This is a genomic window from Mesorhizobium sp. LNJC394B00 (genome assembly GCF_000502555.1).
In the GTDB taxonomy this organism is placed as follows: Bacteria; Pseudomonadota; Alphaproteobacteria; order Rhizobiales; family Rhizobiaceae; genus Mesorhizobium.
On sequence record NZ_AYWH01000006.1, the window covers coordinates 1 to 57,410 of the forward strand.

Here is a 57,410-nt window from a genome sequence, read left to right on the forward strand (position 1 = left end):
GCTCTCCTTGCAAAGGGCCGAAAGTGTAACCCATGTCTCCGGAATGAACTGTCACCCATCTCTCGGGAAGGGCAGCCCTGCGGGCTTCGGGTGGCAGGCCACCCGGAACCGCATCTGGGCGTAGGAGTGTCGCCCGAAGCTACGAAGTAGCGTAGGGGGACCGGAACGAAGCAGGATGCCCTCCGAAGCTTCAGCGAAGGGGCCACCACTAGGCAACAAGGCCTTGCCTGATCTGGTTTACCTCTTCGATCGGGACTGGATGCCCGGTGAGGAAGCCCTGCATCAAATTTACCCCCAGGCGCTGCAGCAATATGTACTGCTCCTCCGTTTCGACGCCCTCGGCGAGCACGACATGGCCGAGATTGCGAAGCAGTCCGACCATGTCCCGCAAAAGGCTCAAGCCACGAGACGTCTGGCAGTCGTGGAGGAAGCTGCGATCGATCTTGACCACGTCGAACTTGAAACGGCGCAGCCATGTCAGGCCGGCAAATCCCGTTCCGAAGTCGTCCAGCCAGATCTGAACGCCGAGTTTTCGCAACCGCTCCACGTTTCTTACCGCTTGCGCCTCCAGAAAGATGTCACTGCCTTCGGTGATTTCGATGGCCAGTTTCTGGGGCGCAAGGCCGTGCCTGCCAAGGATTTCGGTGATCCGGAGCGAAAAGTTGGGAGCCTTGAGCTGAAGAACGGAGACGTTCACCGTCACGACCGAGCCCAATCCGTATTCCGTCATGTCACCGCAGGCTCGATCGATCAGCCACGTACCCAGTTCCACGATCGCTCCGGTCTGCTCGGCAACGGGTATGAATACGGACGGACTGATCATGGTGCCGTCGAAGTCGCATACCCGCATCAGACTCTCGTGGCCCAGCACGCGTCCCGACGCCAGCTCGCGAATTGGCTGGTAGGCGACAGAAACGAGCTGGTTGGAAACTGCCACCTTCAGCAGTTCTGAAAGATTTTCGCCCGAGCGATCCTGGCTGGTGGCGTGTGGGTCGTAAATCGTGAACGTAGCCCGACCGGCAAACTTGGACGCGTAGAGTGCGCGGTCAGCTTCCTGCAGCAGGATTCTAAGCTCTATGCTCTGATCGGCGCGCGTCAACGACGCTCCGGCACTGATCGTGACGATGTTGAGCTTGTCGCCCCGGTCAGGGTGATAGATATCCAAATCCTCTACAGCGCGACAGAATTTCTTCGTTATCTCATGAAGGTGAGCCCGCCCGGTGACCTTGCAGAGAATGACGAATTCTTCTCCGCCATAGCGGGCCGCGATGGCGTTGTTGGCAGCCGCCATCTCGGAGAGGACATGGGCGAGTTTGATCAGGCAATCGTCGCCGGCCTGATGACCAAGTCCGTCATTGAACCTTTTGAAGTAGTCGACGTCGATCAGAATGAGCCCTATCTCGTCGTCGTCCGCGGCCCAGTCTTCGCGCAGCTCCGAGAATTCTCGAATGATCGCCCTGCGGTTCTTCATTCCCGTGAGCGGATCGGTGTCGGCGATTTCGGTTAGCTTTTGCCCCTTCTTGATAGCAGCCTGCTCCTGGAACTGCGCCCGAAGCGCGTGCAGGAAAGTCTGGTACCGCTCCAGGCTCAGCCGCCACGAAAGATAAAGCGACAAGACGAGGCAGTTCACGAAATAGGCCGACAGCACGATGCGGCCGGCGATGTCGGCCTGAAGGGAGAACATCGCGGCGTACACAAAGCTTGCGGCGACCGTCGCGGAGGCAAGGGCTGAAAGCCAAAAACGGAAGTTGAAGAACAGATTCGCACCCAGGATGAACACTGTGCCAAAAACCATGAAATGGGAGAGGGCATCCTGATGCTCTGTTCCAACAGCGGAGACGAGCCACCCAAGGGCACCGGAGACAATCGCCAGCGCTGCTACAAGGTGCAAGGTGGCAAGGGCAAAGCCCCGTCGGGCGACAAATTCGACAAGCGCCAGGGAAGTGATCCCTAGCGTAACGCGCGTCAAAACAAGCCGGCCGGCGACATCCGGAAAGAGAAACCAATCGAAAAGGCCATAGGCCACATAGCTGAATACAGCAGCCGCAATACCCCATCGCACAAGGCTGCGATTCTCATCGGCATCCTTCTGCAGGAACAGTGTCACGAGTTCCGGATCGGCGGAATGCCACCGCGGACGTCCAATCGCTGCCGCCACCTTCTGGGCAACGTCCTCGCTCAGTTGCATCGCAACGCTCCTCCGCGATCTGCAGTAGCGAATGCAACAGCCGACGTCGCCTGCGGTTGGGGAATGAAGACGTCCCTGTCCGCAAGAAAAGTCAGATGTCGCTAACCGAGGGTAAACGGGCGGTTCGGATTTAGCCAGTTTGCAGGATTGATGGCCGTTCCGTTGATTAAAGTTTTACTTAAATTTTATTAAAATTGTTAGCATTGGTTGGCGGCGCACCTATGCTGCTGGCCGGGGACCGGGGCGGTAAACCGGAGAGTAAACGGCATGCCTATCAAGCCAAAACTGCAGCTCGACCAATACAGCCTGGTCACCACCAGGCTGATGAAGAAACATGTTGCGACCTCCGAAGAGGCAGCTGACTCCGACGAGTTGAGGGACAGCACGGCCCAGCTCGCCCTGATACTGGACCTTGCTCATCAAGCCTTTGCGCGACACAAACCGGCCGCCCCCATTGTCCATCGTTTGGCGGGGCGACTCCACAAGCTCCGCCGGCAGGTTGCTCCCGCGGTTTGGCAGAAACTCGTTCCTTTGGCTCAGCAGCATCGGGTTGCGGAATATTTGCTCCAGGACCCGTTCACGCGGTGGTCGGTCGAAAAACCGCGCGGGTATTCGGGCGATGCAGGCCTGCTGGATATTTACTACAAGCATCCGATCGCCGACGAGATCGTGGCCTCGTCGACCTTACTTGGTCGGCAAATCTATGCGTACACCAGTGAAGCTGCCAGTTCGGTGGCGGGGCGCGAGCGGCGGGATATTCTGGCCAGGACCGTGGACGAGACAGCCAGCAGTGTGGAAAAGGCTGAGGTGCTGGCGATTGCATGCGGCCACCTCAGGGAAGCCGAACGCTCCGACGCGTTGGCCAGGCATAAACTGCAACGTTGGATCGGCCTGGATCAGGACCCCGTCAGCGTAGCCACGGTGAACCACGACTTTGCCGGCACGGCAGTCGAGGCAGTCCAGGGTTCCGTACGCGGCATCCTGCGCCGCGCCTACGCCCTTGGCACATTCGATCTCGTCTACGCATCGGGGCTTTACGATTACCTGCCCCGTGCCATCGGCGTCCGCCTGCTTCAAAGAGCCATGGAACTCGTCAAGCCCGGTGGCGAATTCCTGTTTGCCAATTTCAGCGACGAGATAACGACGGATGGTTACATGGAGACTTTCATGGATTGGCCGCTCATCCTACGTTCGGCCGACGATATGTGGGACATCATCAATGCCGCGCTCGGCGGGAGTCCTTTCGACGCGAAAGTCTACTATGGCTCGAACCGGAATATCGTTTACGGCAAGGTGAGGAAGGGCGATCTCTAACTAGGCGCGGGAATCGCGCGCGCATCCCCGTAACAAGGTAGGTCTGCCATGACGAGGCCATGCCTTCGCCGGCTTTCCGGCGACGGGCGAGCAGGTCGTCCGGGCTGCGGGCGGCCTACGCCGTGTTCGTTCTGCTTGCCGCCATACAGATGTGGCGGCGGTTCCAGCAGCACGACGGTGCTGCCCGCTCGGCGGGCTGCGTCTGGCCGTGTTGCTGGCACTGCCGCTGATCGCCAGGCTGTCGGTCGTGCAATGCAACGCGACTGGCCGGCCTGATCAGGCCTCGAAATAGCGGGCACGATCGAGATCGGCGATGAGCCCCGGCCCGGTCGGCTGCCATCCCAGCGCAGTGCGGGTCTGCTCACTTGACGCCGACAAGTCCCTGCCGATGAAATGCCCGAGAAAGCCGAAATGCGCAGCCGCGTCCTCGGGGCCTATGGAAACGACCGGCAGGCCGAGCCGGCGGCCGATGATCTCGGCGATCTCTTTGCTCGCCACGCCCTGTTCGGCAACCGCATGATAGCTGACGCCGCCCGTCCCCTTCTCCACCGCCAGCCTGTACAGGGTGGCGGCGTCGAACCGGTGCACCGCCGCCCAGCAATTTGCGCCGTCGCCGACATAGGCCGAGACGCCCTTTTCACGCGCAATGGCAATCAGCATCGGCACGAAACCGTGATCGCCCTCGCCATGGACGGTCGGCGCCAGCCGCACCGTCGATGCGCGCACCCCGCGCGCTGCGAGCGCCACGGCCGTTGCTTCCGAAGCGCGCGGCATGGCGGCCGATGGAGGCGCGGGTTTGTCGTCTTCGGTTGCCGGCCTTCCCTGCGCAAAACCGGCGAGGCCGGAGGTGACAAGCAGCGGCCGCTCGGAACCCTCGAGCGCCGCGCCGAGCGTTTCGATGGCGCGCTGGTCAACTGCGCAACTGGCGGCGAATCTCGAAAAGTCGTGGTTGAAGGCCGTGTGGATGACGCCATCCGATTGGGCAGCGCCGCTGCGCAGGCTGTCGAAATCCTCGATATCGCCGCGATGCGCCTCGGCACCCGCGGCCACGATCGACTCCGCACCTGCTTCCGACCGCGCGAGGCCAAGCACCTGATGGCCCGCCCCGAGCAATTCCCGCACAACAGCCGAACCGACAAAACCGGTAGCCCCGGTAACGAACACACGCATGATGATTTCTCCTTGGTTTTTGTCGAGGCCGTACAGGCAGCCCGTTGCGAAGGAGATAGAAGTTTGAGATCATACGATCTATACTGTAAAATCCGAGATATCTTCGCAATCGTCCGAGAACGCTCATGGATCCGCTGTCAGACGTGCTGTCGCTACTGAAGCCGCGCAATTACCTGTCGGCTGGGCTGGAAACCGGTGGCGACTGGGCGATCCAGTTTCCTGACCAGCAGGCCGCCATCAAATGCGGCGCCGTGGTGTCCGGCCGATGCTGGCTGTCGGTCGAGGGCGTCCCTGACGCGGTGCGGCTGGACGTGGGCGACTGCTTCCTGTTGCCGCGCGGCCGGCCTTTCCGCCTTGCCAGCGATCTCGGCCTGCCGACGGTCGATGCGCGAACGATCTTTTCACCGGCGCGGACCGGCGGCATCACCGTCCATAATGGCGGCGGCGATTTCCTCCTGGTCAGCAGTCGCTTCACGCTGTCCGGCGACCATGCCGGCATCCTCTTGCGGATGCTGCCGCCCATCGTCCACATCCGCGGCGAGAGCGACCATTCGGCGCTTCGCTGGCCGGTGGAGCGGATGATGCAGGAATTGCGCCAGCGGCGTCCCGGCGGCTTTCTCATCGTCGAGCACCTCGCCCACATGATCCTGATCGAGGCCTTGCGCCTGCATATGACCGCGCAAGGCAATGTCGGCTGGCTGTTCGCGCTGACCGACAGGCAGATCGGCGCGGCGATCGGCGCCATGCACGAGGACCCGGCGCATGGCTGGACATTGCAGCAACTGGCGGAGCGCGCCGGCATGTCGCGATCGACTTTTGCGCTCAGATTCAAGCAGACGGTCGGGGCCTCACCCCTGGATTACCTGACGCGCTGGCGCATGATGCTGGCCGGCGACAGGCTGATGCATTCCGGCGATCCGGTTTCCGTCATCGCGCTGGCGCTCGGCTACGAATCCGAAAGCGCCTTCAGCACGGCATTCAAGCGCGTCATGGGCTGTTCGCCGCGGCAGTACAGCCGCCGGGAGCCGGACCTGACTGCGCAGGCCGAACGCGAAGCCGCCTGAGGTGGCGATCCGAGCGCCTTGATCACCTTGCCCTTAGAGGCTGTAGCGCGAACGAAACTCGGTGAACGACATCGCCAGATTGTTCTCGTCCACATGGCCGGTGATTCCGTCCACACTGCGCGAGTCGAGTTGTAGCGGGCGAGCCAGAGCGGACAATTGCCGAAGCCGCTCGGATTTCCCAGCGCGCTTCGACCGCTGCGGCCCTTCTGCTCAAATCGATCCCTTGCTTGCTCCATGGCATGCGCTTGACAATCGACTGATTCGCAACCCTTCGGGGATATAAGTATTCCAGTTAACTTAGGGATAATCGGCAGGAGGAACTAGATTTCAGACGCTCAATTGGCACGAGCAAAATCGCGTTTTTCATGCTTTCAGAATGACTTGCTCGCGTGCTGGCGGTTAACCGGCACCAACTTCTCCGATTTCCTTGCCTCTACGGCTGGGTAGCGCAATAGGGTTAATTGCGCGATTGCTAATATGCCTATATCTTAGGCGGCGCGGGGGGCCTCATATCTTCCCGCAGTGGCCGGTGCGGTGAAGCCCCACAAGCATGCCCAACCTGCACCGGCCATTCCCTATGGCTGGGTATGGTGTTCCCGCTCGGCAATCTTTTCCAAGAGCTTCCGTGAAGCCTCTAGGACGCGTCGCGTTTCGGCGATGGTCGATTGCAGGGAGTCCAGTTGGCTCTCCGCTCGGAGCTGGCTACGGCGGGCGCTTTCAATGAACTGGTGGTCAGGTTCCCACCGGTCTTTCATCGGGCCTAGCCTCTCTACAGACGAACGAACTTGTCGAGATGCAGGCGTATCCGCTGGCCCTCAGCATAGGACAGCGCAAACGGTTCAATCACGAATGATCGGGTAATTTCCTGGTCTTCCTTGGCCACAGGAACGGACCATCCGCCGCCGGCTTCGACCACTTCCACGCAAGGCAATGCTTTGCGGATTGGACCCACGTTTCCACCACAGCCTCTATACGAAAAGCAATGGTAACCTCGAGTTTTATACTCCCGTCGAAAGCGGGTTTTCAACAACAAAGATGGTCTGAATCATACCATTCGGGTCAGCGGATAGCGGCTGCCGAGGTAGCGTCTCCAAGGCCGAGAAAACCGCCATCCGCGCGCAACAGCGGGTTTCCATAGTCACGGCTACATCCGAAGAATCGACCGCATAGATTCAGGAATGTGTGTTGTCGTCACGGTTCCATACAATTTAGAAGGCCATTCCCCTACGGCAGGGTAGCGCCAAAATGAAAGGATAAGCGGGCGGGCAAGTTGAAGGCGTACTGATGCCGGATCGGGCTTTGGTCCAGCAAAACCCTTTCAGCCTGGCGTCTCGGAAAGGTGCGCGGCAATGGCGCTCAGAAAAACCTTGCCGAACTCCTTGAGCTTGGCCGCACCGACGCCATTCACTTCGGCGAAATCGTCGAGGTCTTGCGGACGACGCTCGGCCATGTCGATCAGTGTACGATCCGAAAACACCACATAGGCCGGCACCTGGCGTTCCTTGGCCAGCCGCAGCCGCAGCGTCTTCAGCGTCGCGAGCAGCGACGCATCGACATTTTCGCTCTGGGGGCTCTGCCCGGCGCGAGCCGCGCGGCGCGCGGCGCGCGTGCGCATCTCGACCCGATACTGGAACGGCACCTCGCCCCGGCCCAGTGCGTGGCCCTTGTCCGCGATGGCCAACCCGCCATGGCCGGCCGGGTCCGGCATCAGGAAACCGTTCGCGACCAGCTGGCGAATCATAGATTGCCAAAAGTCCTTCTTGTGCGCGGCGCCATTGCCGAAGGCTGCCAGCCTGTGATGCCCCCTTGCCGCGATCTTTTCAGTCTCGTGGCCGATCAGGATGTCGATGACATGGCCGGCGCCGAAGCGCTCGCCACTCTGCGCCACCGCCGCCAGGATGAGGCGCGCCCCGGCGGTGCCGTCGGCGCGCGGCGCCTGTTCCAGGCAATTGTCGCAATTGCCGCAAGGGACCGCCTCTTCACCGAAATAACCGAGCAGCACCTGGCGGCGGCACTCGGCCGTCTCACAATAGCCGATCAGCGTATCGAGCCGGCCATGCGAGCGGCGCTTGTGTTCGACAGCGGCGTCCTCGTCGTCGATGAACATGCGGCGCATGCGGATGTCGCCAAGGCCGTAAAGCATATGCGCCTCCGCCGCCCGGCCGTCGCGACCGGCGCGGCCGATTTCCTGGTAATAGGCTTCGAGGCTGCCCGGCAGGTCGGTGTGGAAGACATACGCGACATCAGGCTTGTCGATCCCCATGCCGAAGGCGATGGTCGCCACCATGACGACGCCCGACAGCGTCATGAAGGCGTTTTGATTCGCATCGCGCGCCTCCTTGCTCATCCCGGCGTGATAGGCGAGCGCGGTCACGCCGTTCTTTTCGAGAAACGCCGCCATCTCTTCGGTCTTCTTGCGCGAGAGGCAATAGACGATGCCGCTGCGTCCCTGATGGCGCCCGATGAAATTGAGCAACTGCCGCTTGCTGTCCTGCTTGGGCTCGATGGCAAGCTTGATGTTGGGCCGGTCGAAGCCAAGCACCTGCGTTTCGACACGCCCGCCAAACAGCCGCGTCTCGATGTCAGCGCGCGTCGTCTCGTCCGCCGTCGCCGTCACCGCAATGATCGGTACGTCGGGAAAGATGCCACGCAGCTGCGACAGGTCTTCATATTCGCGCCGGAACGCCGGCCCCCACTGCGAAATGCAATGCGCCTCGTCGATGGCGATCAGGCTGACATCGAGCCTGGCAAGCGCATCCAGCATCCGCTCGGTCATCAGCCGTTCCGGCGCGAGGTAGAGCAGCCGCGTCTGGCCCGACGCGACGCGGCGCCATGCCGCGACATTGGCATCACGGTCGATCGAGGAATTGATCGTATCGGCGGCGACGCCGGCGAGGCGCAGTGCCGCGACCTGATCCTGCATCAGCGCCACTAGCGGCGAAACGACAATGGTCAGCCCACCCTTGACCAGCGCCGGAACCTGGTAGCACAGCGATTTGCCGGCACCCGTTGGCATGACGGCCAGCACATGGCGGCCGCCAAGCAGCGCCTCCATCACCGCGGCCTGTCCGGGACGGAAATCGTCGAAGCCGAACACGTCCTTGAGGACGCGCCGTTTGGGATCGTGCGTCGGCACGCTTGTCGTCGATATCTGCATCACTGATGTTTTTGCGATCGGCCGCCCGAAGCAGCGGCGTGGACAGAACGATTAGCGCAGCCCCTGCGTGACCACAACAAGCAGCAGCAACACCCCACCGGCGATCGACCTGATTGGCATCGTTAAACCTATCTTCACCATGTTGCGGCACCGTCCAACCCTGCGGCGATGTTTCGAGTACCGCTGCGCCACGAGCGCACAGGCAACAGCCCGCGCCTCCCCAGGAGGCGCGGGTTTCCTGTTTCTGGAATTGCCGAAAAAGGTTCAGGCCAGGAAATCGGCGCGGTGCGGGGTAAAGCTGTCGACCAGGCGCCCGGCCTCCAGCGCCTTGACGCCGTGCACCAGATTGGACGGCACGATGAAGCTGCCGCCGGTCTCGATGGTCGCGGTGCGGCCGTCGATGGTCACCTCGAAGCGACCTTCGGCGACATAGCTGGCCTGGACATGCGGGTGCGAATGCAGTGCGCCGACGCCGCCCTTGTCGAAGCCGAACTCGACCATCATCAGCTCATCGGTGGAGACGAGAACGCGGCGTCTGTTGCCGTCCGGCGTCGGCGTCCAGGCGCTCTCGCCGGGCTGTGCGAAAATCTTGGCTTCAATCATGACCATCTCCTCATCGCGCCAGCCAGCCGCCGTCCACGGGAACCACCGCGCCATGCATATAGTCGGACGCTGGCGCCAGCAGGAACACGGCGGCATCGCCTATGTCTTCCGGCCCGCCCCAACGTCCCGCCGGAATGCGCGCCAGGATGGCAGCACTGCGGTCGGGATCGGCGCGCAACCCCTCGGTGTTGTTGGTTTCGATATAGCCGGGCGCAATCGCGTTGACGTTGATGCCTTTTGCCGCCCATTCGCAGGCCAGCAGCCGGGTTATGCCGAGCGCGCCATGTTTCGACGCGGTGTAGGAGGCGACGCGGATGCCGCCCTGGAAACTCAGCACCGAGGCGATGTTGACGATCTTGCCGCGCCGCCTCGGGTCGGTCAGCACGCGCCTGGCAAAACCCTGGCTGAGAAAGAACAGCGTCTTCAGATTGACGTCGATGACGTCGTCCCAGTCGGCCTCGGAGAAATCGGCCGCATCGGCGCGGCGGATGATGCCGGCATTGTTGACCAGCCCGTCGATCGGGCCGGTCTTTTCCCAGACCTGGTCGAGCATCGCCTTGGCGGCCGCATGGTCGGCCAGATCGCACCGCACCGCCTCGAACTGGCCACCGGCTTCCGCGACTTGTCTTTCCGTGTCGTCCATCGCCGAGCGGCCGACACCGATGACGGTGCCGCCGGCGCGCGCGATCGAGCCGGCGATGCCCTGGCCGATGCCGGTGTTCGCGCCGGTGACCAGGATACGCTTGCCGGCCAGGCTGAAGGAGGAAGGGCCGCTCAACGCAATTCACCCAGCGGCACCGGGTCGACATCGGTGTAGTCGACATTGTCGCCGGCCATCGCCCAGATGAAGGCATAGTTCGAGGTGCCGGCCCCCGAATGGATCGACCAGCCCGGCGACAGCACCGCCTCCTCGTTGGCCATCACCAGATGCCGCGTTTCGTCCGGCTCGCCCATGAAATGGAAGACGCGCGCCGTCTCCGGCAGATCGAAATAGAGATAGGCCTCCATGCGCCGGTCATGCACATGGCAAGGCATGGTGTTCCACACCGAGCCCGGTGCCAGCTGCGTCATACCGACCACCAGTTGGCAGGTCTTGACGCCATCGGCATGGATGAACTGGAAGATGGAGCGTTCGTTGCAGGTTTCCTTGCTGCCGAGATTGAGGCGCTTGGCATCGCCAATGCGGATCAGCCGGTTGGGATGGGTGTGATGCGCAGGCGCGCTGAGCAGATAGAATTTGGCCAGTGCGCCCTCATCGGCCGATGCGAACGAAACGTCGGTGCTGCCCATGCCGAGATAGAGCATGTCGCGCGCCTGCAACTGGTGGGTCTCGCCATTTGCCGTCACCGAGCCGGCGCCGCCGATATTGACGATGATCAGTTCGCGGCGGTCGAGAAAATTCTTGGTCCCCGTCGGCTTGATCGCTTCCAGCGGCAGCGCTGTCCCTTCCGGCACGGCGCCGCCGACGATCATGCGGTCATAATGGGCATAGGTCAGGCTGACGCGTCCCGGCTGGAACAGGTCGTCAATATGGAAGTTGTGCCGCAGTTCGTCGGTGCCCATGGAAGCCGCGGCGACCGGGTCGATGGCGAAACGCGAGGTGAAATCGGTATGCGGGTGACTTTGAGTCATTGCTGCTCCAGCTGAATGAATGGCTATTTGGTTGCCGACGCCTTGACCGAGTCGGCGTAGTAGACCTGGCGGGCGTGCAGCCGCTCGCGGTAGCGCTCTTGGCTGGCGGTGAGATGAGCGCGCATCGCCTCGCGCGCAGCTTCGGCGTCGCCCGAGGTGATCGCATTCAGGATCACCAGATGCTCGCGCTGCAGCCCGCGCTGATAGCTGTCGGATTGCACAAGTTCCGTCGACCAGGGCGAGGTCACGTCGCAGGGAATGGCGCGGCGTCCGAGCACATCGAGCATCTCGACATAGAACGGGTTGTTGGTGGCGCTGGCGATTGCCCGGTGGAAGGCGAGATCGGCCGGACCGGTCGGCTCGCTGTTGAGAAGCAGCCGTTCGAATTCGAAGAACGCTTCCTGGATCGCTGCTTCCTGCGCGGCGTTGCGGCGAATGGCGGCGAGCCCGGCCGATTCGATTTCGACGGCCAGGCGCACTTCGAGCACATTGAGCGCGATGGAATCCTTGCTGCCCATGTCGGCGGCGAGCGCGCCGAACATCGTTGAGATGTGCTCGGTGACGAACACGCCTGCGCCCTGGCGCGCCTCGACCAGCCCGTCGGCGGCGAGCTTGGCCAGCGCTTCGCGGATGACGGTGCGGCTGACGCCGAAGGTCTCGGTCAGCTGGCCCTCGGTCGGCAATTTGTGGCCGGGCAGGATCTCGCCCGCCTGCAACTGCTTGCGGATCGCCGCAACGACGGTCTCCGACAGTTTGGGTTTTCTCTCGACCCTGAGATCAACAGCGCTATCCGATGCCATATCGCACCCCTGTTTGAAGACGCCTATTTGAACACGCTCGGCAACCAGAGCGAAATCGCCGGAATATAGGTCACCAGCCCCAGAACCACGATGCCCGCGCCATAGAACGGCCAGATCGAGCGCATCGCTTCCCAGACCGTAATCTTGCCGACGGCACAGGCGACGAACTGCACCGTGCCGACCGGTGGCGTGTTGAGGCCAATGCCGAGATTGAGGATGGTGATGACGCCGAAATGCACGGGGTCGACGCCGTAATGGGTGACCAGCGGCAGGAAGATCGGCGTGCAGATGATGATCATCGGCCCCATGTCCATGAAGGTGCCGAGCAGCAGCATCAAGACGTTGAGCAGAAGCAGCACCACCAGCGGATCGGTGGAGATGGCGTTCATGCCTGCGATCAGCAACACCGGCACTTTGAGATAGGCCATCAGCCAGCTGAACGAGGCCGCCGTGCCGATGATCAGCAGCACCATTGAGGTCGTGCGCACCGCGCCCTTTGTGGCATGGACGAAATCGCCCCAGGCCATCGACCGGTAGACGAAGACGGTGACCAGCAAAGCGTAGATGATGGCGATGCAGGAGCTTTCCGTCGCCGTGAAAATGCCCGAGCGAACGCCGCCGAAGATGATCCCGATGAGCAGAAGTCCGGGGATGGCGATGACCGCCAGCTGGCCGACACGCGAGAAGCCGGGAAAAGCCTCGACCGGGTAGCCGCGGCTGCGGGCGACGAAATAGGCGGTGACCATCAGCGAAGCGGCGAACAGCAGACCCGGCAGGATACCGGCGGTGAACAGGTCGGCGATCGAAATCTTGCCGCCGCCGGCGATCGAATAGATGATCATGTTCTGCGACGGCGGCAGAAGCAGCGCGATCAGCGCCGCCATCGAGGTGACGTTGACGGCATAGTCGGCTCCGTAGCCGCGCGCTTTCATCTGCGGGATCATCAGCCCGCCGACGGCAGCGGCTTCCGCCACCGCCGAGCCGGAAATGCCGCCGAACAACGTCGCGGCGATGATGTTGACCTGACCGAGCCCACCGCGGACATGACCGACCAGCGAGCCGGCAAAGGAAACGATGCGCTGCGCGATGCCGCCGCGCACCATCAGGTCGCCGGCAAAGATGAAGAACGGGATCGCCATCAGCGAGAACGCCGACATGCCCGACTTCAATTGCTGGAACACCACCAGGGGCGGCAGGCCGAGATAAAGCACGGTGGCGAAGGACGCCGCACCCAGGCAAAAGGCGATCGGCGTGCCGGCAAACATCAAAAGCGTGAAGACGCCAAACAGGATCCAGAGTTCCATCTAGGCCTCCTGCACGGCCGGCATTTCCGGCACTTCTTCGAGATTGATATCCTTGTCGATGTCGGCGCCGGACCAGCGCAGCGCGATGCGTTCGGCCGAGAACAGGCAGATCAGAAAGCCGCCGGCAACCAGCGGCAGATAGTCGAAACCGCCGGGAAGTTCGAGCGCCGGGATGACAGTGTGCCAGGTCAGCCCGACCAGCTTGCAGCCGTACCAGACCATGCCGAAGCCGAAGCCGAACGCGATCAGGTCGGACAGGGTGCGCAGCGCCCATTTGCTGCCCTTGGGCAGGATATAGAGCAGCACGTCGAAGCCCATATGGTAATTCTCGCGCACGCCGACGGCAGCGCCCAGGAAGATGAACCAGTTCATCAGCATGATGGCGGTGACTTCGGTCCAGCTCGGTGACGCGTTGAGCACGAAGCGGGAAAACACCTGGTAGGCAACAAGCGCGGTCATGGCGACCATCCCGATGCCCGCGAGATAGAGCGCACCGTCGCAAATCTTCGAAAGCACCGCGCTGAAGCGCGGTGGCGCTCCGCTCCTGGCCGTTCCCGCAGTCATCCGATCCTCCCGGTCTTTCCGTCCCCTAAAAGCGATTGGCGGGGCGGCGCCATGCCGCCCCGCCAGAAAATCACTTGGTCGCCTGGATGCGCGTCGCGAGGTCCTTGAGCTCCGGCGTCTTCAGATACTTGTCGTAGACCGGCTTCATCGCATCGATCAGCGGCTGCTTGTCGATCTCGCTGACCTTGACGCCGGCCTTCTCGACGATCTCTCGCGACTTCTTCTCCTGCGCGTCCCACAATTCGCGCATCTTGACGACGCTATCCTTGGCCGCCTGCTTGACGATCGCCTGGTCTTCCGGCGTCAGTCTGTCCCAGCTCGATTTCGACATCACCAGCACTTCCGGCACGATCTGGTGCTGGTCGACGGTATAGTGCTTGGCGACTTCGTAGTGCTTGGCGGATTCGAAGCTGGGCCAGTTGTTCTCGGCGCCGTCGATGACGCCGGTTTCGAGCGCCGAATAGACCTCGCCATAGGCCATCGGCGTGGCGTTTGCGCCAAGCGCGTTGACCATGTCGACGAACACGTCGGACTGGATGACGCGGAACTTCATGCCTTTCAGATCGGCGATCGAGGTGATGTCCTTCTTGGTGTTGTAGAAGGAACGGGCGCCGGAATCGTAGAAGGCAAGGCCGACCAGATCATGCGTCTCGAAGGCCTTGAGGATCTCGTCGCCGATCGGCCCGTCCATGACATGGCGCATGTGCTCGACCGAACGGAACATGTAGGGCAGCGACGGCACCGCGGTTTCCGGCACGATGCCGTTGAACGGACCCATCGAGACGCGGTTCAGATCGATGACACCGGTCTGCGTCTGCTCGATCGTGTCTTTTTCCTCGCCGAGCTGCGCCGAATGATAGACCTCGACCGAATAGCGGCCGGCGGTGCGCTCCTTGATGAGCTCGCCGAGATATTTGACCGCCTCGACGGTCGGATACCCGTCCGGATGGGTGTCGGCCGAGCGCAGTACGGTCTGGGCGCCGGCAACGCCGATCATCAGCGAGCCGAAGGCGAATGTGGCTGCCATCAGTTTTGAAAAATGCAACATGACTGTCTTCCTCCCTTTTAAAATTCCACGCGCCCGGCTCACAGCCGGTACGCCTTCTTGGCAAGCGTGTAGGCAAGCTCCCGCGCCAGCTCATGCGCCTCGTCCTCACGCAGCCGGTGCTCGGCGACGAGACGGGCGAGAAAGGCGCAGTCAACCCGGCGCGCCACATCGTGACGGGCGGGAATCGACGGAAAGGCACGGGTGTCATCGTTGAAGCCGACGGTGTTGTAGAAGCCGGCGGTCTCGGTGGTCATCTCGCGGAACCGGCGCATGCCTTCCGGACTGTCGTGGAACCACCAGGCCGGCCCGAGCTTCAACGCCGGATAGACGCCGGCCAGCGGCGCCAGTTCGCGCGCGTAGCTGGTCTCGTCGAGCGTGAACAGGATGATGGAGAGGTCGCGCTCCAGCCCGACGCAGTCGAGCAAGGGTTTGAGCGCCGCGGCATAGTCGGTGCGGGTCGGAATATCGAAGCCTTTGTCGCGGCCGAATTTTTGGAAAACACCAGGCGAGTGGTTGCGCCAGGAGCCGGGATGGATCTGCATGACCAGCCCGTCGTCGCGGCTCATCTTGGCCATTTCGGTCAGCATCTGGGCGCGAAACAGCTTGCGCTCGCGCTCGTCGTCCGAGCCGCGGCGGATGCGGTTGAACAGCTCTTCCGCCGCCGCATCGGAAAGATTGGCGGTCTCGGCCGTCGGATGGCCGTGGTCCGACGAGGTTGCGCCGAAGCTTTTGAAGAAGGCGCGGCGCTGGCGATGCGCGTCGAGATAGCCGGCCCATGTGCCGGTGTCGCAGCCGGCGATCTCGCCCAGACGATCGAGATTGGCCGAAAATCCTTCGAAGTCGGGATCGACGACGGCATCCGGCCTGTAGGCAGTGATGACGCGGCCCTGCCAGCCGCTGTCGCGGATCGTCTTGTGCCATTGGAGATCGTCGAGTGCGCCCTCGGTCGTCGCGATGACCTCGATGTTGAAGCGCTCGAACAGCGCGCGTGGGCGATAATCGTCGCGCTGCAAAAGCGCCGCGATGGTGTCGTAATGGCGGCTAGCGGTGCTGGCGTTGAGCGGCTCTTCGATGCCGAACAGATGCTCGAGCACATGGTCGAGCCACAACCGCGTCGGCGTGCCGCGGAAGAGGTAATAGTGCTCGGCGAAGCGCCGCCAGATCGCCCTGGGATCGGTCTCGACCGGCGAGCCGTCGAGGGTCGGGACGCCGAGATCTTCCAGCCGCACGCCCTGGCTGAACAGCATACGGAAAATGTAGTGGTCGGGCACCACCAGCAATTGCGCGGGATCGGGGAATGGCTCGTTGAGCGCATACCAACGCGGATCGGTGTGGCCGTGCGGGCTGATGATCGGCAGGTCCTTGATGCCGGCATGGAGATCGCGCGCGATCGACAGCGCGCGCCCTTCGGCGGCAAAAAGCAGATCCGGATCGGTCAGTCCCGCCACGTCGTTCCTCCCAGGGGCGATATCGGTAGGATTGGAAAGAAATAATGTCAACATACAAAAACTGGATTGTTGTATGATGACTTTTAACCGGCGTCAGGTCATTGTGCGGCGGAAGAGCGGATGTTACGCCGCTAGCAGATCCCGCCCCGCACACCATCCAGCGACAAGCCGCGCCCAACAAGCCAAGCCATGACCAGCAGACGCCTTTCCAACGCAACAGTGCAATCCTTGCCGGCCTCGGTCGCGGTCCCCCCCTATGATCGCGCCAGTGTCGCCCCAGGCATCGTCCATCTCGGCGTTGGAGCCTTCCACCGTGCCCATCAGGCCGCCTATGTCGATGACTGCCTAGCGGCCGGCGAGACCGGCTGGGGCATTGTCGGCGTCTCGCTGCGCAGCCCCGACACGCGCGATGCGCTGACGCCACAGGACGGGCTCTACACGCTGGCGGTGCGCGGCAGCGATGGCGAAGCGCTGCACATTATCGGCTCGATCCAGTCGATGCTGGTCGCGCCGGAAGACCCCGGCGCGGTGCTGGCCGCGCTGACCGACCCGCGCACCCGCATCGTCACCCTGACCATCACCGAAAAGGCCTATCTCAGGGCCGCCGACGGCAGCCTCGACGAAAACCATCCCGATATCGTCCACGATCTGGGCAATCCCGGATCTCCCAGGACAGCGCATGGATTCCTGGCGGAAGCGCTGGTGCGACGCCGGGCCGCCGGCACGCCGCCCTTCACCGTGCTTTGCTGCGACAACCTGCCGGCCAATGGCGCCACGCTGCACCGGCTGCTGGTCGGGTTTGCAAAACTGCGCGATGCCGGCGCTGCTGCTTCAGGCGACGCTGCCCTCGCCGGTCATATAGCCGATGACGTTGCATTCCCATCGAGCATGGTCGACCGCATCGTGCCGGCAACCACCGATGCCGACCGGGCGCGCATCGCGGTCGAACTCGGCCTCGAGGACGCCTGGCCGGTGATGACCGAACCGTTCCGGCAATGGGTGATCGAAAACAGGTTTCCAGCCGGCCGCCCGGCCTGGGAGAAATTCGGCGTCACCATGGTCGAGGATGTCCGGCCGTTCGAGGACATGAAGCTTCGGCTGCTCAACGGCGCCCATTCGGGCATCGCCTATATCGGCCTGCTCAGCGGCCACGTCACCGTCGACCGCGCCTTCGCGGATCCCGCGATCCGCGCGTTCGTCGACCGGCTCTGGGCCGAGGCCATCCCGACATTGCCTGGGGATGCCGGGCTCGACACGTCAGCCTATACGGCCGAACTTGCCGAACGTTTCTCCAACACCGCGCTGGCCCACCGCACCGCGCAGATCGCCAATGACGGCAGCCAGAAATTGCCGCAGCGCATTGTCGCTACCGCCATCGAGTGCATCCAGGCCGGCCTGGTCCCGGAGCATCTGACGCTGGTGATCGCCGCCTGGATCGCCGCCTGCGAGGCGCGCGGCAAGGACCTGCCGGAAGCCCACTTTACCGATCCGCTCGACGCGGCGCTGGCGGCGCTCGACGAACGACGGATGCTGGAACGAGTAGCGGCGGTGTTCGACTGGGCCGGCTTCGCCAGCGGCAAGCCCGAGCGGCAGACGCTGATCGAACTGGTCGCCGCTCATCGCGAGCATATCCTGCAAGGCGGGATCGTGCTTGCGCTCTCAGCGCTCGGCATACCGGAGCCGACAAACGTAGGCTGAAGCTGGTCCGGAACCGCCCATTTCAAGCCTATTGTCCCGCCGGAGCGTCCAGCCTCTGCCGCGACGAATACTCCGTGCCTTGCGAATTCCAGAACAGTCGCACTGCCTTGCCGACCAGGTTTTCGGCAGGAACGAAGCCGACACTGAGCCGGCTATCGGAGGAATTATCCCTGTTGTCGCCAAGCACGAAATAGTGGCCTTCGGGCACGTCGAACACCCGCGTGTTGTCGGTTATTGAATTGTCCGTAAGACTGATGACGGAATAGGAAACGCCGTTGGGGAGGGTTTCACGTTGCAGTCTGGCGCTTTGGGGAGAGTCCTCGGAGCTGTACGGACCAACATCCTCGAGTTTGACCGCCACACCATTGATGCGAAGGATTCCGTCGACCATCTGGATTTTGTCGCCCGGCAGTCCAACGACCCGCTTGACGTAGTCGATGCTCGGATCCGCTGGAAATTTGAACACCACAATATCTCCGCGCTTCGGCTCGGCGGCAAAGATCCGGCCTTCGAAGGGCAGCAGCCCAAGAGGAACACTGTAGCGGCTGTAACCATAGGCAAACTTCGAGACGAAGAAATAGTCGCCGAGTTCCAGCGTTGGTGTCATGCTGCCTGCCGGGGTCGAAAACGGCTGGAAGAGGAATGTGCGGATCGCTAACGCGGCTCCGTAGGAGGTCAGCACGGCCAACAGCAGCACCGAAAGGCCGTGTGAATACCACCGGTTCGGTCTGTATCGTGACGCGAAAGGCACGACGAGCGCTACCCACAGGACCATGAGACCTAAACTGGAGAGATCCACCAGCCAGGCGAGATCGACCCCCGGCAGAACCGGGAATCCCACATATGTCAGCGCAATGCTTATGGCGCTGATCACCACCAGGCTGGCAACCGCCGGCCGGCCGGCGCCGATCCAAAGGAACCCGCCGAACGGACCGCCAAAGGCCGCGATCAGCGCCGTCGTCCACCGGGATCGCGAGGCCGCTTCCGGTTGCGTTGTCTGTTCCGTCATCGGCCACCCCAAATCGATAGACAGCCGGACTGTCGAACAACCAGAAAGCAGGGGCAAGCCCCGATCCGACTGTACCGCCGCAGCCAAATCGCGGTTCCGCCGGCGCCATCGCCTGATACAAGCTCATCTCGCCCTGACTGGCAGCCGGCATGCCGCCACCCGATCTGATCATGCTGGCTGCCCGCCCTGAAATCCCGCCAAGGCCCTGCGCCTATGCGAGACGATCCAGGATGGCGGCCGCAACAAAAAAGCCGGGCTGAGCCCGGCCTTTTCTTCAAGTCATTCTGCGGCTTACGCCGGCAGCAGCGCGCCTTCGAGCGTGGTAAGCTGGCTAAGGAACTGCTCCGCCTTGCTGCGGCTCTGGTCGTCCTTGGCGTCGGCGGCGTCTTCCTTGGCTTCCTGGATGCGGCGGGCGAGATCGGCGCGGTCGATATCGCCGACGGCGACCGCCGATTCGGCGAGCAGCGTGCAGCCGGCAGGGACGATGTCGGCAAAGCCGCCGAACACCACATAGCGCTCTTCCTTGCCGCCGGCGGTCTTCAGCGTGACGACGCCCGGCTTGATCGTGGTCATGACTGGCGCATGGTGCGCCATGACTGTCATTTCACCTTCGGCGCCTGGAATGACGACGGACTCGACCTGCTCGGAAACCAGGAGGCGCTCCGGCGAGACCAGTTCGAACTTGAAAGCTTCAGCCATGTCAATTTAGTGAGTAGGGAATAGTGAGTAGGGAGTAGGGAGAGGACAGCTGTCCTGATCACCCGGCCGCTATTCACTACTGACTACTGACTACTCCCTATTGCCTTGATTACGCTGCTTCTGCCGCCAGGCGCTGAGCCTTCTCGACCGCTTCGTCGATGCCGCCGACCATGTAGAAGGCGGCTTCCGGCAGGTGATCGTAGTCGCCGTTGCAGAGGCCCTTGAAGCCCTTGATCGTGTCGGCGAGGTCGACCAGCTTGCCCGGCGCACCCGTAAACACTTCGGCGACGAAGAACGGCTGCGACAGGAAGCGCTCGATCTTGCGGGCGCGGGCCACCGTCTGCTTGTCCTCTTCCGACAGCTCATCCATGCCAAGGATGGCGATAATGTCCTGCAGCGACTTATAGCGCTGGAGGATCGACTGCACCTGGCGGGCGACGGCATAGTGCTCCTCGCCGACGACCAGCGGATCGAGCATGCGCGAGGTCGAGTCGAGCGGATCGACGGCGGGGTAGATGCCCTTTTCCGAGATCGCGCGGTTGAGCACGGTCGTCGCGTCAAGGTGAGCGAACGAGGTCGCCGGCGCCGGGTCGGTCAAATCGTCGGCCGGCACGTAGATGGCCTGCACCGAGGTGATCGAACCCTTGGTCGTCGTGGTGATGCGTTCCTGCAGCGCACCCATGTCGGTGGCCAGCGTCGGCTGATAGCCCACGGCCGACGGAATACGGCCGAGCAGCGCCGACACTTCTGAACCAGCCTGAGTGAAGCGGAAGATGTTGTCGACGAAGAACAGCACGTCCTGGCCCTGGTCGCGGAAATATTCGGCGACTGTCAGGCCGGTCAGGCCGACGCGGGCACGCGCGCCCGGCGGTTCGTTCATCTGGCCATAGACCAGTGCCGCCTTGGAGCCTTCGCCGCCGCCCTTCTTGTTGACGCCGGACTCGATGAACTCGTGATAAAGATCGTTGCCCTCGCGGGTGCGCTCGCCGACGCCGGCGAAGACCGAGAAGCCGCCATGCGCCTTGGCGACGTTGTTGATCAGCTCCTGGATCAGAACCGTCTTGCCGACGCCGGCGCCGCCGAACAGGCCGATCTTGCCTCCGCGGGCGTAGGGCGCCAGAAGGTCGAGCACCTTGATGCCGGTGATCAGGATCTGCGCTTCCGTCGACTGTTCGACATAGGTAGGCGCCGGCTGGTGGATGGCGCGCATCTCGATGCCGTCGACCGGGCCTTCTTCGTCGACCGGCTCGCCGATGACGTTGATGATGCGGCCGAGCATGCCCGGGCCGACCGGAACGGTGATCGGCGCGCCGGTGTCATAGACGTCCTGGCCGCGAACCAGGCCTTCGGTGGAATCCATGGCGATACAGCGCACGGTGTTTTCGCCCAGATGCTGGGCAACTTCGAGCACCAGGCGGTTGCCGACATTGGAGGTTTCGATGGCGTTCAAAATGGCCGGCAGATGATCGCCGAACTGCACGTCGACGACGGCGCCGATGACCTGGCGAACCTTGCCGATGGCGCCGGTCTTCTTGACGGCAACGCTCGTCGTCTTCACTGCCGGGGCCGCGGCCTTGGCGGGCGCGGCCGCCTTCTTGGCCGGAGCGGCCTTCGCCGCTGCTGCCGGAGCCTTTGCGGCCGCCTTGGGAGCCGTCTTCGCGGGGGTCGCTGCTTTCGCCATCGTCTTTACCCTTCTCGTCCTTTGTTTCTCACGCTCCATCAGAAGGTCGATGACCTCCTGGCGGTCGCGCCTAGAGCGCTTCGGCGCCCGAAATGATTTCGATCAGTTCCTTGGTGATCTGCGCCTGGCGCTGGCGGTTATAGGTGATCGACAGTTTGTTGATCATGTCGCCGGCGTTGCGCGTTGCATTGTCCATGGCGCTCATTTTGGCGCCCATCTCGCCGGCTGCGTTTTCGAGCAGCGCGCGGAAGACCTGGACCGAGATGTTGCGCGGAATGAGGTCGGTGAGGATCTCGCCCGGCTCCGGCTCGTATTCGTAGACGGCATTGCCACCGGCGGTCGCTTCGGCGGGAGCGGAAGCCACGCCGGCAGGAATGATCTGCTGCGCGGTCGGAATCTGGCTGATCACCGACTTGAACTGCGAATAAAACAGCGTGCAGATATCGAAGCCGCCTTCGCCGAACAGATGGATGATCTTACGGGCGATCGCATCGGCATTGACGAAGCCGAGCTTCTTGACATCGCGCAGGTCGACGCGGTCGATGATCAGCGAGGCATAGTCTCGGCGCAGGATGTCGAAACCCTTCTTGCCGACGCAGATGATCTTGACCTGCTTGCCGTCGGCCAGAAGCCGGCGGATATGGTCGCGGGCCAGACGTGCGATCTGCGAGTTGAAGCCGCCGCACAGGCCGCGCTCGGCGGTGCAGACGACGAGCAGATGCACATCGTCCTTGCCGGTGCCGGTCATCAGCGCCGGGGCATCGCCGCCGCCGCCGATCGCCTGCGTGATATTGGCCAGCACCGCACCCATCCGCTCGGAATAGGGACGCGCCGCTTCCGCCGCTTCCTGCGCGCGGCGCAGCTTCGCCGCGGCGACCATCTGCATCGCCTTGGTGATCTTCTGCGTCGCCTTGACCGAGGCGATACGGTTACGAAGGTCTTTTAATGAAGGCATGCTTCAAACCTGATCCCGAGCGTCCGGCTTCTTCTCAAGCGAAGGTCTTGGCGAAGGCGTCGATCTCGGCCTTCAGCTTGGCGCGCAGATCGTCCGACAGCGCCTTTTCCTTGCGGATGCCGTCCAGCACGTCCTTGCCGGCCGAGCGCATATGGCTGAGCAGACCATGCTCGAACTTGCCGACCTGGTTCAGCGCCAGCTTGTCGAGATAGCCGTTGACGCCGGCGAAGATCACCGTGACCTGCTCCTCGACCTTGAGCGGCGAGAACTGCGGCTGCTTCAACAGTTCGGTCAGGCGCGAGCCGCGGTTGAGCAGGCGCTGCGTGGCGGCGTCGAGATCGGAGCCGAACTGCGCGAACGCAGCCATTTCGCGGTACTGCGCCAGCTCTCCCTTGATCGAGCCGGCGACCTGCTTCATTGCCTTGATCTGCGCCGACGAACCGACGCGCGACACCGACAGGCCGACGTTGACCGCCGGACGGATGCCCTGGAAGAACAGGTTGGTTTCGAGGAAGATCTGGCCGTCGGTGATCGAGATCACGTTGGTCGGGATGTAGGCCGACACGTCGTTGGCCTGCGTCTCGATGATCGGCAGCGCGGTCAGCGAACCGCCACCCAGATCGTCGTTGAGCTTGGCGGCGCGCTCGAGCAGGCGCGAATGCAGGTAGAACACGTCGCCCGGATAGGCTTCGCGACCCGGCGGGCGGCGCAGCAAGAGCGACATCTGGCGATAGGCGACGGCCTGCTTCGACAGATCGTCATAGCTGATCAGCGCATGCATGCCGTTGTCGCGGAAATATTCGCCCATGGTGGCACCGGTGAACGGCGCCAGGAACTGCATCGGCGCCGGATCGGAAGCGGTGGCGGCGACGATGATCGAATATTCAAGCGCGCCGCGCTCTTCGAGAACCTTCACGAACTGCGCGACCGTCGAGCGCTTCTGCCCGATGGCGACGTAGACGCAGTAGAGCTTTTCCTTTTCCGGTCCGTTGTCGTGCACGGCCTTCTGGTTGAGCATCGTGTCGAGGATGATCGCGGTTTTGCCGGTCTGGCGATCGCCGATGACCAGCTCGCGCTGGCCGCGACCGACCGGGATCAATGCATCGATGGCCTTGAGGCCGGTCGACATCGGCTCGTTGACCGACTTGCGCGGGATGATGCCTGGTGCCTTGACGTCCACGCGCTTGCGTTCGGTCGCCTTGATCGGGCCCTTGCCGTCGATCGGATTCCCGAGCGCGTCGACGACGCGGCCGAGCAGGCCCATGCCGACAGGCGTATCGACGATGGCGCCGGTGCGCTTGACGATGTCGCCTTCCTTGATGTCGCGGTCGGCGCCAAAGATGACGACGCCGACATTGTCGGCTTCGAGGTTGAGCGCCATGCCGCGGATGCCGCCGGGGAACTCGACCATTTCGCCGGCCTGGACATTGTCGAGGCCGTAGACGCGAGCGATACCGTCACCCACGGACAGCACCTGGCCGACTTCGGAGACCTCGGCCTCCTTGCCGAAATTCTTGATCTGGTCTTTGAGAATTGCGGAAATTTCCGCGGCGCGGATGTCCATCAGCCGACCTCTTTCAGTGCAAGCTTGAGCGAATTGAGTTTGGTTTTGAGCGACGTATCGATCTGGCGCGAGCCCATCTTGACCACCAGCCCGCCGAGCAGCGACGGATCGACGGTAACAGTGATGGCCACGTCCTTGCCGGCGACGCCTTTCAGCGCGACCTTGAGTTCGGTCTGCTGGGCAGCCGTCAGTTCATGCGCCGAAGTGACCTCGGCTGATGTCTCACCGCGCTGTTCGGCAGAGATCCGGCGAAAAGCCTTGATCATGCCGGGCACCGCGAAGAGCCGGCGGTTGCGGGCGACGACGCGCAGAAAATTGCCGGTCAGGCCGGTGATGCCGGCCTTGTCGGCGATCGACGCGATTGCCTTGGCCTGGTCCTCGCTGGAGAACACCGGGCTGTTGATGAGGCGCGTCAGGTCGGCGCTGTCATCCAGCATCTTGGCGAAACTGTTGAGGTCGGCCTCGACCTTGGCCACCGAATTCGATTGCAGCGCAAGTTCGAACAGCGAACCCGCGTAGCGTTCTGCGACACCTGAGATTGGCGATGACGATTGAGCCACGGACCGTCTTTTCTCTTGTCTGAGGGGCCGCAGATTGTTGGCGCGAGCAAAAACTCTGGCTAAATCTTTGACCTTACTAAGTTTTTCCAAGCACGGAGGCGCGGCTTCCGCTATCCCCGGCCGAAAGTCGATTGCCGTCTAGCACAGGCATTTTAAGACCGCAATGCGTCGTCCCGCATGCTTTTCGGGCACTATTGTCGCATCCGGCCGCAGAGTTCAACCGAAGCCTTTGGATTGGCTGCCGATTCAGGGCAGAAAGCCGAAGACGAAGGCAAGCGGCAACGCGGCCAGGACGAGTTCGACGACGATCGACGCCCAGTTGAAAGGCGTGTTGGCGCCGTCCGACATAATCGACAGCAAACGGCCAAAAGCGGTGAACAGCCAGGAAAAGCCGAGTGCCATATAGAGCCACGGCTGCGCCAACAGAATGCAGCACAGGCTGACGCCGAGATAGAAGCCCGACATGCGGCCGCGCCCTTCCGCGATTGCCGCTGCCCTTTCGGGCCGGACCTGCAGCCGCAGAATCCGAAATGCCAGCCCTGGCGCGAGGAAAAACAGCAGACCGAGCGCCAAGGTGACGACGGCGCTGGACCAAGCCAGCCATTCGCCCTGGCTGGTCGGCCACGGAAACGCGAATTCCATCTTGCTTTCATCCCCTCACAGCAATGCCGGATGCATTGAATGTCGCTGCAAAAAGAAGTCAAGCGCGCGGCAGTTTCGGCGCGCAATTCGTGAAGGAGCGGAAGGCTGTTTAGGCCGCGCACGCGTCCGGCCAGCATCGTGGCCAACCTGTATTGTCAGGCGACGCCTCCCTCCTATCTGCAGGACCGGTTTTGCACAGCCAAAGGCCCCGACACCGGTCGCCTTTATTTCCTGACCGGGCACCTCAATCTGGCCGGCACGGAAGCAGATCGATGGAAGCTGAAAGTGGCCGGCAGCGGCAATGTCGCCGTGGCTGCCCAGCCCTGATCCTTGTTTTGACCCTTCAGGGCAGCATGAATGCGACCGCCGCCTCAGCATGGATGCGCGTGGTGTCGAACACCGGAATGTCGAAATCGCGCTCGCCAATCAACATGGTGATCTCGGTGCAGCCCATGATGACGCCATCGATCTTCTCATCGCGCCGCAGACGGGCGACCTCGTCGATATAGGCCGCCTTCGATGCCGCGTTGACGATGCCCCGGCAAAGCTCGTCGTAGATTACCTGGTGCACCATGTCGCGCCCGGCCTGGTCCGGCACCACGGGCTGCAGCCCGTATTTCTCCCTCAGCCGGCCCTTGTAGAAATCCTGCTCCATGGTGAAGCGGGTCGCCAGCAGCGCCGGCCGCTTGACGCCGGCGCCCTTGACCGCGACGGCCGTGGCGTCGGCAATGTGGATAAGCGGGATCGACACCGCCGCCTGCACCCGGTCGGCGAGCTTGTGCATGGTGTTGGTGCAGATTAAAAGCCCCTCTGCGCCGCCCGCCTCCAGCTTGCGCGCCGCATCCGCCAGCAGCACGCCCGCACTGTCCCAGTCGCCATGATGCTGCCGGTCGGCGATTTCGGCGAAGTCGAAGGAATAGAGCAACAGCTTTGCCGAATGCAGCCCGCTCAGCCGCTCGCGCACGATCTCGTTGAGCAGGCGATAATAGATCGCCGTCGATTCCCAGCTCATGCCGCCGATGAGGCCAAGGGTTTTCATGCGCTGAGCCTCCAGCAGGACCGAACGATCTCTCTCACAGAAAAGCTTTACGGGTCGATGTCAACCTTAACGCGCGCCGTACCACGCTCTTCGGCCCGCCTCCACCAACATCACCGCGCGCCCGATTCGGTCATCCTCGCATTGGCGCCGAGATGATGCAGGCTTTGTATCGTGTGCCTTGAACTCCAGGCAACCGGCGGATCGGGCAGATCGAGATCGAACTGTGCCCGCCCGAGCAGCGAATTGACGATCTTGGCGCTGCGCCAAGCCATCAGGCTGAGCTGCGGCTCGGCTATGCCATGGCTGAGCCGGCCGGCATTGAGCGCGTAGATCCGGCGGTCGTCGGGCCCGTCCCATTCGACCTCGAAGCTGGCGTTGAGCCTGTAATGACCGCGCTCGTCCAGCGCGATCCTGTTCATGAGCGGCGCCATGCAATCAGGAATGGCAAAGGCATAGCCGGTGGCCAGAACCACCGCATCCACGGTGCGCGTCTCGATGGCGCCGTCGAAGCCGTTGCGCATGATCAGCCGGTATTCGCTGCCTTCCCGCGTCACGTTCAGCACTTCGCGGTGCGGCGTCATGTTGACCGCCGTCGTTTCCTCCGAGAGGTGCCGCAGCGTGTAAAGCTGGCGATAGATCGCCTTCAGTGTGCTCGTCGATGCGCCGTCACCGGCAAGCAGTTGCTGTTCCAGGATCGTCTCACGCCGCCCTTGCGGCAGCCGATGGAAGCTTTCGACATAGCCCGGCGTGAAGAGTTCGTCGGTGAAAGGCGAGTCGTCCAGTGGCAGGAAATTCGGCCGCATCGAAATCCACTCGATTTCGCGGCCGGCGAAGCGGTCGGAGGAGATCAGATGCAGAAGCACTTCGGCGCCGCTCTGGCCACCGCCGATCACGGCGACACGGTGTCCGCTCAGGCGATCGAGGCGGTTGGCGGCCTGGGCGTTGTGGAAGCATTGATCGGAGGCCGCCGCCCGCGCCCAGGCGGGGATGTTGGGCACCAGCCCGACGGCAATGGCGAGATTGCGCGCGTTCACCTGCTCGCGGCCGATACGCAGCCTGAAATTCGTTCCGTCGAAGTCGATCCGGTCGACGGCGCTGGCGAAGCGCAGCGAAGACAAGTTCTCACCGACCCATCCGAGATAGCGGGCGAATTCCGGCCGCGGGATGGCTGAGAAATCCGCGTTGAGGAATTCATAGAACCGCTTCTGCGCGACCAGATAGGACATGAACGACCATGGGCTGGTCGGATGCGTCGCGGTGACGAGATCCTTGAGGAAGGATGTCTGCAGTTCGACGCCCGGCAGCATCATGCCCGGGTGCCATTCGAGCCGCGTCGCCCGATCGAAGAAGCGCGCTTCGACGCCGTCCACCGCATCGAGATGGGCGGCGAGGCTGAGATTGAACGGCCCGATGCCGATGCCTGCGAGGTCAAGCGTATGGGTCATGGCGAACTCCTTATGGAGCTGGCTGGGCTGATGGGAGATCGCCGGGCTGACTCGGGGTTAAGCGGATTGTCGAGCGGTGTGCCAAGGTCAGGCAGAGGGCGTTCGCCGCTGTCGCCGTAGCCGATGGCGAAGCGCACCTTGTTGATGGCGATGCGTGGGATCTTCGGAGCAAACAGATCGAAGAGCGCGAACCGTTCCGACAGCTCAGGGTTCTGCGCCTGGTAGCGCCGGATGGCGGCGGCCAGGATGGCGTAGAAAGTCCTCTCGTCGAAGCGGTCATAGGCGGCCAGCGCCTCGGATAGGAAGCGCAGAACGCTGACGATGTGTCCCGTTTGCAGATGCTGGAGAAGATGTGCCGGTGGCCGACGCTTCAGCGTCGACAGGATTTTGGGGTCGAGGCCGGCCAGTTCGGGAAACGGCTGGTCGACGAGATCGAGGTCGCCCTGGAAATCCTTGACCGCCACGCCGAGAGGCGTCGCTCCGTCGAGGATGATGGTGACGTTCTGGCCATGGGCGATGAAGCCGACGCCGTAACGGCACATGAAGTGGTAGAGCGGCACGAAGGCCGTGGAGAACAGGCGATCGAGCCATGCCTCCGGACCAAGGCCGGACTGCTCCATCAGGGCGCTGGCGATCGGCCTGCCATGCGCGTCGCGCTGCGGCAGGGCGCCCATCATCATCGGCCGCTGGCCCGCTGTCAGATCCTTTTCGGGGCTTTCGCGCCATATGGCGCCCAGCATCTCGCAAAACTGATAGGGCGCGCCTTCAACGCCGGTATAGTGCGGATGCGGATAGAAGGCGCCGGCGACTTCCTGCAAGACCTTGACGTCCTTGAGCACCGGGTCCGCGGCCGCCACCGTGGCCAGCCAGCGCGACAGATCGGCGCCGATCGCCATGTATTTGCCCGGCACGCCGCGCCACGCTGAGGTGTTGAGGATGGTCAGCGGCAGCTTGACATGCAGCGCCTCGGGCCGTGCCACATTGGCAAGCGTGCGCAGCGACTGCAAGGGCAGGAACGCGTCGCCGAACTGGCCAAGCGGCACCAGCCGGCCGGCAGCGATCTCGCTACCATATTGCGAGGCGATCATCGCCTGCCACTGCCAGGGGTGGACCGGCAGCAGCCTATGCGTCGATCGCGAGATCCCGGCGGCGCTGAAAGCCGCTTCGAGCCTTGCGCGCTCGTAGTCGCCGAGTGCGGCCTGCAGCAGCGCCTCTTCGTCGAGCCCGCAGTCAAGCGCCAGCAGGCAGCGATCGCTGGCGGCGGCAAGCCAGAAGAGCTGGAATGCGGTGGCCGATTCTGGCGCGTAGCGCTCGAAGTCGTCCCGTCCCCAGCCGAGCCGGCCCTTGTTGGCGGGCGCCTTCGGATGGCCGTCGAGCAATGCCTGCAACTCGGTATCCGGCAGCGCGGCTAGTTCGGCGGCTGGTCGATTGCCGCGGGCTTTGGCGATCCGCATGTCGGCCATCAGCGTGTTGTAAAGCTCCTTCGCATAGGTGCAGAATGTTGCCGGCGGCATGCCGAGCGTCTCGCGCGCGTCGGCGAAGAAGGCGACCGCATCGTCGACCGGCAGCTCGATGCCGGCATCGCGGGTCAGCGTCTCCGGACGGACGGCGATCTGACCCCACAGGCGCCGCGTCGCGGCAAAGCGATAGGTCAAGCCGGGGCCGAGCGTCAGTTTCCATCGGCCGGGCGAAAGCTCGCGGGGCGACAGGCACTCCTCGAAGGTCAGTTCGGAAATGGCCTTGGCGACGGCATCGCGGTTGATCGCGGCCCAGCGTGTCGCCTCGCCCGCTTTGGCAATCGGTTGCTGCACCGTCACATCGGCACCTCGCGGAAGAAGCGTTCCCGCTCGCAGCAGACCAGTGCCGCGCGCTTGTGCGGGAAGTCGAACTCCTTGACTTTGTCGTAGGCGGCGCCGGCGCAATAGCTCAGCATCTTCTGGTGCGCTGCGCGTGGCTCGCCGACGACGCGCTGCGTGCGCGGCTCGTCGAGGAACAGATAGTGGGTGACGGAACGGAACAGAGCCAGCGTCTTCGGCCGGCCGAGATGGCGCGTATTGCCGATCAGCCCATGCCAGCCGCGGTCCCAGTCGAGCGGCTCGTAATAGGGCCCGAGCCGGTCCTCCTTGGCCCAGTAGAACTCGAAATAGCCGGTCGGCTCGCCGTCGAAGCTGGCGATGACGCCGAAAATATGCGGATCGCTTTCCTGCTCGGCGAGATATTTGTCGAGCTCCTCATGGCCCCGGGCAAGCTCCCAGAAGAAGGCGATACGGCCATCGTTCATCCAGCGATGGAAGAGGTCGAGATCGGTCCGGCGGTCGATCGGCCGCAACGACACGGTGAGACCGATCTCGGCAATCCAGCGTTCGTACATCGGGCCGCAGGGGCGCGGTTGGCGCAATGGCGGCAGCCGGTCTTCCGGGCCGATAGCGGTCGTCAATGCCGGATAGGTGACATGCGAGGCCTGGCTGCGCCACAGCAGCGGCAGCTGGCGGAGGACCGAGCGATGGATGACGGCGCGTTCCGGTTCACCCGGAACCGTCTCGGTGGCCAGCGCCGAAACCGGCCACAGCGTCTTGGCCGCCGGCAGGAAGGCGCGGTCGAAGGAAGGATGCAGGCGCAGCGCGGCGTCGACGAGACCTGCAAGGATTTGCGGTTGGTCGAGGCGGCCGCCAGTGAACGCGACATCGTCGATGAGCAGGCGGCCATCCGCGATGGAGATGCGGGCCTGTCCCACCGCTGTTCCCTCAGCGTTGACCAGGCTGACATGGCCATCGCCGGCACGGATGGCGAGCGGCTCCGCGGCCGAGGCCAGATGCTGCCATCCTTCGTTGCCGGCGACGGTGGCGGGTGACCAGTTCTTCGCAGCCTCGATGTTCATGCGTATTCTCTCACATGCAGGGGGTTGGGAAGCTCGACGTAACCTGCCAGCGGATCGGTCACCTCGGTGTTCTCATTGATGTCGCGCAGCGCGATCAGGAAATTGCCCTTGGCAGCCAGCGTCGGCGCGTTGAGCAAATAGTCGACGCAGGACCGGTCAGCCATCGGCGTGGCAGCCAGCCGCTCGAGCGAGCGGCGGAATATCGCCAGCAGATCGTCTTCGTTGGTGAGGCCAGCGGCGGCAAGGGCTGCGACGGCGGCGAAAGCGCCATTGACGACCAGATAGTAGCCGAACAGCTTCGCAGCCGCTTCCGCTGGGAAGACATGATCGCCCGCCTGACCAGCCTCGGGCACGAATTCGCGCAGCCTGGGCAGGAATTCCTCGACATACCCGGTGCCCTGGCAGTCGCGAAAATAGAGCGCATTCGGCCAGCCGCCGGCGAGGCCGACGACGAGGTTCTGCTGATGGGCGCCGAACAGCAGGCCGAATTCCGAGAAGGCAACGATAAACGGCTCGATGGCGGCATGAAGGAAACGCTCGAACCACAAACGCGCCGTTTCCTCGACAGGTCGCTTCTCGTCGCGGGCGATACGGTGGACCAGGTCGGACAGATGGCTTTCGGTACGGCCGGGATGGCGCTCGCAAAGCGCGCCGAGAACGGCAGCCGGCGGATTGCCCGTGCCGCGAAACGGATTTTCGCGAAACGAGACGATGGTATCCGTCATCAGCCGGCCGTCTTCGTCACGCAGGCCGAACCAGGCGGGCTCACCCAGCACCGTCATGGTCGGGCAGCGCCGCTGCAAGGCATAGCCGAGCTTGCCCTTGACCAGCCGGTGCACCGAAAGGCCGCGCCGGCACTCATGCTCCTCGACGATGCGCCTGGAATTGGTCAGGCGCAGGCTGAGCGAGAATTTCAGCATCCACTCGGCTTCAGCTGAATGAACCGTGCGCAGCGAGGTCGTGGCCCGCCACGCTGGTCCGCCGAGCCCAACATCAACGATACGGCCGGCGCGAAACAGGCGCTCGACGGGGTCTTCCAGCACGAGCCGTACGGCCTGCCACGGATGCATCGGAACGAGAACCTTGCCCTGTTGCTTGCCAGCCCGAGCAAGCAGCTGCGGATCGCTGGCGGCAAGCCCGCGGACCATCTCGGTGACATCTAGCGGCTCGACGCTGCCCCCAGTGAGGATGGTCGGGTCGACGGCCCACCAGCGCAGTTTGAACGCATTGCAGTATTCATGCCCGAAGCGCGCGGAATCCGTGTGCGTGAACTCTTCGCGACTCATCGGCGCCGGATGCACGGCATGGCCGAAGCGCAGGGCGCTTTCGGCATCGATGAAATCAGGATCGCCTTCGGAGAAGGGCCGCGACGATCCACGCGCCGCAGTCGCGTCAGCGATTGCGGCGATGCTGGCCAGGCTGCGGCGCAGGAAGGTCAGTCGGCTTTTCGCTGTCGCCCGGCCGGCAATGTCGGGATCCGCCAGGATCAGCGCCAAAAGGCTGAAAAGGTCGATCTCGGTCGCTTCGCCATCGGCCCCCTCGTTACTAATATCGAGGCGCCAGAGCGGCATCGCTAAATCGTGGTAACCGACCTTCGAGCGATGCCGCGCTTCGACGAGCACCGCCGCGCGCGAGGCAGGGAAATTCAGACGCAGCACGGCTGCCTGCGGCCGAAACAGCGCGGTTTGCCTGGCGTCGACGAATTCCCAGCCATTCCATTCCCGCAGCAACGCGTTGAGTAACGGGCTTAATGCAGAGGAAGATTCTGGTCCTACTTGTTCCATGTGCATCTCGATAAATCCTAATAATACTGCAGATTACATCTATAAGTCGTCGTCTTTAAACATTTATGTTGATTAACTATTATAAACAAGAAATAAGCTTGGTCTTATGACGACCGGTATGAAAAATCGATCTTCGCTTCTGCGCCGCCTGGCGATCGCGGTCTCGGCAATCGGCTTCGGCCAGTCGGCCTTCGTATCGCTCGTTCCCCTGGTGATGGAGCGGCTGAGGCTCGACACGTTTGCCATCGGCGCGGCAACTGCTGTCGGCGCGGCGGCCTTTCTGGTCGGCTCGCCGCTGTGGGGTCGCATGGGCGAGCGGCTTGGCCATGCCAGGCTGCTGCGCTTGCTCGGCCTCGCCATGCTGGCCGGCCAGGCGGTGTTCGCCATTCTGCTGATAGCCGGCACGGGAGCCGCGCTGGGCATCGCTTTGCTGATGCTTTCGCGAACCGTGTACGGTTTTGCCGCGTCCGGCGTCATGCCGACGGCGCAGGTCTGGGCCAGCCGCTCGGTTGCCGATGACAGGCGACAGGCCGCGCTGGGACTGCTTGGCGCCGGCGTCAGCATGGGGCGGCTGGCCGGCGCGCTGGCGGCAACGGCTGCCGTCCTGTCGCCGCTGCTGCCGCCCATCCTGTTCCTGTTCAGCCCGCTGTTGCTGTGGCTCGCGCCGGGCAAAGGGGAAGCCGGCGGACGGAGCGACGGCAAGGCAGCCGACGTCGGCCGTGGAATATCGCCCTTCGATCGCCGCGCTCTGCCTTGCCTGGCGATGGGCTTGTGCCTGACGCTCGGCTTCGGACAGGTGCAGATGATGCTCGGCCCGATGGCCCAGCAGCGTTTTGGCCTTGGTGCGACGCAGGCCACGACGGTGACCGGCCTGGCCCTGATGCTGGTCGCCATCGTCATGGTTTTGGTCCAGGGACTGCTCATGGCGCGCCTGCGGCTGGCGGAGCGCAACAGCGTCGTCGTCGGCTGTCTCATGGTTTGCGTCGGCATGACGGCGCTGGCCGTCACGGCCAGCCATGTTGCCTCGGCAGCGTCTCTGGTGGTGGCGGCGGCCGGCATTGCCCTGGCGACACCCGGCTACACCGCCTGGCTGATGAAGCGCCTGGAGCCCGGCGAGCAGGGCGCGGCGGCCGGCTGGCTCACCAGCACCCATGTACTCGGCCAGAGCATCGGCGCATTGGCCGGCGGCTTTGCCTTCACGCTCTGGCCCTTTGCGCCGCTGGCCGACTGCGCGGCGCTGGCGCTGGCCGCTGCCTGTCTCGCTGCCATGGTTCGCAAGCACTAGCCAAACCGCGCTCATTCGGCGACCTCCGGCAGCGGCTGCATCGGAGTACCCGGCTGGGCTTTTGCGGCATCGGCGAAATGGGCATTCAGCATGCGATAGGTCGCCACCACGGCGACGCCCGACAGCACTGTCGCCAGGGTGAACAGCGCGGAGTAGCCGAGCATGTCGGCGAGGCGGCCGGCCAGCATGGAGCCGACGAGATAGACGATAAGCTGGGCGCAGGACAGGATGGTGAAATCGGTGCCGGGTTGGTCCGACGACGTGACGGACATGAACAGGCTGTAGAGCGCCACGATCTCCATGTAGCGCACCAGCGTCTGCAGGAACGAGGCGCCGAAGATCGGCCAGAAGCCGGCGATAGCGCCGAAAGCGTGCAGCGCGAAGATCAGGAAGCAGATGGTTCGCAGCGCGCCGAGCAGGCCGAGCACCGAGGCGGCGCCCCTGTTGTGCAGCAGCCACGCCGCCAGCGCCGAGCCGCCGAGCCCGACGGTGAGCGCGGCACCCCCCGAGAGATAACCGATGATGTCGAGCGGCACGCCGGCATCGACGAGATAGGAGCCTTCCATCGACTTCACCAGCCCCTCGCTGGCGCGGTAGATGAGCGCGATCCACAGGATCTGGCGCGCCTCCGGCCGGCGCAGGAAACGCAGGATCGAGGGGCGGTCCATGGACGCCTGCGGCGCGCTGGCGACGGGATCGGTCTCGCGCATGGCGAAGGCGGCGACCAGCGGGATGATGGACAGCGCGGCCACCATGGCCACCATGGTTTGCCAGCCGGCATGATGATAAGCCAACAGGCCGAGCGTGCCGCCGAGAACGACGCCGAGCGCGACGGCGCCGCCCTGGATCGCATTGCCGATCGGCCTGTCCTTCGGGTCGAGATATTTGGCCGCGTAGCCGTCGGTGGCGATGTCCTGGGTCGACATCAACAGGCTCACGACAAGGCCGACGGCAAAGATACCGGCGACATCGGTCGGCTCGATCCAAAGCATGGCGGCGATGCCGGCGATGACGCCGATCTGGGTGATGATGACCCAGCCGGCGCGATGGGCGCGGGCCACTGGCCGAAAGCGATCGACCAGCGGCGCCCACAGGAATTTCAGCACCAGCGGCAGCATCAGCAGCGCCATCATGCCGATGGCGGTGCGCGACACGCCTTGCTCGCGCAGGATCGGCGGGATCGCCGCGGCAAACAGATAGCTCGGGATGGCCTGCGCCAGATAAAGGCAGGCGAGAACGACGAAAAGCCGCAGGCGCGAAAGCCCGGCGGGCGCCGGCCGGTCTGCGTCGGCGCTCATTTGACATAGTCCTTCGGTGCGTAACCGTTCAGGAAGGCGCCGGCCTCCGCCCGGCTGCGGGTGACGAGCACTGGAAAGCCGAACAGGCTTTGCCAGACGCGCTGCATGTTCTCGTCGGCGGCGGGGCGCACCAGCGCACAGGCGCGGCAGGCTTTTTCGAGCTGCTCGCGTTCCGCCTTGTACCAGAGGTTTTGCGCCTTGCGCTGGGCGTCGCTCAGCGCGATCTCGATGCGGATATCGACCAGGAGCACGAACGGCTCCCGTTCCTGCGAAAGGCGGCCGAGCGCCTCGATATAGCGCGCGCCATCCGCCGGATCGGCTGGCGCTTCTGCCAGCAGCGAGACTAATGCACCGTTTCGTTGGAGAGACACCGCCACCGCCGCCCCTCAGAATGTGATCTGGTAGGACAACGCAACCGAACGTCCCAGACCCGGAACGTCGGCGCCGCGGGTCGCCGATGCGGAAGGGTTGATGTAGTAGGTGTCGAACACATTGCGCACGGCAAGGTTCAGCACGCTTTCATTGCCGAACGTCTTCGAGACGGCGAGATTGACCAGTGCTGCACCGTCCAGTTCCTGGGTGGCGATGCGGTCGCGTCCGGAAAACAGCTCCAACTCGCTGCGCAGGGTCAGCTCGTTCTCGAAACGGGTGGTGAGATAGACCAGGCCCTTGTAGGTCGAGGGGACACGGTTGTTCGGCAGATACTCGTTCGCTTCGATGTGGCCGTCGCGATCCGCGTCGTATTTGCCTTCGACATAGCCGACCGATCCGCCCAGCGTGAACATGCCGCTGAGGTCTGCCTCGAGATTGGCTTCGACGCCCCAGATACGTTCCTTCTGCTGCGATACCCGGTTGTTGACGATGTCGTAGCTGACGCCGTTGTCCGAGGTCGACAGATAGGTGCTGACGCCGCCGCGATAGTCGCCCCAATCGCCGCGCAGACCGGCTTCCCAGGTGTTCACCAGCTGGGGTTCAGGCGCGATATCGGCATAGCTGATCGCGTAATCCGGCGCGTTGGTGCACGGCAGCAGCGGCCGGATGGCGGTGCCATAGGCGTCGCAGGTTTCGGCGTTGGAGTTCAACCCGGCCCGGCGGGTGAAGCCGCCAATGTCGGTCAGGCTGTAGCCTTGCGAGAAATTGCCGAAAAGCTGCATCCTTTCGGTCAGATCGTAGACGGCGCCGGCGTTGAAGGTGACGGCGTCGTAGTCGAACGAGCCGCCGGTCACCCGGATCGCCGGCAGGCCGATAATGTTGCGGCCGAGCAGAACGGCAGCGGCAGGCCGGGTGAAGTCTTCAACATTGAGATAAAACTGGTCGTAGCGCGCGCCGCCGCTGATGCGAAAGCGATCCGTCACCGGAATTTCGCCTTGCGCAAACAAGGCAACCGAGTTCTGGGTCGTGGGCGAGATGGCGTCCTGACCGTTGGTCAGCTGCTGATCGGTGGCATCGAAGACGTAGTCGGCGCCCCAGGTCAGCGTGCTGCCCTGAGTGATAAAGTCCATCGGCGTGTTGACGGTCAGGTTGACGCCGCTGCGCCGCGATTGCAGCGCCGTCTGGTTGAAGTCGGCGGTCGGGTCCGTACCCGGCGGCAGGATCACCGGCCGCGTCGGGTTCGTCGGTAAATACACCTGGCTGTTGACGGCCGAGAATTTGGTAAAGGGCGACTGCTTGAAGATGTCGTTGTAGAACGCCTTGACCTCGAGGTTTCCGAGCGCGAAGTCGCTGTCGGTGTATTTGGCGGTCAGATATTTCGAATCTTCCTTCAGCGGCTTGCCTTCATAGGGATCGCCGAAATCCGGGGAGACGGGATTGGTCGTGTAATCGGTGAACCAGTCCGGCTTCTGGTTGGCATAGGTCCAGTCGACGCTGGCCTCGAAGCGCCTGGAATCGAACTGGTAGCCGGCCACGCCGAAGAGATTGCCCCTGCCGGTGCGGTCGCCGCCGCCTTGCCCAAGCATGGCGTCGGAAGCCACCTCGTTGCCGTGGCCGTCATAGGTGCGGCGCGACAGATCACCGGACGCCGAGAAGAAATAGTCGAAATCGCCTTTCTTGCCCTCGACTGAGACACTGGTGCTTGGCCCGGCCGACTTGCCGGGGTTTTCGGTGAAGGCGGTGACGCCGGTGCGCACCGTCACCTTCGGCTTGTCGCTGTCGCCGCGCTTGGTGATGAAGTTGATCGTGCCGCCGGTGGCGCCGGCGCCATAAAGGCTGGACGCGCCATTGATGACTTCGATGCGCTCGACCGAATTCAGGTCGATCATCGACAGGATGCGTGAGACGTCCCGCAGCGGTGTGTTGCGCGGCACACCGTCGACCATGATGAGAACGCTGCGCCCGCGGAAGGTTTCCGAAGCGCCGGAAATGGTCTGGTTGCGTGGCGCGTAGCCGGGGACGATGCGGCTGATCAGGGTCGCGGCGTCGATATTTTCCTGCGCGGCTTCCTCGACCTGTTCCTGTTCCACGACCTGGACAGACTGAGCGACGCTGGAAATCGACCTTTCATTGCGGCCGGTGACCAGTATCTGATCGAGCACGATGGCTCCCTGCTGGTCCGTCGGAGCGGCTTCCTGGGCAAATGCCGCGCCTGCCATAATCGACGAACCCAAAGCCGATGACCAAAGAAGCGTACTGAAAAATCTGCGCATGCTGTCCCCATCCATGCCCTGGTCCCCAGCGCCAGAGCGGAAAGGCCCAGTTATAATTCATGATAAAACTAGTCAACATTTATTTTGTGGCTTTTCAAATCAGGATTAGTCAGCGAACGGATGGGAGCCGGGTACATGAACGGCGCGCACTTTAGCCGGCACTAAGATGCTGAGTTTTCTTGACAAACGGCTTACGGGCGGCCGGCGGCGGCGTCAGCCTTTGTGCTTACAAGAAGCTCTGCGGATCGATGTCGACCTGCACGCGGACCGAGCCGCGCTGCATCGGCCCTTCGGCCAGCATGGTGCGGATGAAGCCTTGGATGTCGGCGCGCTTTTCACCCTGGATCAGCAAACGGAAACGATGGCGCCCACCGAGCAGCGACAGCGGCGCCTCGGCCGGACCGAGCACGAACAGGTCGCTGGCCTGGGGTGCTGCACGGCGCAGGCCGCGCGCGTGGCCTTCGGCCTCGGCCCGCGTCACCGCACTGACGATGACGCCGGCAAGCCTGCCGAAGGGCGGCAGGGCTGCCCGTTCGCGCTCAGTGATCTCGCGTTCGTAAAAGGCCTCGGCATCGCCCGAGACGATCGCCCGCATCACCGGATGGTCCGGCTGGAAAGTCTGCAGCAGGCCGAGGCTCTTCTTGCCGGTGCGGCCGGCGCGTCCAGTCACCTGGCTGAGCAATTGGAAGGTGCGCTCAGCGGCGCGCGGATCGCCATTGGCGAGGCCGAGATCGGCATCGACGACGCCGACCAGCGTCATGTTGGGAAAGTTATGGCCCTTGGCGACCAGCTGCGTGCCGATGACGATGTCGGCCTCGCCATTGGCGATGGCCTCGAGCTCCAGCCGCAGCCGGCGCACCCCGCCCATCAAATCGGATGACAGGACGATCGTGCGCGAGTCGGGGAAATGCGCCACGACTTCTTCAGCTATCCGCTCGACGCCAGGCCCGCAGGCGACCAGATGGTCGAGCGTGCCGCATTCCGGACAAGCCTCCGGCCGCTTCTCATTGTGCCCGCAATGATGGCAGACGAGTTGGCCGCGAAAGCGGTGCTCGACCAGCCAGGCCGAACAAACCGGGCAGCCGAAGCGGTGGCCGCAGACACGGCACAGCGTCAGCGGCGCGTAGCCGCGCCGGTTGAGGAACAGCAGCGACTGTTCCTTCTTCTCCAGCGTACGTTGCATCTCACCGATCAGCAGCGGCGACAGAAACCCCCCGCGCGCCGGCGGCGCGCGGCGCATGTCGATCGATTTGAGATGCGGAAGCGCCGCCTCCGCGAAGCGGGCAGAGAGAACCGCTCTATCGTATTTACCTTGGCTCGCATTGACCCGGCTTTCGACCGACGGCGTCGCCGACGCCAGCACCACCGGGAAGCCGCTGATATGGCCGCGCACCACCGCCATGTCGCGGGCATTGTAGAAGACACGGTCCTCCTGCTTGTAGGCGGGGTCGTGTTCCTCGTCGACGACGATCAGCCCGAGCTCGCGGAACGGCAGGAACAGCGCCGAGCGTGCGCCGGCGACGACGCGCACGCCGCCTTCCGCCACCTGTCGCCAGACCTTTTCGCGCATTCGGGGCGGCAGGTCGGAATGCCATTCCGCCGGCTTGGCGCCGAAGCGCTGCTGAAAGCGTTCGAGGAAGGCATGCGTCAGCGCGATCTCCGGCAAAAGGATCAACACCTGCTTGCCCCGGTCGAGGGCTGCCGCCACCGCCTCGAAATAAACTTCCGTCTTGCCCGAGCCGGTGACGCCGTCGAGCAGCGTGACGTTGAAAGCAGCGGCCGCGACATTGGCGCGCAGCATGGCGGCCGCGTATGCCTGGTCCGGCATCAGCTCCGGCATGGCGTAGGAGGGATCGGGCGCGGCGACCACCGGTCGAGGCGGGATCATCGCCGTCTCGAACACGCCTTGCGCCTTGAGTCCCTCGATAACCGTCGACGACACGCCCGCCGCATGCGCCAGGCCGGATCGCGTCCAGGCAAGCCCCCCTTCCGCCGTCTCCAGCACGCGCGTCCTGGCATCCGTCATCCGGTCCGGCATGACGAGGGTTCGCTGCAGGCCCTCGATCCACGGTTCTGGATCGAACGCCTCCGGCGCGCGCAACAGCATGCGCGCCACCATGCCGGGCGGCGACAGCGTGTACTGCGCCAGCCAGTCGACAAAGCGGCGCATGCCGCGGTCGATCGGCGGGCAGTCGAAGACCTGTTCGATCGGGCGCAGCTTTTTGGCGTCGATATTCTCGACCGCACCATCCCAGACGATGCCGGCAACCTGGCGCGGACCGAGCGGCACGCGCACGATCGAGCCCGGCACCACGCGCATGCCGGCGGGCACAGCGTAGGTGTAGGGCCGTTCGGCCGGCATCGGCACCAGCACCGGCGCGGCTGCGACAAAGGGCGAATCTTCGATCATCGGGCGTGACCTTGCCCCGACTTTGGTCTAGATCAAAGGGCAACCCCGAATGTGCATGGCATGCACATGGAAATCTTTCAGGAGACCCCCATGAAATTTTTTGTCGACACCGCTGACATCAAGGACATCAAGGAACTGAACGACCTGGGGCTGCTCGACGGCGTGACCACCAATCCCTCGCTGATCCTGAAATCCGGCGGCAAGATCGCCGAGGTCACCAAGCAAATCTGCGACATCGTCAAGGGCCCGGTTTCGGCCGAGGTTGTTGCGGTCGAATACAAGGACATGATGGCCGAGGCCAACATCCTGGCCAAGATCGCCGACAATGTCTGCATCAAGGTGCCGCTGACGCTCGACGGCCTGCGCGCCTGCAAGACGATCCGCACCGAGATGAACCGCATGGTCAATGTAACGCTGTGCTTCTCGGCCAACCAGGCGCTGCTGGCGGCCAAGGCCGGCGCCTCGTTCATCTCGCCCTTCGTCGGCCGCGTCGACGATACCGGCGCGGACGGCATGGAACTGATCCAGGAGATCCGGCAGATCTACGACAATTACGATTTCGACACCGAGATCCTCGTCGCTTCGGTTCGCACCGTGAACCACGTCAAGCAGGCAGCCCTGATCGGCGCCGATGTCGTTACCGCGCCGGCCGCGACGCTGAAGGCGCTGGTCAAGCACCCGTTGACCGACAAGGGCCTGGATCAGTTCGCTGCCGACTGGGCCAAGACCGGCCAGAAGATCGGCTGAGATCGGGTTCGATACAAACAAAAAGGCCGGGAAACCGGCCTTTATGTTGCGGACTGCTAAAAGTCTAGTTGGCAGCGCCAGGGAATGCTCAGGCCTTCTTGCCGTGCCTGACCAAGTCCTGGGCGACCGACAGGCTCACCATTTCAGCCAGCTCACGCGCGGCGCGGTTCTCGGCGTCGAGCTGTGCCCGGTAGGAGGCGAACTCCTGCGTCGGCTTGTCGAAGGATGATGGGATCGACCGTTTGCCGGTTGCGATCACCACGCCGGTCCTGGCATCGGTCAGCACATAGTTCGCCGTCAGCGTCACCGTGCCTGCCGTCGGCTCGTCTTCGTCGGTCTGGATCTGCACCACCGCGGCCGATTCGACCAGTTCGGTGACGCCGAGATCGAGCATGTAGACCGGCGCCGGCGGCTCGCCGGCGCCTTGGCCAAAGGCAAAGATCAGATTGTTGCGGACCTGCTGGGCGTAGCGTGTCTTGACCGGCTTGACCGCGACCGACGCCAGTTCCGCCGAAGCGCTGACCGTGGAGCCGGCGCTCAGCGGCGCGCTGGAATAGAGCGGCCTGACCGTACAGGCCGAAACCAGCGCCATCGAAGCGACCATGCCGTACAGCGCTGCGCGGCGCAGCAAGCGCGCCGTCTTTTCCAGATCAGGCCCCATCCTTCTGAAGTCAAACAACGACATTGACGATCCTCTGCGGCACGATGATCACCTTGCGGGGCGCCTTACCTTCCAGCGCTTTCTGCACGAAGTCGAGAGCCAGAACCGCTTTTTCGATCGCACCTTGGTCCGCGTCGCGGGCAATTGTCAAATAGCCGCGCATCTTGCCGTTGACCTGGACCGGCAGCACAACCTCGTTGTCGACGACCAGCGCCGGATCGTAGACCGGCCAAGGCCGTTCGGCGACCAGATCAGTGCCGCCCAGCGTGTGCCAGCACTCTTCGGCCAGATGCGGCATGACCGGCGCGACCACATGCACCAGGATCTCCACCGCCTCGCGGCAGGCGCCTTTCAGCGCCGCATCGGCCTTGCCCTCGGCAACGTCGTTGAGCGGCGTGTTCAAGGCATTGGCAAGTTCGTAGATGCGGGCGATGGCCCGGTTGAAGCCGAGCTTCTCGATATCCTCGCCGATAGCCTTCAGGATCTTGTGCGCGGCCTTGGAAACGGCGCCCGCCTCGCCCTCCGGCGCCGCCTGCGGCTTGGCGCCGTCAAGCGTCTCGGCGGCAATGGACACCAGGCGCCAGACACGCTGGATGAAGCGATGTGCGCCGGCGGCGCCATCGTCCGTCCACTCGACGTCGCGCTCGGGCGGCGAATCCGACAGCATGAACCAGCGTGCGGTGTCGGCGCCGTAGCCGTCGGTGATGTCTTCCGGGCTTACCGTATTCTTCTTCGACTTCGACATCTTTTCGAGCGAGCCGATCGCCGCCTCTTCGCCGGTGGCGATCTCGATGGCGCGGCGCTTGCCGCCGACATCCTCGATCCTGACCTCAGCCGGCGACAGCCAGCGGCCATTGCTCGACGCACCGCCGACGCGGTAGGTCTCATGCACCACCATGCCTTGCGTGAACAGGCCCTTGAACGGCTCGGCCAGGTCGAGATGCCCGGTCGCGCGCATGGCGCGGGTGAAGAAGCGCGAATAGAGCAGATGGAGGATCGCGTGCTCGATGCCGCCAATATACTGGTCGACGGCCAGCCAGTCATCGGCAGCCTTCGGCTCCGTCGGCTCATTGGCCCAGGGCGCTGTAAAGCGCGCGAAATACCAGGACGAATCGACGAACGTGTCCATCGTGTCGGTCTCGCGGCGCGCATCCTTGCCGCATTGCGGACACTTCACATGCCGCCAGGTCGGGTGGCGGTCGAGCGGATTGCCGGGACGGTCGAACTCGATGTCGTCGGGCAGCTTGACCGGCAGGTCGGCTTTCGGCACCGGAACCACGCCGCAATCCTCGCAATGGATCATGGGGATCGGACAGCCCCAGTAGCGCTGGCGCGAAATGCCCCAGTCGCGCAAGCGGAAGTTCACCTTGCGCTCCGCCATTGGCCGCCCGCCTATGGTTTTCTGCTCCAGGAGCTTTGCCACCTCGTCGAACGCCTGCTCCGGCTTCATGCCGTCGAGGAAACGCGAATTGATCATCACGCCGTCATCGACATAGGCGTCTTCCGTGACCTGGAAGGTTTTGGCGTCGGCATCTTCCGGCATCACCACCGGGATCACCGGCAGGCCGTATCTGTTGGCGAAATCGAGGTCGCGCTGGTCGCCCGACGGGCAGCCGAATATGGCGCCGGTGCCGTATTCCATCAAAACGAAATTCGCGACGTAGACCGGCAGGGTCCACGAGTCGTCGAACGGATGCACGACGCGGATGCCGGTGTCGAAACCTTTCTTCTCGGCCGTCTCCAGTGCGGCCACCGACGTGCCCATATGTCTGATTTCTTCGATGAACTTGGCCAGTTCGACATTGCTCTCGGCGGCCTTCCTGGCCAGCGGATGATCGGCGGCGACCGCCATGAAGGAGGCGCCGAAAATGGTGTCGGGCCTGGTCGTGTAGACTTCCAGCTCGCTCGTGTCGCCACCAATCTTGCTAGAACTTGGCTCTGCCAGCGGCCAGCGGACCAGCAGCCCTTCCGAGCGGCCGATCCAGTTCTGCTGCATCAGCTTGACCTTTTCCGGCCACTCGCCGAGACCGTTCAGCGAATCCAGCAAGTCCTGCGCGTAATCGGTGATCTTGAAGAACCACTGCGTCAACTCACGCTGTTCGACCAGCGCGCCCGAGCGCCAGCCGCGCCCGTCGATGACCTGCTCGTTGGCGAGCACCGTCATATCCTCCGGGTCCCAGTTGACCTTGGAGGATTTGCGCGTCACCAGCCCCTTCTCGACGAAATCGAGGAACAGCATCTGCTGGCGGTGGTAATAGTCGACGTCGCAGGTGGCGAACTCGCGCGCCCAGTCCAGCGACAGGCCCATCATCTTGAGCTGCTCGCGCATGGCGGCGATGTTGGCGTAGGTCCATTCCTTGGGATGGACCTTGTTCTGCATCGCCGCGTTTTCGGCCGGCATGCCGAAAGCGTCCCAGCCCATCGGGTGCAGCACGTTGAAACCCTTGGCCCGCTTGTAGCGCGCCACCACGTCGCCCATCGTGTAGTTGCGGGTGTGGCCGATATGGATCTTCCCCGAGGGATAGGGGAACATCTCCAGCACGTAGTATTTCGGCTTCGGATCGTCGTTATGCGCTTCGAACAGCTTCTTTTCGGCCCAGGCCTTCTGCCATTTGGGCTCTGACGCGCGCGGATTGTATCGTTCGGTTGCCATCGGATGATTTTCACTTAAAAGCAGGCGCAGACCGCCGGACAAGGCCCGGTGGCCGAGGTAAATGTCGTCGCGGTGTTCACCATGGATTGCCGGACCCGTCAACTGCGGCGAGCCGGCCAAGACGATTAAAGACAGGCAGGATATGGGCATGGCCAGCGCCGTCGAACAGTTTTTCGCCGTCAAGACGAGGATCGCTGCCGCCGAGCGCGAGGCCGGCCGTGACGCCGGTTCGGTGACGCTGGTTGCGGTGTCGAAGACTTTTGAGACCGACGTCATCCGCCCGGTCATCGAGGCTGGCCAGCGCGTCTTCGGCGAAAACCGCGTGCAGGAAGCGCAAGGCAAATGGCCGGCCTTGAAAGCGGAATTCCCTAATATCGAACTGCATCTGATCGGCCCGCTGCAGTCGAACAAGGCGAGGGAAGCCGTCGCTCTCGCCGACGTCATCGAGACCGTCGACCGCGAAAAGCTCGCCGCCGAGCTCGCCAAGGAAATCGTGCGCCAGGGCCGCACGCCAAAGCTTTATGTCCAGGTCAATACCGGTTCGGAGCCGCAAAAGGCCGGCATCGAGCCGCGCGACGCCGTCGCCTTCGTCGCCCGCTGCCGCGATGTCCATGGCCTCGCCATCGAAGGCCTGATGTGCATCCCGCCGGCCGACGAAAACCCCGGCCCGCATTTCGCCTTGCTGGAAAAGCTCGGCAAAGAGGCCGGAGTCGCAAAACTGTCGATGGGCATGTCCGGCGACTTCGAGACCGCCATAGCCTTCGGCGCCACCAGCGTCCGCGTCGGCTCGGCGATTTTCGGCGGCCGATAAACCTCGGTGATCTCGCCGCCCTAACAGTAGCATTGTTGCTGCATCGCTGCAGCGATGCTATATCTAGCCAAGCTAGCTAGGTACCTTCCATGAACTGGCATCTGCAGGACGCAAAAAACAATCTCTCGAAGCTGGTTCAGCAGGCTCGTGAAAAGGGCCCGCAGACCATCACCTTGCGTGGAAAGCCCGCTGCTGTCGTGTTGGCCGCTGAAGAATACGAAAGGCTCGTCGGCTCTAAGCCCTCACTTGCGGAATACCTTCTTTCCGGTCCCGAATGGGACGACGACTTCGTCGAAGAGGTCAATCGCCGCTCCAAGGGGCCCGGCCGAGACGTGGACCTCTGATGTTTCTTCTGGACACGAACGTCGTGTCGGATGCGCGAAAGCGAGGGGGGCCAGTGGCGGATTGGATAATCAAGCAAGAGCGCCAGTCTCTGTTTCTAAGCGTCATCACGCTCGGTGAAATCGCACGCGGAATCGAAATGAAGCGGCGAAACGACCCCGACACTGCAAACCATTTAGCAACGTGGTTCCACGGTCTGCGCCACAGCTACGAAAACCGAATTCTCGGCATAGACGAGAACATCGCTGCCCAATGGGGTCGCATCTCCGCGATCCGCACGCGCGGCGACGCAGATGGGCTTATAGCCGCGACGGCGCTCTTCCACGATCTCATACTGGTCACACGCAACGTCGCCGATTTCGACGATACTGCCGTCACAATGTTCAACCCTTGGGAAGCCTGACCCGCCTGTGTTGATCCGGTGTTGGGTCGGCCGCAGGTTGTGCCAGAGCCGGCCCATCATTGTGCCACCACTGGAAACGAAACGCACCGTTCCTATTTGCTTGGCGTCATCACCAATCTGCTGGAGCCGCCACCATGCGCTACAATCAACTCGGAAATACGGGGATGTTCGTCTCCGAACTGTGCCTCGGCACCATGACCTTCGGCGCCGCCGGCGAGAATGCCCAATGGGGCCTGATCGCCAGCCTCGACCAGAAGGGCGTCAACGACATCGTTGCCCGTTCCATCGCCGCCGGCGTCAATTTCTTCGACACGGCCGACGTCTATTCATTCGGCCAGTCCGAACGCCTGCTTGGCCAGTCGCTCAAGGATCTTGGCGTCAAACGCTCGGACGTCGTCATTGCCACCAAGGTGCATGGCGCCATGGGCCAGGGCCCGAACGAGCGCGGCTCTTCGCGCGGCCACATCATGGATTCGGTCGAGGGCAGCCTGGAGCGGCTGCAGCTAGACCATATCGATCTCTACCAGCTGCACGGCACCGACACCGTGACGCCAGTCGACGAGACGCTGCGGGCGCTCGACGATCTCGTTGCCAGCGGTAAGGTCCGCTATGTCGGCGTCTCCAACTGGGCGGCCTGGCGCATCGCCAAGGCGCTGGGCGTTGCCGAGCGCAAGGGATTTTCCCGCTTCGAGACCATCCAGTCCTATTACTCGATCGCCGGCCGCGACCTCGAGCGCGAGATCGTGCCGCTCATCAACGAGGAAAAGCTCGGCCTGATGGTCTGGTCGCCAATGGCCGGCGGCCTGCTGTCGGGCAAATACGGCCCCGGCGCGCCCAGCAATGGCGAAGGCCGCCGCGCCGCCTTCAACTTCCCGCCGGTCGATGAGGACCGCGCCTGGGCGGCTGTCGCCGTGATGCGCGAGATCGCCCAGAAGCACGGCGTCAGCGTCGCCACGGTGGCGCTCGGCTATGTCCTGGCCAAACCTTTCNATGCGCGAGATCGCCCAGAAGCACGGCGTCAGCGTCGCCACGGTGGCGCTCGGCTATGTCCTGGCCAAACCTTTCGTCATGAGCGTCATCATCGGCGCCAGCCGCATGGAGCAGCTCGAGCAGAACCTTGCCGCGGCCGAGGTGAAGCTCGACGCCGACGATCTCGCCAGACTGGATGAGGTCAGCGCGCTGCCGGCCGAATATCCCGGCTGGATGCTGGAGCGTCAGGGCGCCGGTCGCCGCCCGGCGCCGTTCACCCCGAAGAAATAGTCACCGCTGTCGCCTGATGCTTGGGGGGTCATCTGGCTCCCCAACGTCTTTTCAGCTCATCCGCACGCTCTCGACCAGAAAGTCGAGAAACGCCCGCACCCGTGCGGGCAAATGCCGGCCCTGGCCGACATAGACGGCGTGGGTAGGCTCCCCGTCGCCCGGATTGAAATCCTCCAGCAGCGCCGTCAGCCGCCCCGCCGCGATGTCATCGGCCACATGCCAGTGTGCCAGCCGGGCGATGCCGGCGCCGCCGACCGCCATCAACCGCATCGACTCGCCATCGCCGACCAGCGTGTTTCCGGTGATCGGCACCATGACGGCGTTCCCGGTTGCATCGACAAACGACCAGCCATCGACATGCCGGACAAAGCCGAAAGCCATGCGATTGTGCCGGTCGAGATCTGCTGGAACCAGCGGCGTGCCATGTGCCTTGAGATAGGACGGTGCGGCAACGACTGTCATCCGGCTTTGCCCGAGCTTGCGCGCCACCAGCCGCGACTCGCCGAGCGGCCCGGCACGGATGGCGACGTCGGCACGTTCAGCCATCAGATCGATGACGCTGTCGGTCAGCACCAGATCGACCGAAATCCCGGGGTAGCGTTCGAGGAAATCAGGCAGCAGCGGGATCAGCCGATGCACCCCGAAGGGCACATAGGAGTTGACGCGCAGCCGTCCGCGCGGCGCGGCACCCACGGCGGCCTCGCGCTCGGCCGCCGCCATATCGGCCAGGATGCGCACCCCGCTGTCATAGAACGCCGTCCCTTCCGGCGTCAGCTGCAGCTTGCGCGTGGTGCGGGTGACCAGCCGCGCGCCGAGCCTTGCCTCCAGTCGCGCGATCAGCTTGCTCACCGCCGACGGTGTCATACGCAGCGAACGAGCCGCAGCCGAGAAGCTGCCCGCCTCGACGACGCGGACGAACACTTCGATCTCGCCGGAACGGTTGATATCGGGTCTGGCCATCTGTGAATCTATTTCACAGGAAATATGCCCAAGGCAAGTCTGGTTCACAAGACATGGCAACACGATCTCTGCGGTCGGGGCGCGGGTCTGGACAGCGCGCTCGTTCGAGTTCGAACTGGAAACCGCCATGCCTCTTGCCCTCTACGCCCTCGCTGCCGGCGCCTTCGGCATCGGTGTCACCGAATTCGTCATCATGGGGCTGCTGATCGATGTCAGCAAAGATCTCGGTCTCGATCTCGGCCGCCGGCCAGTTGATTTCGGGCTACGCGTTGGGCGTCGTCATCGGCGCGCCGCTTTTGACCATCGCCACCGGCAACTGGCCCCGCAAGACCGTCCTTCTGGCCCTTATGGCGATCTTCACGCTCGGCAACCTCGCCTGTGCGATCGCCCCCGACTACTGGACGCTGATGGGCGCCCGCATCATCACCGCCTTTGCCCATGGCACTTTCTTTGGCGTCGGCTCGGTGGTCGCCACCGGCCTGGTCGCGCCCAACAAGAAAGCCTCGGCGATCGCGCTGATGTTCACCGGCCTGACTATCGCCAACATCCTCGGCGTGCCCTTCGGCACCTGGCTCGGCCAGACCTTCGGCTGGCGCACCACCTTCTGGGCCGTAACCGTGGTCGGCTTGGCAGCCTTTGCCGTCATCCTGCTTCTGGTGCCGCGCAGCAAGGAAGCGCCCGAGAAGACCAATCTGCGCGCCGACCTCGCCGTGCTGCGCCGCACGCCGGTGCTGCTCGGCCTCGCCACCACCGTGCTCGGCTACGCCGGCGTCTTCGCCGTCTTCACCTACATCGCCCCGCTGCTCACCGAGNCCGAGATCACCGGTTTTGGGGAAGCCGCCGTGTCGCCGATCCTGCTCGTCTTCGGCGGCGGTCTTATCGCCGGCAATCTGCTTGGCGGCAAGGTCGCCGACCGCTGGTTGGCCACCATGACCTTCGCCGTCCACAGCCAAATCCTGCCGTCATCTATGTCGGCCTGCTTGGTGCCGCCGCCTTCGCCACCGTGGCGCCGCTGCAGATGTGGGTGCTGGAAAAGGCGCAAGGCGCGGGCCAGAGCCTCGCCTCCTCCTTCAACATCGCCGCCTTCAACCTCGGCAATGCCGCCGGCGCTTGGCTTGGCGGCGCGGTGATTGCCCATGACCTCGGCCTCGGCTCACTAACCTGGATCGCCGCTTTGCTGCCGGTCGCGGCTCTTGGCGTCGCTGCCCTGGCGCTGCGCCTCGATCGCGCCCCCACAATCGGGGTGCCGGTCTGCGCCCAGTCATGAGCATCACGCGCAATCCTTCTTCGACATCATCAAGGAGCATAAAATGGATTATCGACGTCTCGGCGCATCGGGCCTGAAAGTGCCCGCACTCTCTTTCGGCGCCGGCACTTTCGGCGGCTCCGGGCCGCTGTTCGGGGCCTGGGGCAACAGCGATGCCAAGGAAGCGCGGCGGCTGATCGACATCTGCCTCGAGGCCGGCGTCAATCTGTTCGACACCGCCGATGTCTATTCGAACGGCGCCTCCGAGGAAGTGCTTGGCGAAGCCATCAAAGGCCGCCGCGACGCGGTGCTGATCTCGACCAAGACTTCGCTGCCGATGGGCGACAGACCGGCCGACTACGGCTCGTCGCGCTCGCGGCTGATCAAAGCCGTCGACGCCGCCCTGAAGCGCATGGGCACCGATTACATCGACCTGTTGCAGCTGCACGCCTTCGATGCCGGCACGCCGATCGAGGAGGTGTTGTCGACGCTGGACGACCTCGTGCGCGCCGGCAAGCTGCGCTATGTCGGCGTCTCCAACTTCTCCGGCTGGCAGGTGATGAAATCGCTGGCGGAAGCTGACAAGCATGCTTATCCGCGCTACGCCGCGCATCAGGTCTACTACTCGCTGGTCGGTCGCGACTATGAATGGGAGCTGATGCCGCTCGGTATCGACCAGGGCATCGGCGCGCTGGTGTGGAGCCCGCTCGGCTGGGGCCGCCTGACCGGCAAGATCCGCCGCGGCCAGCCCCTGCCGGAAAAGAGCCGGCTGCACGACACCGCCGATTTCGGCCCGCCGGTCGCGGACCAACATCTCTACCGGGTCATGGATGCGCTTGATGCGATGGCTGAAGAGACCGGCAAGACCGTGCCGCAGATCGCCATCAACTGGCTGTTGCGGCGCCCGACCGTGTCCTCGGTCATCATCGGCGCCCGCAACGAGGAACAGCTGCGCCAGAACCTCGGCGCCGTCGGCTGGGCATTGACGCCGGAGCAGGTCAAAAAGCTCGACGCCGCAAGCGAAGTGACCGCGCCCTACCCGTACTTCCCCTATCACCGCCAGGAAGGTTTCGCCCGACTGAACCCGCCTGCGGTGTGATCGCACGACGTTGAAGCTGCCAATCTCCCCCCTTGCGGGGGAGATCAGCTATACTGCCGCTCAGTGCAGCACGAACTCCCCATCCACCTTCCGCCATTCGTTCGGCGCGATCAGCTTCTGGTGCGTGTAGCTGATCGAATGCAGCGGCCCGTCGAGCCTGGCCTTCCAGAACTCGATGAACTTGATCAGCACCGGAAACTTCGGCGCCAGATCGTAATCCTGCCAGATGAAGCTCTGCAGCAGATGCGGGTGGTCGGGAAAATGGTACAGAATCTTGGCCGTGGTCAGGCCATACCCCTTGAGCATCAGGTCCATTTCGGAATGATCGCGCATGACAGCCCCTTGGCCTAGTTGATTCTCCATTCCTCCCAACACCGAATTGTGCGCGCCGTTCCTTAACTGTCTATGATTTTCCTGATCCCAGTCGGGTTTTATGCACGAAAACATGCAGTTAGCAGCGACCGCTGCCGAGTGCTGATACAACCGAAACGGGAGCTGCGGCATCGCGCCACGCGAATCCAACGTCTAATGTTGCCGTCAGCGCGGAACTGTTAATAATGCCGCCGAATTCGCGGCTGCGTCGCCGTGATCCTGGCTGTGGTCAAGCCGGCGGGGTGGTTTGGGAGGAAAGTGAAGACATGTCCGAGGTGAAGATCCACCGCGTCCAGCCGGCGTGGAAGAAGAATGCGCTGATCGACAATGACACCTACCTCAAATGGTATGCTGACAGCGTGAAGAATCCGGACAAGTTCTGGGGCAAGCACGGCAAGCGCATCGACTGGTTCAAGCCGTTCAGCAAGGTCAAGAACACCTCCTTCGAGGGCAAGGTCTCGATCAAATGGTTCGAGGACGGCGAAACCAACGTCTCCTACAACTGCATCGACCGCCATTTGAAGAAGCGCGGCAACCAGACAGCCATCATCTGGGAAGGCGACAATCCCTACGACGACAAGAAGATCACCTATAACGAGCTCTACGAGCATGTCTGCCGGCTCGCCAATGTGATGAAGAAGCACGGCGTCAGGAAGGGCGACCGCGTCACCATCTACATGCCGATGATCCCGGAAGCGGCCTACGCGATGCTGGCTTGCACCCGCATCGGCGCCATCCACTCGATCGTCTTCGGCGGCTTTTCACCGGACGCGCTGGCCGGCCGCATCGATGACTGCAAGTCGACCTTCGTCATCACCGCCGACGAAGGCCTGCGCGGCGGCAAGCCGATCCCGCTGAAGGAAAACACCGACAGAGCGATCGAAATCGCCGCCAAGGCCGGCACCAAGGTCGATAAGGTGGTCGTCGTTCGTCGCACCGGCGGCAAGACCGGCTGGGTCCAGGGACGCGACATCTGGTACCATGACGAGATCGCCACGGTGAAAGGCGACTGCAAGCCGGAGAAGATGAAGGCCGAGGATCCGCTGTTCATCCTCTATACCTCAGGCTCGACCGGCAAGCCGAAGGGCGTGCTGCACACCACCGCCGGCTATCTCGTCTATGTCTCGATGACCCACCAATATGTCTTCGACTACCATGATGGCGATATCTACTGGTGCACCGCCGATGTCGGTTGGGTCACCGGCCACAGCTACATCGTCTATGGCCCGCTCGCCAACGGCGCCACCACGCTGATGTTCGAGGGCGTGCCGAACTACCCCTCGCAGTCGCGCTTCTGGGAAGTCATCGACAAGCACAAGGTCAACATCTTCTACACCGCGCCGACGGCACTGCGCGCGCTGATGGGCGCCGGCGACGAACCGGTGAAGAAGACCTCGCGCAAGTCGCTGCGCGTGCTGGGCTCGGTCGGCGAACCGATCAATCCGGAAGCTTGGGAGTGGTATTTCAACATCGTCGGCAACGGCAAGGTGCCGATCGTCGACACATGGTGGCAGACCGAGACCGGCGGCATCCTGATCACGCCGCTGCCCGGCGCCACCGACCTCAAGGCCGGTTCGGCGACGCGGCCCTTCTTCGGCATCAAGCCGCAGCTGGTCAACGGCGAAGGCAAGGTGCTGGAAGGGGCGGCCGACGGCAATCTCTGCATCGCCGATTCCTGGCCCGGCCAGATGCGCACGGTCTATGGCGATCACGACCGCTTCGTGCAGACCTATTTCTCCACCTACAAGGGCAAATACTTCACCGGAGACGGCTGTCGCCGCGACGCCGATGGCTATTACTGGATCACCGGCCGCGTTGACGACGTCATCAACGTTTCCGGCCACCGCATGGGAACGGCCGAGGTCGAATCGGCGCTCGTCAGCCATGAGAAGGTGTCGGAAGCAGCTGTCGTCGGCTATCCCCACGACATCAAGGGCCAGGGCATCTACAGCTACGTTACCTTGATGAAAGGCGTGGAGCCGAGCGAGGAACTGCGCAAGGAGCTCGTGGCCCATGTCCGCAGGGAGATCGGCGCAATCGCCTCGCCCGACAAGCTGCAGTTCGCGCCCGGACTGCCGAAAACCCGCTCCGGCAAGATCATGCGCCGTATCCTGCGCAAGATCGCAGAGGACGATTTTTCCGCGCTCGGCGATACCTCGACACTGGCCGATCCGGCCGTGGTCGATGATCTGATCGCCAACCGCCAGAACAAGAAGGGCTGAGGGGATTTGATGGCTGCACTGGGCGCAGTCACGGAGCTCTGGCGTTACCCTGCAAGTTCGCTTGCCGGCGAACGCCAGGACGCCATTTCGGTCGGCCTTGAAACCATCGACGGCGACCGGCTGTTCGGCCTTGTCGATGTCTCGGACAATGAGATCGCGCGGCCCGACCGCGACGCCAAGTGGCACAAGGTGCCGCGCATCCGCACCCGGCTGAGCAAGGACCGCAAGCTGGAGATCGCCGTTCCCGACGGCGACTGGCTGGCAGTGCCGGGTGTGGAATGCGACCAAGCCATCTCGGCCTATCTCGGCTTCGCCGCCTCGATCCGGCCGTTCAGCCAGGACAACGCTCCCGGCTACACCGGCCCGCTGACCGCGGCGCGCTACCGCAAAGCGCCGATCCATCTCTTGACCACCGCATCGCTGGCCCGGCTCAAGGCGCTGCACCCCGAAGGCATTCCCGATCCGCGCCGCTTCCGCCCCAACATCGTCGTCGACATGGCGGCGGTCGAAGGCTCGTTTCCCGAGACCGAATGGATTGGCCGCAAGCTTGCCATCGGCGACCTGCTGGTGACCGTCTCGGAGCCGTGCCGCCGCTGCGGCTTCACCATCATCAGCCAGGACGGCTTCGACCACGATCCCGGCATCCTGCGCAATCTGGTCCGCCACAACGCCCATAATCTCGGCGTCTATTGCACTGTGGACAGGCCTGCCCGTGTCGAGATCGGCGCGCCGATGCGGTTCGTGTAGGCCTCTACCGCGAGGCAGCGAATCGCAGACCTTGGAAAGCGTGGGGTTCGGCCCCGAATCCTATCCCTACCGATACAGATCCGCCCGTGTCGGCGGCAGCCCGCTCGGGCCGCGTGCCCGTTTGGTGACGACGGTCTGAAAAATCTGCGCCGAGGCGCGCTCGAAGGTGATCGAGCAGCCGGTGAGATAAAGCAGCCACAGCCGTGCCTTGGCCTCGCCGACTTCGGCGACCGCCTCGTCGAAGCGAGCCTGTAGCCGCTGGGCCCACAGCCGGCAGGTGCGCGCATAGTGCTCGCGCAGATTCTCGACGTCGTAGACCAGGAAGCCATGCGCCTCCAGATTGCCCAGCGTCATGCCGATCGTGTCGAGTTCCCCGCCGGGGAAAATGTATTTGAGCAGCGCCTTGAACTCCGGCCCCTTGCGCAAGGTTTTCTTCAAGTCGCCCTTGCTTCGCCTGGTGATGGCGTGGTGCAGATAGATGCCGCCGGGCTTCAGCAAGCGATGGATGGTCTTGAAATAGCTGGCGTGGTTGGCGAGGCCGAGATGCTCGAACATGCCGATCGACGATATCTTGTCGAAGGAGCCTTTGAGTTCCGCATAGGATTTGATCTCGATGGTGATGCGGTCCTGCAGCCCTTCGGCGCGGATGCGCTCGCGGGCGAGATCGGTCTGCGCCTGCGACAGCGACACGCCATGGCCGACGACGCCGTAATTTTTGGCCGCATGGATCAGCATGGCGCCCCAGCCGCAGCCGATGTCGAGCAGCTTTTCGCCCGATTTCAGCCTGAGCTTGCGGCAGATATGGTCGAGCTTGTCGGCCTGCGCCTGGTCGATGCCATTGGCGAAATCCGTAAAGTAGCCGCAGCTGTAGACCATGCGCTCGTCGAGGAAGAGCCGGTAAAAGGCATTCGAAATGTCGTAGTGATGCTGGATCGCCTCCTGGCTCGACCCGCTGACATAGGGGTTGCGACCCGACAGATCGGTGCGTGCACTCATCTGCTTGCGTGACAGGAGCACCGCCGGCAGGTCGCGCAGGATCGCCAGCTTCGGCAGCGACTTGAGCTTGGTCCTGAGCTTGCCTTGCGACGGCAGTGCATAAAAATCGAAAATCGTCCCGTCTTCGATGTCTATCGTCTTGGAAATCCACATCTCGATCAGCGTCGACAGTGATGGCCGCTTCACCACCTGCCAGACGATGTCCTGGTCGTTGATAGTGAGCACGGGCCCGGTGGCGGGACCGATCCGCTCGCCGGTCCACAGCTTGACCGCAAAACCCGGCTTCAGCGTTTCGATCACCGTTCGCACGATGCGCGCGGCCTTCTCGGCTGCCTCCATGGCAATCCTCCCGAGTCCTGACAATCCACCTTGCATGGATTTTGCCCGCCCGCGCGGCTCTTCGCAACCCGGCGCAAAAGGCGGCTCGCCAGCTATTTCAAATCGGCATCTTGTTTTTTGCTGCAACGCACCCCATCATCTGTACGTGTTCAACAAATCGAAAGGAGGTGATCCGATGTCGAGTGATTTCGTTTTCCAGAACGTGGCCTCAGCGGATTGCACTTTCGGGAAGCAGTCTTCCCGTTAAGGCGCGATAAGCGCGGCGGGTGACCTCGGTCGCCGCCATTGGCCGCGCCACGGACGGAAACACGGAAGGCCGCCGGCTTCGTCAAGAAGCGGCGGCCTTTTCCATTTCCGGATTGTGTGTCGAAGCGGATCAGAATCCGGTCACGCCAGCATCCGCGCGCTCACCGTCTTGTCGACGCCGTGATAGGGCGGGTTGAACAGATTGCCTTCCTGCTCGTAGGTCCAGACCTTGAACAGCGAAAGTTGGTGCGGGCCGAAGCTGTGCAGCAGCGGGACATCCGTGGCATCACGACCGCGCGCGATGACGACGCGGCCTATCCTCGGACGATTATGACGCGGGTCGAACGTGTACCATTTGCCGTCGAGGAACACTTCCATCCAGGCCGAAAAATCCATCGGCGCCGGGTCGGCCGGTACGCCGATGTCGCCGAGATAACCGTTCACATAGCGGGCCGGGATGTTCATGCAGCGGCAGAGCGTGATCGCCAGATGGGCGAAGTCGCGGCATACACCAACCTGCTCCTCATGCGCTTGGGCTGCGGTGCGCGTCGACCGCGCATAGCCATAGCCGAAGGACAGCCGGTTGTGGACATAGTCGACGATCGCCTGCACCCGCGCCCAGCCGGAGGGAACATGGCCGAAAAGCTGCCAGGCCAGACTGCTCAGATGATCGGTCTCGCAATAGCGGCTGCCGAGGAGGTAGCCGAGCACATCGTCCGGCAGTTCCGCCACCGGCACTTCCCTGGCCAGCGTGTTGACCGCGTCAGGCTCCCCGCTGTCCTCGACGGCTGCGTCATAGAGAATGCGGAAACTGCCGGCGGGTGCGGTGAAGCGGCGGCAGGTATTGCCGAACAGATCGTGATAGACCTTGCTCGGCACCGAAGGCGACGTCAGCACGCGCGTCTGCCGTTTGATGTCGGCCTGACGATCCCTGTGGATATCAAGCAGCGAGATGACCGGCGTGGCGCCGACGCATTCAATGGCGATTTCGTAGCCGAGCCGGATCAGCACAATGATTGCCCCTTCGATCCCGTGGAAAACAGTATGCTCAAAACGCCAGAGGCGGGACCATGGTTCCCTGGAACTATCGAAAAGGCTCTCCCGCAGCTTCCCAGGCAGGCGTGGCGACGTTACGGTCGCACGACATGTTTTGACCCTCCCGAAACGATCCCTAACCCCGTGGAAAACCTGATGTTTGCAGGCAGAAAATTCGCCGCGTTCCTGTTCGATATGGATGGCACGGTGCTCAATTCGATCGCCTCGGCCGAGCGCGTCTGGGCGGCGTGGGCGCTTAAGCAAGGTCTCGACGTCGAAGCCTTCCTGCCGACGATCCACGGCGTGCGGGCCGTCGAGACCATCACCAGCCTGGCGCTTCCCGGCGTCGACCCTGTTCATGAGGCGTTTGTGCTGTTGCAGGCCGAGTCGGACGATGTCGAAGGCGTGCTGCCGATCGCCGGCGCCGTGCCGTTCCTCAACGCTTTGCCGCCAGAGCGCTGGGCGATCGTCACCTCGGCGCCGCGCCCGTTGGCGCTGCTGCGCATGCGGGCCGCCGGCATCCCGGTTCCCGCCTTGGTGGTTGCGGCCGAGGATGTGTCGCACGGCAAACCGGCGCCCGACTGTTTCCTGCTGGCGGCAAAACGGCTCGGCGTCGATATCGGCGACTGTCTGGTCTTCGAGGACGCACCGGCCGGTATCGCTGCGGCGGAAGCAGCGGGCGCGTCGGTGATGGTGATCAGCGCCACTCACCAGTATCCAACGACGACTCAGCACAATTCGATTAGCGGCTACGAAACCGTCTCTATCGCCATCGATGACAGCGGCTGGATGACGCTGGGAGCACAGCGCAGCGCGGCCTGAGGAACTGGAGGACTGGAGGACTGGAGGACTGGAGGACTGGAGGACTGGAGGACTGGAGGACTGGAGGACTGGAGGACTGGAGGACTGGAGGACTGGAGGACTGGAGGACTGGAGGACTGGAGGACTGGAGGACTGGAGGACTGCTATGCGCCTTTTTCTTCAACTCTTCAGTTCACCAGTTCCCCAGTTCTTCCGTTCCTGAACCCCTAGAAATCGCTAGCCAGTCCCTTCACTTCCCAGTCGCCGTAGCGGCCGGGTTCCTTGCCGCCGCGGCCGCCGATTTCCTTCGGCAACGCAGCTTCCTTCTGGCGATACGCTTCACGGCGCGCCTCGGCTTCAGCCAGCGCTCGGCTGGCCGCCGGCGTCAGGTCCTTCTCCCGGTCGGCATCAGCTTTGCTGGGTTGGTCGGTCATGCGATAGTCCGGGCGGATTGAAACGAAGGGCGGCATTTCCCATCATATAGCCATGAGTTCACCCCGATCGACCTTTTTTTGCCACGGCCGCACAGGGAGCAGATGATGAGCACGCTACGCACCACCATGCTTCTGGCCGCGATGACGGCGCT

At 63.3% G+C, this 57,410-nt stretch carries 49 protein-coding genes and 2 pseudogenes (1 of these 51 running past the window's edge); 16 read left to right on the forward strand and 35 right to left on the reverse strand.

Features of this window, described 5'->3' with window-relative positions:
• Nucleotides 1–208: 208 nt before the first annotated feature.
• On the reverse strand, nt 209–2,188 hold the full coding sequence (locus X751_RS144640) for an EAL domain-containing protein (RefSeq protein WP_023745331.1): 1,980 nt from the start codon (nt 2,186–2,188) through the stop codon (nt 209–211).
• Between the two features lie 267 nt (nt 2,189–2,455).
• Between X751_RS144640 and X751_RS144635 the strand changes: the two genes are divergently transcribed.
• Nucleotides 2,456–3,502 carry a class I SAM-dependent methyltransferase gene (locus X751_RS144635; RefSeq protein ID WP_023745332.1) on the forward strand — a complete coding sequence of 349 codons (1,047 nt, stop codon included), beginning with the start codon at nt 2,456–2,458 and terminating at the stop codon, nt 3,500–3,502.
• A 276-nt stretch (nt 3,503–3,778) separates the two neighbouring features.
• Here X751_RS144635 and X751_RS144630 read toward each other — a convergent pair whose 3' ends face one another.
• Nucleotides 3,779–4,672 (reverse strand): SDR family oxidoreductase, encoded by an 894-nt coding sequence (locus X751_RS144630; RefSeq protein WP_023745333.1) that lies wholly within the window; start codon nt 4,670–4,672, stop codon nt 3,779–3,781.
• A 125-nt stretch (nt 4,673–4,797) separates the two neighbouring features.
• Here X751_RS144630 and X751_RS144625 point away from each other — a divergent pair, with 125 nt between their 5' ends.
• Complete coding sequence (locus X751_RS144625) at nt 4,798–5,736, forward strand: AraC family transcriptional regulator (RefSeq protein WP_023693170.1); 939 nt, start codon at nt 4,798–4,800, stop codon at nt 5,734–5,736.
• 769 nt (nt 5,737–6,505) lie between these two features.
• Here X751_RS144625 and X751_RS144615 read toward each other — a convergent pair.
• The 10 genes from X751_RS144615 to uxaC form a co-directional block, all read right to left on the reverse strand.
• Nucleotides 6,506–6,658: a hypothetical protein gene (locus tag X751_RS144615; RefSeq protein WP_023668683.1), complete on the reverse strand. Its 153-nt coding sequence runs from the start codon at nt 6,656–6,658 to the stop codon at nt 6,506–6,508.
• Between the two features lie 396 nt (nt 6,659–7,054).
• Nucleotides 7,055–8,893 (reverse strand): DNA helicase RecQ, encoded by a 1,839-nt coding sequence (gene recQ / locus X751_RS144610; protein WP_023745334.1) that lies wholly within the window; start codon nt 8,891–8,893, stop codon nt 7,055–7,057.
• 264 nt (nt 8,894–9,157) lie between these two features.
• Nucleotides 9,158–9,496, reverse strand: a complete 339-nt coding sequence (locus X751_RS144605) for a cupin domain-containing protein (RefSeq protein ID WP_023684110.1) — start codon at nt 9,494–9,496, stop codon at nt 9,158–9,160.
• Nucleotides 9,497–9,506: 10 nt separating this feature from the next.
• Nucleotides 9,507–10,274 carry a 2-dehydro-3-deoxy-D-gluconate 5-dehydrogenase KduD gene (kduD, locus tag X751_RS144600; protein WP_023745335.1) on the reverse strand — a complete coding sequence of 256 codons (768 nt, stop codon included), beginning with the start codon at nt 10,272–10,274 and terminating at the stop codon, nt 9,507–9,509.
• On the reverse strand, nt 10,271–11,128 hold the full coding sequence (gene kduI / locus X751_RS144595; RefSeq protein WP_023745336.1) for a 5-dehydro-4-deoxy-D-glucuronate isomerase: 858 nt from the start codon (nt 11,126–11,128) through the stop codon (nt 10,271–10,273). The genes kduD and kduI overlap by 4 nt, the downstream gene beginning before the upstream one ends.
• A 23-nt stretch (nt 11,129–11,151) precedes the next feature.
• Nucleotides 11,152–11,928, reverse strand: coding sequence for a FadR/GntR family transcriptional regulator (locus tag X751_RS144590; RefSeq protein ID WP_023700229.1), 777 nt, complete (start codon nt 11,926–11,928; stop codon nt 11,152–11,154).
• Nucleotides 11,929–11,951: 23 nt separating this feature from the next.
• Entirely contained in the window at nt 11,952–13,232 is a 1,281-nt protein-coding gene (locus X751_RS144585) for a TRAP transporter large permease (RefSeq protein ID WP_023684106.1), read from the reverse strand.
• Nucleotides 13,233–13,700 (reverse strand): TRAP transporter small permease, encoded by a 468-nt coding sequence (locus X751_RS144580; protein WP_245260093.1) that lies wholly within the window; start codon nt 13,698–13,700, stop codon nt 13,233–13,235.
• 166 nt (nt 13,701–13,866) lie between these two features.
• Complete coding sequence (locus X751_RS144575) at nt 13,867–14,844, reverse strand: TRAP transporter substrate-binding protein (protein ID WP_023684104.1); 978 nt, start codon at nt 14,842–14,844, stop codon at nt 13,867–13,869.
• Nucleotides 14,845–14,882: 38 nt separating this feature from the next.
• Nucleotides 14,883–16,292 (reverse strand): glucuronate isomerase, encoded by a 1,410-nt coding sequence (uxaC, locus tag X751_RS144570; protein WP_023698223.1) that lies wholly within the window; start codon nt 16,290–16,292, stop codon nt 14,883–14,885.
• A 189-nt stretch (nt 16,293–16,481) separates the two neighbouring features.
• Between uxaC and X751_RS144565 the strand changes: the two genes are divergently transcribed.
• A complete protein-coding gene (locus tag X751_RS144565) occupies nt 16,482–17,990 on the forward strand; it encodes a mannitol dehydrogenase family protein (protein WP_023688888.1) in 1,509 nt (502 codons plus the stop codon).
• A gap of 28 nt (nt 17,991–18,018) precedes the next feature.
• On the opposite strand, the gene lepB is transcribed toward X751_RS144565, so the two are convergent.
• The 7 genes from lepB to X751_RS144535 all read right to left on the reverse strand — a co-directional run bounded on the left by lepB (nt 18,019) and on the right by X751_RS144535 (nt 25,100).
• On the reverse strand, nt 18,019–18,765 hold the full coding sequence (gene lepB / locus X751_RS09740; protein ID WP_032892998.1) for a signal peptidase I: 747 nt from the start codon (nt 18,763–18,765) through the stop codon (nt 18,019–18,021).
• Between the two features lie 525 nt (nt 18,766–19,290).
• Entirely contained in the window at nt 19,291–19,698 is a 408-nt protein-coding gene (locus tag X751_RS144560) for a F0F1 ATP synthase subunit epsilon (protein ID WP_023668674.1), read from the reverse strand.
• A 109-nt stretch (nt 19,699–19,807) separates the two neighbouring features.
• Nucleotides 19,808–21,379, reverse strand: coding sequence for a F0F1 ATP synthase subunit beta (gene atpD, locus X751_RS144555; protein WP_023698224.1), 1,572 nt, complete (start codon nt 21,377–21,379; stop codon nt 19,808–19,810).
• Between the two features lie 70 nt (nt 21,380–21,449).
• Nucleotides 21,450–22,334 carry a F0F1 ATP synthase subunit gamma gene (locus X751_RS144550; protein WP_023668672.1) on the reverse strand — a complete coding sequence of 295 codons (885 nt, stop codon included), beginning with the start codon at nt 22,332–22,334 and terminating at the stop codon, nt 21,450–21,452.
• A 34-nt stretch (nt 22,335–22,368) separates the two neighbouring features.
• A complete protein-coding gene (gene atpA / locus X751_RS144545) occupies nt 22,369–23,898 on the reverse strand; it encodes a F0F1 ATP synthase subunit alpha (protein WP_023684101.1) in 1,530 nt (509 codons plus the stop codon).
• Nucleotides 23,898–24,458 carry a F0F1 ATP synthase subunit delta gene (locus X751_RS144540; RefSeq protein WP_023742211.1) on the reverse strand — a complete coding sequence of 187 codons (561 nt, stop codon included), beginning with the start codon at nt 24,456–24,458 and terminating at the stop codon, nt 23,898–23,900. Before X751_RS144540 ends, atpA begins: the two co-directional genes overlap by 1 nt.
• A gap of 246 nt (nt 24,459–24,704) precedes the next feature.
• Nucleotides 24,705–25,100 carry a DUF4345 family protein gene (locus tag X751_RS144535; protein WP_023745337.1) on the reverse strand — a complete coding sequence of 132 codons (396 nt, stop codon included), beginning with the start codon at nt 25,098–25,100 and terminating at the stop codon, nt 24,705–24,707.
• 138 nt (nt 25,101–25,238) lie between these two features.
• On the opposite strand from X751_RS144535, the gene X751_RS144530 reads away from it, so the two are divergent.
• Nucleotides 25,239–25,427, forward strand: a complete 189-nt coding sequence (locus X751_RS144530; protein WP_023693181.1) for a hypothetical protein — start codon at nt 25,239–25,241, stop codon at nt 25,425–25,427.
• A 16-nt stretch (nt 25,428–25,443) separates the two neighbouring features.
• On the opposite strand, the gene X751_RS144525 is transcribed toward X751_RS144530, so the two are convergent.
• The 5 genes from X751_RS144525 to X751_RS144510 form a co-directional block, all read right to left on the reverse strand.
• A complete protein-coding gene (locus tag X751_RS144525; RefSeq protein ID WP_023700225.1) occupies nt 25,444–26,139 on the reverse strand; it encodes an aspartate/glutamate racemase family protein in 696 nt (231 codons plus the stop codon).
• Between the two features lie 110 nt (nt 26,140–26,249).
• Nucleotides 26,250–27,584, reverse strand: a complete 1,335-nt coding sequence (locus tag X751_RS144520; RefSeq protein WP_023745338.1) for a SidA/IucD/PvdA family monooxygenase — start codon at nt 27,582–27,584, stop codon at nt 26,250–26,252.
• Nucleotides 27,581–29,401, reverse strand: coding sequence for an IucA/IucC family siderophore biosynthesis protein (locus tag X751_RS144515; protein WP_050592387.1), 1,821 nt, complete (start codon nt 29,399–29,401; stop codon nt 27,581–27,583). The genes X751_RS144520 and X751_RS144515 overlap by 4 nt, the downstream gene beginning before the upstream one ends.
• Complete coding sequence (locus X751_RS0133740; protein ID WP_031247143.1) at nt 29,398–30,462, reverse strand: GNAT family N-acetyltransferase; 1,065 nt, start codon at nt 30,460–30,462, stop codon at nt 29,398–29,400. The genes X751_RS144515 and X751_RS0133740 overlap by 4 nt, the downstream gene beginning before the upstream one ends.
• Nucleotides 30,459–32,246, reverse strand: a complete 1,788-nt coding sequence (locus X751_RS144510; RefSeq protein WP_031204743.1) for an IucA/IucC family protein — start codon at nt 32,244–32,246, stop codon at nt 30,459–30,461. The genes X751_RS0133740 and X751_RS144510 overlap by 4 nt, the downstream gene beginning before the upstream one ends.
• Before the next feature lie 118 nt (nt 32,247–32,364).
• Between X751_RS144510 and X751_RS144505 the strand changes: the two genes are divergently transcribed.
• The gene (locus X751_RS144505) at nt 32,365–33,531 is read left to right on the forward strand and encodes an MFS transporter (protein WP_031246281.1); all 1,167 of its coding nucleotides are present in this window, start codon (nt 32,365–32,367) and stop codon (nt 33,529–33,531) included.
• Nucleotides 33,532–33,542: 11 nt separating this feature from the next.
• On the opposite strand, the gene X751_RS144500 is transcribed toward X751_RS144505, so the two are convergent.
• From X751_RS144500 to X751_RS144485, 4 genes are all read right to left on the reverse strand, one after another.
• The gene (locus X751_RS144500; protein WP_023745341.1) at nt 33,543–34,829 is read right to left on the reverse strand and encodes a RhtX/FptX family siderophore transporter; all 1,287 of its coding nucleotides are present in this window, start codon (nt 34,827–34,829) and stop codon (nt 33,543–33,545) included.
• A complete protein-coding gene (locus X751_RS144495; RefSeq protein ID WP_155923829.1) occupies nt 34,826–35,200 on the reverse strand; it encodes a hypothetical protein in 375 nt (124 codons plus the stop codon). Before X751_RS144495 ends, X751_RS144500 begins: the two co-directional genes overlap by 4 nt.
• Nucleotides 35,201–35,215: 15 nt before the next feature.
• Nucleotides 35,216–37,420 carry a TonB-dependent receptor gene (locus tag X751_RS144490; RefSeq protein WP_023745342.1) on the reverse strand — a complete coding sequence of 735 codons (2,205 nt, stop codon included), beginning with the start codon at nt 37,418–37,420 and terminating at the stop codon, nt 35,216–35,218.
• A gap of 280 nt (nt 37,421–37,700) precedes the next feature.
• Nucleotides 37,701–39,884, reverse strand: coding sequence for a primosomal protein N' (locus tag X751_RS144485; RefSeq protein ID WP_023745343.1), 2,184 nt, complete (start codon nt 39,882–39,884; stop codon nt 37,701–37,703).
• 90 nt (nt 39,885–39,974) lie between these two features.
• Between X751_RS144485 and fsa the strand changes: the two genes are divergently transcribed.
• Nucleotides 39,975–40,631, forward strand: coding sequence for a fructose-6-phosphate aldolase (fsa, locus tag X751_RS144480; protein ID WP_023688874.1), 657 nt, complete (start codon nt 39,975–39,977; stop codon nt 40,629–40,631).
• A gap of 88 nt (nt 40,632–40,719) precedes the next feature.
• On the opposite strand, the gene lptE is transcribed toward fsa, so the two are convergent.
• Complete coding sequence (lptE, locus tag X751_RS144475) at nt 40,720–41,316, reverse strand: LPS assembly lipoprotein LptE (protein ID WP_023684087.1); 597 nt, start codon at nt 41,314–41,316, stop codon at nt 40,720–40,722.
• The gene (gene leuS, locus X751_RS144470) at nt 41,303–43,945 is read right to left on the reverse strand and encodes a leucine--tRNA ligase (RefSeq protein ID WP_023745344.1); all 2,643 of its coding nucleotides are present in this window, start codon (nt 43,943–43,945) and stop codon (nt 41,303–41,305) included. The genes lptE and leuS overlap by 14 nt, the downstream gene beginning before the upstream one ends.
• A 148-nt stretch (nt 43,946–44,093) precedes the next feature.
• Here leuS and X751_RS144465 point away from each other — a divergent pair, with 148 nt between their 5' ends.
• The 4 genes and pseudogenes from X751_RS144465 (at nt 44,094) to X751_RS01000000163980 (ending at nt 46,761) form a co-directional block, all read left to right on the forward strand.
• On the forward strand, nt 44,094–44,756 hold the full coding sequence (locus X751_RS144465) for a YggS family pyridoxal phosphate-dependent enzyme (RefSeq protein WP_023745345.1): 663 nt from the start codon (nt 44,094–44,096) through the stop codon (nt 44,754–44,756).
• An 89-nt stretch (nt 44,757–44,845) separates the two neighbouring features.
• Nucleotides 44,846–45,100, forward strand: coding sequence for a type II toxin-antitoxin system Phd/YefM family antitoxin (locus X751_RS144460; protein WP_023684084.1), 255 nt, complete (start codon nt 44,846–44,848; stop codon nt 45,098–45,100).
• Complete coding sequence (locus X751_RS144455; protein ID WP_023684083.1) at nt 45,100–45,501, forward strand: type II toxin-antitoxin system VapC family toxin; 402 nt, start codon at nt 45,100–45,102, stop codon at nt 45,499–45,501. Before X751_RS144460 ends, X751_RS144455 begins: the two co-directional genes overlap by 1 nt.
• Before the next feature lie 134 nt (nt 45,502–45,635).
• Nucleotides 45,636–46,761: pseudogene (locus X751_RS01000000163980) on the forward strand (aldo/keto reductase).
• Between the two features lie 51 nt (nt 46,762–46,812).
• On the opposite strand, the gene X751_RS144450 reads toward X751_RS01000000163980, so the two are convergent.
• Nucleotides 46,813–47,721 carry a LysR family transcriptional regulator gene (locus tag X751_RS144450; RefSeq protein WP_023745346.1) on the reverse strand — a complete coding sequence of 303 codons (909 nt, stop codon included), beginning with the start codon at nt 47,719–47,721 and terminating at the stop codon, nt 46,813–46,815.
• Between the two features lie 127 nt (nt 47,722–47,848).
• Here X751_RS144450 and X751_RS01000000163985 point away from each other — a divergent pair.
• Together X751_RS01000000163985 and X751_RS144445 are read left to right on the forward strand one after the other, a co-directional pair.
• A pseudogene (locus X751_RS01000000163985) lies at nt 47,849–48,988 on the forward strand (MFS transporter).
• 43 nt (nt 48,989–49,031) lie between these two features.
• Nucleotides 49,032–50,066 carry an aldo/keto reductase gene (locus tag X751_RS144445; protein WP_023745347.1) on the forward strand — a complete coding sequence of 345 codons (1,035 nt, stop codon included), beginning with the start codon at nt 49,032–49,034 and terminating at the stop codon, nt 50,064–50,066.
• A 60-nt stretch (nt 50,067–50,126) separates the two neighbouring features.
• Here the strand turns inward: X751_RS144445 and X751_RS144440 are convergent, their stop codons facing one another.
• Complete coding sequence (locus X751_RS144440; RefSeq protein ID WP_023668649.1) at nt 50,127–50,399, reverse strand: usg protein; 273 nt, start codon at nt 50,397–50,399, stop codon at nt 50,127–50,129.
• 305 nt (nt 50,400–50,704) lie between these two features.
• Between X751_RS144440 and acs the strand changes: the two genes are divergently transcribed.
• Together acs and X751_RS144430 are read left to right on the forward strand one after the other, a co-directional pair.
• Entirely contained in the window at nt 50,705–52,660 is a 1,956-nt protein-coding gene (gene acs / locus X751_RS144435) for an acetate--CoA ligase (protein ID WP_023745348.1), read from the forward strand.
• Between the two features lie 9 nt (nt 52,661–52,669).
• Nucleotides 52,670–53,407 (forward strand): MOSC domain-containing protein, encoded by a 738-nt coding sequence (locus tag X751_RS144430; protein ID WP_023745349.1) that lies wholly within the window; start codon nt 52,670–52,672, stop codon nt 53,405–53,407.
• Between the two features lie 66 nt (nt 53,408–53,473).
• Here X751_RS144430 and X751_RS144425 read toward each other — a convergent pair whose 3' ends face one another.
• Together X751_RS144425 and X751_RS144420 are read right to left on the reverse strand one after the other, a co-directional pair.
• Nucleotides 53,474–54,742: a cyclopropane-fatty-acyl-phospholipid synthase family protein gene (locus X751_RS144425; protein ID WP_023745350.1), complete on the reverse strand. Its 1,269-nt coding sequence runs from the start codon at nt 54,740–54,742 to the stop codon at nt 53,474–53,476.
• A gap of 387 nt (nt 54,743–55,129) precedes the next feature.
• A complete protein-coding gene (locus tag X751_RS144420; protein ID WP_023693194.1) occupies nt 55,130–55,999 on the reverse strand; it encodes a transglutaminase family protein in 870 nt (289 codons plus the stop codon).
• 180 nt (nt 56,000–56,179) lie between these two features.
• On the opposite strand from X751_RS144420, the gene X751_RS144415 reads away from it, so the two are divergent.
• Entirely contained in the window at nt 56,180–56,845 is a 666-nt protein-coding gene (locus X751_RS144415; protein ID WP_023745351.1) for an HAD-IA family hydrolase, read from the forward strand.
• A gap of 206 nt (nt 56,846–57,051) precedes the next feature.
• Here X751_RS144415 and X751_RS144410 read toward each other — a convergent pair whose 3' ends face one another.
• Nucleotides 57,052–57,258 carry a DUF1674 domain-containing protein gene (locus tag X751_RS144410; RefSeq protein WP_023688862.1) on the reverse strand — a complete coding sequence of 69 codons (207 nt, stop codon included), beginning with the start codon at nt 57,256–57,258 and terminating at the stop codon, nt 57,052–57,054.
• A 105-nt stretch (nt 57,259–57,363) separates the two neighbouring features.
• On the opposite strand from X751_RS144410, the gene htpX reads away from it, so the two are divergent.
• Nucleotides 57,364–57,410: the start of a zinc metalloprotease HtpX gene (htpX, locus tag X751_RS144405; RefSeq protein WP_023745352.1), read on the forward strand. It continues 979 nt past the right edge of the window; 47 of the gene's 1,026 nt are visible here — the first part of the coding sequence; its start codon is at nt 57,364–57,366; its stop codon lies beyond the right edge, outside the window.

Bases quoted from the DNA above. Each gene is read 5' to 3' on its own strand.
- X751_RS144485 (WP_023745343.1), bottom strand. From the start codon at position 39,884: ATGATCGAAGATTCGCCCTTTGTCGCAGCCGCGCCGGTGCTGGTGCCG.
- X751_RS144520 (WP_023745338.1), bottom strand. From the start codon at position 27,584: ATGACCCATACGCTTGACCTCGCAGGCATCGGCATCGGGCCGTTCAAT.
- X751_RS144490 (WP_023745342.1), bottom strand. From the start codon at position 37,420: ATGGCAGGCGCGGCATTTGCCCAGGAAGCCGCTCCGACGGACCAGCAG.
- atpA (WP_023684101.1), bottom strand. From the start codon at position 23,898: ATGGACATCCGCGCCGCGGAAATTTCCGCAATTCTCAAAGACCAGATC.
- X751_RS144455 (WP_023684083.1), top strand. From the start codon at position 45,100: ATGTTTCTTCTGGACACGAACGTCGTGTCGGATGCGCGAAAGCGAGGG.
- X751_RS144525 (WP_023700225.1), bottom strand. From the start codon at position 26,139: ATGAAAACCCTTGGCCTCATCGGCGGCATGAGCTGGGAATCGACGGCG.
- X751_RS144505 (WP_031246281.1), top strand. From the start codon at position 32,365: ATGAAAAATCGATCTTCGCTTCTGCGCCGCCTGGCGATCGCGGTCTCG.
- X751_RS144535 (WP_023745337.1), bottom strand. From the start codon at position 25,100: ATGGAATTCGCGTTTCCGTGGCCGACCAGCCAGGGCGAATGGCTGGCT.
- X751_RS144575 (WP_023684104.1), bottom strand. From the start codon at position 14,844: ATGTTGCATTTTTCAAAACTGATGGCAGCCACATTCGCCTTCGGCTCG.
- atpD (WP_023698224.1), bottom strand. From the start codon at position 21,379: ATGGCGAAAGCAGCGACCCCCGCGAAGACGGCTCCCAAGGCGGCCGCA.
- X751_RS144450 (WP_023745346.1), bottom strand. From the start codon at position 47,721: ATGGCCAGACCCGATATCAACCGTTCCGGCGAGATCGAAGTGTTCGTC.
- X751_RS0133740 (WP_031247143.1), bottom strand. From the start codon at position 30,462: ATGAACATCGAGGCTGCGAAGAACTGGTCACCCGCCACCGTCGCCGGC.
- lptE (WP_023684087.1), bottom strand. From the start codon at position 41,316: ATGTCGTTGTTTGACTTCAGAAGGATGGGGCCTGATCTGGAAAAGACG.
- recQ (WP_023745334.1), bottom strand. From the start codon at position 8,893: ATGCAGATATCGACGACAAGCGTGCCGACGCACGATCCCAAACGGCGC.
- X751_RS144460 (WP_023684084.1), top strand. From the start codon at position 44,846: ATGAACTGGCATCTGCAGGACGCAAAAAACAATCTCTCGAAGCTGGTT.
- X751_RS144565 (WP_023688888.1), top strand. From the start codon at position 16,482: ATGACCAGCAGACGCCTTTCCAACGCAACAGTGCAATCCTTGCCGGCC.
- X751_RS144500 (WP_023745341.1), bottom strand. From the start codon at position 34,829: ATGAGCGCCGACGCAGACCGGCCGGCGCCCGCCGGGCTTTCGCGCCTG.
- X751_RS144430 (WP_023745349.1), top strand. From the start codon at position 52,670: ATGGCTGCACTGGGCGCAGTCACGGAGCTCTGGCGTTACCCTGCAAGT.
- fsa (WP_023688874.1), top strand. From the start codon at position 39,975: ATGAAATTTTTTGTCGACACCGCTGACATCAAGGACATCAAGGAACTG.
- X751_RS144410 (WP_023688862.1), bottom strand. From the start codon at position 57,258: ATGACCGACCAACCCAGCAAAGCTGATGCCGACCGGGAGAAGGACCTG.
- lepB (WP_032892998.1), bottom strand. From the start codon at position 18,765: ATGGTCCTGTGGGTAGCGCTCGTCGTGCCTTTCGCGTCACGATACAGA.
- leuS (WP_023745344.1), bottom strand. From the start codon at position 43,945: ATGGCAACCGAACGATACAATCCGCGCGCGTCAGAGCCCAAATGGCAG.
- X751_RS144635 (WP_023745332.1), top strand. From the start codon at position 2,456: ATGCCTATCAAGCCAAAACTGCAGCTCGACCAATACAGCCTGGTCACC.
- X751_RS144510 (WP_031204743.1), bottom strand. From the start codon at position 32,246: ATGGAACAAGTAGGACCAGAATCTTCCTCTGCATTAAGCCCGTTACTC.
- X751_RS144560 (WP_023668674.1), bottom strand. From the start codon at position 19,698: ATGGCTGAAGCTTTCAAGTTCGAACTGGTCTCGCCGGAGCGCCTCCTG.
- X751_RS144630 (WP_023745333.1), bottom strand. From the start codon at position 4,672: ATGCGTGTGTTCGTTACCGGGGCTACCGGTTTTGTCGGTTCGGCTGTT.
- X751_RS144590 (WP_023700229.1), bottom strand. From the start codon at position 11,928: ATGGCATCGGATAGCGCTGTTGATCTCAGGGTCGAGAGAAAACCCAAA.
- X751_RS144625 (WP_023693170.1), top strand. From the start codon at position 4,798: ATGGATCCGCTGTCAGACGTGCTGTCGCTACTGAAGCCGCGCAATTAC.
- X751_RS144465 (WP_023745345.1), top strand. From the start codon at position 44,094: ATGGCCAGCGCCGTCGAACAGTTTTTCGCCGTCAAGACGAGGATCGCT.
- X751_RS144640 (WP_023745331.1), bottom strand. From the start codon at position 2,188: ATGCAACTGAGCGAGGACGTTGCCCAGAAGGTGGCGGCAGCGATTGGA.
- X751_RS144550 (WP_023668672.1), bottom strand. From the start codon at position 22,334: ATGCCTTCATTAAAAGACCTTCGTAACCGTATCGCCTCGGTCAAGGCG.
- X751_RS144415 (WP_023745351.1), top strand. From the start codon at position 56,180: ATGTTTGCAGGCAGAAAATTCGCCGCGTTCCTGTTCGATATGGATGGC.
- kduI (WP_023745336.1), bottom strand. From the start codon at position 11,128: ATGACTCAAAGTCACCCGCATACCGATTTCACCTCGCGTTTCGCCATC.
- acs (WP_023745348.1), top strand. From the start codon at position 50,705: ATGTCCGAGGTGAAGATCCACCGCGTCCAGCCGGCGTGGAAGAAGAAT.
- X751_RS144440 (WP_023668649.1), bottom strand. From the start codon at position 50,399: ATGCGCGATCATTCCGAAATGGACCTGATGCTCAAGGGGTATGGCCTG.
- X751_RS144585 (WP_023684106.1), bottom strand. From the start codon at position 13,232: ATGGAACTCTGGATCCTGTTTGGCGTCTTCACGCTTTTGATGTTTGCC.
- X751_RS144605 (WP_023684110.1), bottom strand. From the start codon at position 9,496: ATGATTGAAGCCAAGATTTTCGCACAGCCCGGCGAGAGCGCCTGGACG.
- X751_RS144580 (WP_245260093.1), bottom strand. From the start codon at position 13,700: ATGGTCGCCATGACCGCGCTTGTTGCCTACCAGGTGTTTTCCCGCTTC.
- X751_RS144425 (WP_023745350.1), bottom strand. From the start codon at position 54,742: ATGGAGGCAGCCGAGAAGGCCGCGCGCATCGTGCGAACGGTGATCGAA.
- X751_RS144445 (WP_023745347.1), top strand. From the start codon at position 49,032: ATGGATTATCGACGTCTCGGCGCATCGGGCCTGAAAGTGCCCGCACTC.